At 64.7% G+C, this 51,804-nt stretch carries 51 protein-coding genes, 1 tRNA gene and 2 pseudogenes; 24 read left to right on the forward strand and 30 right to left on the reverse strand.

The genetic code is table 11. The annotated features are described in order from the left end of the window. The coding region (locus ON44_RS38930; RefSeq protein WP_040699767.1) for an SDR family oxidoreductase at window positions 1–466 on the reverse strand (466 nt) is incomplete at its 3' end. An 84-nt stretch (window positions 467–550) separates the two neighbouring features. Here ON44_RS38930 and ON44_RS38935 point away from each other — a divergent pair. From ON44_RS38935 to ON44_RS38945, 3 genes are all read left to right on the forward strand, one after another. Continuing rightward, window positions 551–1,501: an Lrp/AsnC family transcriptional regulator gene (locus ON44_RS38935; RefSeq protein WP_040699769.1), complete on the forward strand. Its 951-nt coding sequence runs from the start codon at window positions 551–553 to the stop codon at window positions 1,499–1,501. 88 nt (window positions 1,502–1,589) lie between these two features. Further along, a complete protein-coding gene (locus tag ON44_RS38940) occupies window positions 1,590–1,883 on the forward strand; it encodes an ArsR/SmtB family transcription factor (protein ID WP_245567510.1) in 294 nt (97 codons plus the stop codon). A gap of 17 nt (window positions 1,884–1,900) precedes the next feature. Next, window positions 1,901–2,902: an LLM class flavin-dependent oxidoreductase gene (locus ON44_RS38945; RefSeq protein ID WP_040699772.1), complete on the forward strand. Its 1,002-nt coding sequence runs from the start codon at window positions 1,901–1,903 to the stop codon at window positions 2,900–2,902. Here ON44_RS38945 and ON44_RS38950 read toward each other — a convergent pair. Beyond that, on the reverse strand, window positions 2,899–3,282 hold the full coding sequence (locus ON44_RS38950; RefSeq protein WP_157187526.1) for a hypothetical protein: 384 nt from the start codon (window positions 3,280–3,282) through the stop codon (window positions 2,899–2,901). The two genes, ON44_RS38945 and ON44_RS38950, sit on opposite strands and share 4 nt — an antisense overlap. A 265-nt stretch (window positions 3,283–3,547) precedes the next feature. Here ON44_RS38950 and ON44_RS38955 point away from each other — a divergent pair, with 265 nt between their 5' ends. Further along, entirely contained in the window at window positions 3,548–4,300 is a 753-nt protein-coding gene (locus ON44_RS38955; protein ID WP_040699774.1) for an acyl-[acyl-carrier-protein] thioesterase, read from the forward strand. 93 nt (window positions 4,301–4,393) lie between these two features. Further along, window positions 4,394–4,467, forward strand: a tRNA-Pro gene (locus tag ON44_RS38960). Between the two features lie 98 nt (window positions 4,468–4,565). Here ON44_RS38960 and ON44_RS38965 read toward each other — a convergent pair. From ON44_RS38965 to ON44_RS38985, 4 genes are all read right to left on the reverse strand, one after another. Continuing rightward, window positions 4,566–5,819: a site-specific integrase gene (locus ON44_RS38965; RefSeq protein WP_040699776.1), complete on the reverse strand. Its 1,254-nt coding sequence runs from the start codon at window positions 5,817–5,819 to the stop codon at window positions 4,566–4,568. A gap of 329 nt (window positions 5,820–6,148) precedes the next feature. Continuing rightward, window positions 6,149–6,334, reverse strand: a complete 186-nt coding sequence (locus tag ON44_RS38970) for a helix-turn-helix domain-containing protein (protein ID WP_040699816.1) — start codon at window positions 6,332–6,334, stop codon at window positions 6,149–6,151. Window positions 6,335–6,849: 515 nt separating this feature from the next. Continuing rightward, window positions 6,850–7,500, reverse strand: a complete 651-nt coding sequence (locus ON44_RS38980; RefSeq protein WP_040699779.1) for a 2'-5' RNA ligase family protein — start codon at window positions 7,498–7,500, stop codon at window positions 6,850–6,852. A gap of 5 nt (window positions 7,501–7,505) precedes the next feature. Continuing rightward, window positions 7,506–8,801, reverse strand: coding sequence for a helix-turn-helix domain-containing protein (locus tag ON44_RS38985; protein WP_051183006.1), 1,296 nt, complete (start codon window positions 8,799–8,801; stop codon window positions 7,506–7,508). Between the two features lie 240 nt (window positions 8,802–9,041). Between ON44_RS38985 and ON44_RS38990 the strand changes: the two genes are divergently transcribed. The 5 genes from ON44_RS38990 (at window position 9,042) to ON44_RS39010 (ending at window position 13,133) form a co-directional block, all read left to right on the forward strand. Continuing rightward, window positions 9,042–9,224 (forward strand): hypothetical protein, encoded by a 183-nt coding sequence (locus tag ON44_RS38990; RefSeq protein ID WP_157187527.1) that lies wholly within the window; start codon window positions 9,042–9,044, stop codon window positions 9,222–9,224. Window positions 9,225–9,367: 143 nt separating this feature from the next. Next, the gene (locus ON44_RS38995; RefSeq protein ID WP_157187528.1) at window positions 9,368–9,847 is read left to right on the forward strand and encodes a hypothetical protein; all 480 of its coding nucleotides are present in this window, start codon (window positions 9,368–9,370) and stop codon (window positions 9,845–9,847) included. 77 nt (window positions 9,848–9,924) lie between these two features. Next, window positions 9,925–10,935: a dTDP-glucose 4,6-dehydratase gene (locus ON44_RS39000; RefSeq protein ID WP_040699785.1), complete on the forward strand. Its 1,011-nt coding sequence runs from the start codon at window positions 9,925–9,927 to the stop codon at window positions 10,933–10,935. Between the two features lies 1 nt (window position 10,936). Then, window positions 10,937–12,001 (forward strand): ATP-grasp domain-containing protein, encoded by a 1,065-nt coding sequence (locus ON44_RS39005; RefSeq protein WP_063721704.1) that lies wholly within the window; start codon window positions 10,937–10,939, stop codon window positions 11,999–12,001. After that, on the forward strand, window positions 11,988–13,133 hold the full coding sequence (locus ON44_RS39010) for a DegT/DnrJ/EryC1/StrS family aminotransferase (protein WP_040699786.1): 1,146 nt from the start codon (window positions 11,988–11,990) through the stop codon (window positions 13,131–13,133). Before ON44_RS39005 ends, ON44_RS39010 begins: the two co-directional genes overlap by 14 nt. Here ON44_RS39010 and ON44_RS39015 read toward each other — a convergent pair. Next, on the reverse strand, window positions 13,130–14,311 hold the full coding sequence (locus ON44_RS39015; RefSeq protein WP_040699788.1) for a UDP-N-acetylglucosamine--N-acetylmuramyl-(pentapeptide) pyrophosphoryl-undecaprenol N-acetylglucosamine transferase: 1,182 nt from the start codon (window positions 14,309–14,311) through the stop codon (window positions 13,130–13,132). The two genes, ON44_RS39010 and ON44_RS39015, sit on opposite strands and share 4 nt — an antisense overlap. Before the next feature lie 391 nt (window positions 14,312–14,702). Between ON44_RS39015 and ON44_RS39020 the strand changes: the two genes are divergently transcribed. After that, a complete protein-coding gene (locus ON44_RS39020; RefSeq protein ID WP_051183007.1) occupies window positions 14,703–15,797 on the forward strand; it encodes a serine/threonine-protein kinase in 1,095 nt (364 codons plus the stop codon). Window positions 15,798–15,850: 53 nt separating this feature from the next. Here the strand turns inward: ON44_RS39020 and ON44_RS39025 are convergent, their stop codons facing one another. From ON44_RS39025 to ON44_RS39045, 5 genes are all read right to left on the reverse strand, one after another. After that, window positions 15,851–16,156 (reverse strand): DUF2637 domain-containing protein, encoded by a 306-nt coding sequence (locus ON44_RS39025; protein WP_040699789.1) that lies wholly within the window; start codon window positions 16,154–16,156, stop codon window positions 15,851–15,853. Window positions 16,157–16,403: 247 nt separating this feature from the next. Beyond that, window positions 16,404–17,531: a nitroreductase family protein gene (locus tag ON44_RS39030; protein WP_051183010.1), complete on the reverse strand. Its 1,128-nt coding sequence runs from the start codon at window positions 17,529–17,531 to the stop codon at window positions 16,404–16,406. A gap of 267 nt (window positions 17,532–17,798) precedes the next feature. Further along, window positions 17,799–18,542 carry an SDR family oxidoreductase gene (locus ON44_RS39035; RefSeq protein WP_040699790.1) on the reverse strand — a complete coding sequence of 248 codons (744 nt, stop codon included), beginning with the start codon at window positions 18,540–18,542 and terminating at the stop codon, window positions 17,799–17,801. Between the two features lie 19 nt (window positions 18,543–18,561). Beyond that, window positions 18,562–19,344, reverse strand: coding sequence for an SDR family NAD(P)-dependent oxidoreductase (locus ON44_RS39040; protein WP_218007744.1), 783 nt, complete (start codon window positions 19,342–19,344; stop codon window positions 18,562–18,564). A 164-nt stretch (window positions 19,345–19,508) separates the two neighbouring features. Next, a complete protein-coding gene (locus ON44_RS39045) occupies window positions 19,509–20,348 on the reverse strand; it encodes an oxidoreductase (protein ID WP_040699823.1) in 840 nt (279 codons plus the stop codon). Between the two features lie 156 nt (window positions 20,349–20,504). Here ON44_RS39045 and ON44_RS39050 point away from each other — a divergent pair, with 156 nt between their 5' ends. The 3 genes and pseudogenes from ON44_RS39050 to ON44_RS53115 form a co-directional block, all read left to right on the forward strand. After that, window positions 20,505–21,365, forward strand: coding sequence for a helix-turn-helix transcriptional regulator (locus tag ON44_RS39050; protein WP_040699824.1), 861 nt, complete (start codon window positions 20,505–20,507; stop codon window positions 21,363–21,365). Window positions 21,366–21,518: 153 nt separating this feature from the next. Beyond that, window positions 21,519–21,839 (forward strand): hypothetical protein, encoded by a 321-nt coding sequence (locus tag ON44_RS39055; RefSeq protein WP_051183012.1) that lies wholly within the window; start codon window positions 21,519–21,521, stop codon window positions 21,837–21,839. 21 nt (window positions 21,840–21,860) lie between these two features. Further along, window positions 21,861–21,953 (forward strand): annotated as a pseudogene (locus ON44_RS53115) (DUF3703 domain-containing protein); the annotation flags it as partial. 49 nt (window positions 21,954–22,002) lie between these two features. Here ON44_RS53115 and ON44_RS53120 read toward each other — a convergent pair. The 4 genes and pseudogenes from ON44_RS53120 to ON44_RS39070 all read right to left on the reverse strand — a co-directional run. Further along, a complete protein-coding gene (locus tag ON44_RS53120) occupies window positions 22,003–22,272 on the reverse strand; it encodes a hypothetical protein (protein WP_245567511.1) in 270 nt (89 codons plus the stop codon). 35 nt (window positions 22,273–22,307) lie between these two features. Then, window positions 22,308–24,260, reverse strand: a complete 1,953-nt coding sequence (locus ON44_RS53125; RefSeq protein ID WP_245567512.1) for an XRE family transcriptional regulator — start codon at window positions 24,258–24,260, stop codon at window positions 22,308–22,310. After that, a complete protein-coding gene (locus ON44_RS39065; RefSeq protein WP_040699793.1) occupies window positions 24,260–24,589 on the reverse strand; it encodes a helix-turn-helix domain-containing protein in 330 nt (109 codons plus the stop codon). The genes ON44_RS53125 and ON44_RS39065 overlap by 1 nt, the downstream gene beginning before the upstream one ends. Next, window positions 24,586–25,119 (reverse strand): annotated as a pseudogene (locus ON44_RS39070) (tyrosine-type recombinase/integrase); the annotation flags it as partial. The gene ON44_RS39065 and the pseudogene ON44_RS39070, both read right to left, overlap by 4 nt. Before the next feature lie 135 nt (window positions 25,120–25,254). Between ON44_RS39070 and ON44_RS39075 the strand changes: the two are divergent. From ON44_RS39075 to ON44_RS39085, 3 genes are read left to right on the forward strand one after another with little or no spacing between them, the layout of a single operon-like run. Further along, complete coding sequence (locus ON44_RS39075; RefSeq protein WP_040699794.1) at window positions 25,255–26,418, forward strand: tyrosine-type recombinase/integrase; 1,164 nt, start codon at window positions 25,255–25,257, stop codon at window positions 26,416–26,418. After that, complete coding sequence (locus tag ON44_RS51760) at window positions 26,415–28,895, forward strand: tyrosine-type recombinase/integrase (protein ID WP_174415242.1); 2,481 nt, start codon at window positions 26,415–26,417, stop codon at window positions 28,893–28,895. Before ON44_RS39075 ends, ON44_RS51760 begins: the two co-directional genes overlap by 4 nt. After that, window positions 28,892–29,461, forward strand: a complete 570-nt coding sequence (locus ON44_RS39085; protein WP_218007746.1) for a DUF6262 family protein — start codon at window positions 28,892–28,894, stop codon at window positions 29,459–29,461. Before ON44_RS51760 ends, ON44_RS39085 begins: the two co-directional genes overlap by 4 nt. Window positions 29,462–29,537: 76 nt before the next feature. Here ON44_RS39085 and ON44_RS39090 read toward each other — a convergent pair whose 3' ends face one another. After that, entirely contained in the window at window positions 29,538–30,167 is a 630-nt protein-coding gene (locus ON44_RS39090) for a site-specific integrase (RefSeq protein WP_245567513.1), read from the reverse strand. A 50-nt stretch (window positions 30,168–30,217) separates the two neighbouring features. Further along, window positions 30,218–31,498 carry a ThiF family adenylyltransferase gene (locus ON44_RS39095; protein WP_063721705.1) on the reverse strand — a complete coding sequence of 427 codons (1,281 nt, stop codon included), beginning with the start codon at window positions 31,496–31,498 and terminating at the stop codon, window positions 30,218–30,220. A gap of 621 nt (window positions 31,499–32,119) precedes the next feature. Between ON44_RS39095 and ON44_RS47470 the strand changes: the two genes are divergently transcribed. Further along, a complete protein-coding gene (locus tag ON44_RS47470) occupies window positions 32,120–33,121 on the forward strand; it encodes an IS110 family transposase (protein ID WP_051183014.1) in 1,002 nt (333 codons plus the stop codon). A gap of 285 nt (window positions 33,122–33,406) precedes the next feature. Continuing rightward, complete coding sequence (locus ON44_RS39105; protein WP_169338149.1) at window positions 33,407–34,939, forward strand: alpha/beta fold hydrolase; 1,533 nt, start codon at window positions 33,407–33,409, stop codon at window positions 34,937–34,939. A 121-nt stretch (window positions 34,940–35,060) separates the two neighbouring features. Here the strand turns inward: ON44_RS39105 and ON44_RS39110 are convergent, their stop codons facing one another. The 5 genes from ON44_RS39110 to ON44_RS39125 all read right to left on the reverse strand — a co-directional run bounded on the left by ON44_RS39110 (window position 35,061) and on the right by ON44_RS39125 (window position 38,304). Further along, the gene (locus ON44_RS39110; protein WP_157187529.1) at window positions 35,061–35,297 is read right to left on the reverse strand and encodes a hypothetical protein; all 237 of its coding nucleotides are present in this window, start codon (window positions 35,295–35,297) and stop codon (window positions 35,061–35,063) included. 259 nt (window positions 35,298–35,556) lie between these two features. Continuing rightward, window positions 35,557–35,688, reverse strand: coding sequence for a hypothetical protein (locus ON44_RS53600; protein ID WP_281005576.1), 132 nt, complete (start codon window positions 35,686–35,688; stop codon window positions 35,557–35,559). Window positions 35,689–35,778: 90 nt separating this feature from the next. Continuing rightward, the gene (locus ON44_RS39115; RefSeq protein ID WP_157187530.1) at window positions 35,779–36,756 is read right to left on the reverse strand and encodes an ABC transporter substrate-binding protein; all 978 of its coding nucleotides are present in this window, start codon (window positions 36,754–36,756) and stop codon (window positions 35,779–35,781) included. A gap of 26 nt (window positions 36,757–36,782) precedes the next feature. After that, entirely contained in the window at window positions 36,783–37,508 is a 726-nt protein-coding gene (locus ON44_RS39120; protein ID WP_245567514.1) for an ABC transporter permease, read from the reverse strand. A 13-nt stretch (window positions 37,509–37,521) separates the two neighbouring features. Then, complete coding sequence (locus tag ON44_RS39125) at window positions 37,522–38,304, reverse strand: ABC transporter ATP-binding protein (protein ID WP_040699834.1); 783 nt, start codon at window positions 38,302–38,304, stop codon at window positions 37,522–37,524. A 618-nt stretch (window positions 38,305–38,922) separates the two neighbouring features. Between ON44_RS39125 and ON44_RS39130 the strand changes: the two genes are divergently transcribed. Beyond that, the gene (locus tag ON44_RS39130) at window positions 38,923–39,255 is read left to right on the forward strand and encodes a transposase domain-containing protein (protein ID WP_040699801.1); all 333 of its coding nucleotides are present in this window, start codon (window positions 38,923–38,925) and stop codon (window positions 39,253–39,255) included. A gap of 294 nt (window positions 39,256–39,549) precedes the next feature. Here the strand turns inward: ON44_RS39130 and ON44_RS39135 are convergent, their stop codons facing one another. Then, entirely contained in the window at window positions 39,550–39,732 is a 183-nt protein-coding gene (locus ON44_RS39135) for a hypothetical protein (protein WP_040699803.1), read from the reverse strand. Window positions 39,733–39,935: 203 nt separating this feature from the next. Between ON44_RS39135 and ON44_RS39140 the strand changes: the two genes are divergently transcribed. Further along, on the forward strand, window positions 39,936–40,523 hold the full coding sequence (locus tag ON44_RS39140) for an aromatic amino acid lyase (protein ID WP_040699805.1): 588 nt from the start codon (window positions 39,936–39,938) through the stop codon (window positions 40,521–40,523). 127 nt (window positions 40,524–40,650) lie between these two features. Here ON44_RS39140 and ON44_RS39145 read toward each other — a convergent pair whose 3' ends face one another. The 3 genes from ON44_RS39145 to ON44_RS39165 all read right to left on the reverse strand — a co-directional run bounded on the left by ON44_RS39145 (window position 40,651) and on the right by ON44_RS39165 (window position 46,404). Next, window positions 40,651–43,827, reverse strand: coding sequence for a hypothetical protein (locus tag ON44_RS39145; RefSeq protein WP_157187531.1), 3,177 nt, complete (start codon window positions 43,825–43,827; stop codon window positions 40,651–40,653). A 596-nt stretch (window positions 43,828–44,423) separates the two neighbouring features. Beyond that, window positions 44,424–44,648: a hypothetical protein gene (locus ON44_RS39155; RefSeq protein WP_040699811.1), complete on the reverse strand. Its 225-nt coding sequence runs from the start codon at window positions 44,646–44,648 to the stop codon at window positions 44,424–44,426. 1,102 nt (window positions 44,649–45,750) lie between these two features. Further along, on the reverse strand, window positions 45,751–46,404 hold the full coding sequence (locus tag ON44_RS39165; protein ID WP_040699813.1) for a TetR/AcrR family transcriptional regulator: 654 nt from the start codon (window positions 46,402–46,404) through the stop codon (window positions 45,751–45,753). Between the two features lie 216 nt (window positions 46,405–46,620). On the opposite strand from ON44_RS39165, the gene ON44_RS39170 reads away from it, so the two are divergent. Then, entirely contained in the window at window positions 46,621–47,295 is a 675-nt protein-coding gene (locus tag ON44_RS39170) for an SDR family oxidoreductase (protein ID WP_040699814.1), read from the forward strand. A gap of 66 nt (window positions 47,296–47,361) precedes the next feature. Here the strand turns inward: ON44_RS39170 and ON44_RS51035 are convergent, their stop codons facing one another. After that, window positions 47,362–47,502 (reverse strand): hypothetical protein, encoded by a 141-nt coding sequence (locus tag ON44_RS51035; protein ID WP_157187532.1) that lies wholly within the window; start codon window positions 47,500–47,502, stop codon window positions 47,362–47,364. Between the two features lie 593 nt (window positions 47,503–48,095). Continuing rightward, window positions 48,096–48,569 (reverse strand): excalibur calcium-binding domain-containing protein, encoded by a 474-nt coding sequence (locus ON44_RS53135; protein WP_083898421.1) that lies wholly within the window; start codon window positions 48,567–48,569, stop codon window positions 48,096–48,098. A gap of 387 nt (window positions 48,570–48,956) precedes the next feature. Between ON44_RS53135 and ON44_RS54445 the strand changes: the two genes are divergently transcribed. Next, a complete protein-coding gene (locus tag ON44_RS54445; protein WP_169338150.1) occupies window positions 48,957–49,604 on the forward strand; it encodes an integrase catalytic domain-containing protein in 648 nt (215 codons plus the stop codon). A 246-nt stretch (window positions 49,605–49,850) separates the two neighbouring features. Here ON44_RS54445 and ON44_RS39180 read toward each other — a convergent pair whose 3' ends face one another. Continuing rightward, the gene (locus tag ON44_RS39180) at window positions 49,851–50,774 is read right to left on the reverse strand and encodes a nuclear transport factor 2 family protein (RefSeq protein WP_040699815.1); all 924 of its coding nucleotides are present in this window, start codon (window positions 50,772–50,774) and stop codon (window positions 49,851–49,853) included. 199 nt (window positions 50,775–50,973) lie between these two features. On the opposite strand from ON44_RS39180, the gene ON44_RS39185 reads away from it, so the two are divergent. Continuing rightward, window positions 50,974–51,645: a TetR/AcrR family transcriptional regulator gene (locus ON44_RS39185; RefSeq protein ID WP_040699838.1), complete on the forward strand. Its 672-nt coding sequence runs from the start codon at window positions 50,974–50,976 to the stop codon at window positions 51,643–51,645. Window positions 51,646–51,804: the final 159 nt, after the last annotated feature.

Below are 51,804 nucleotides of genomic sequence, written 5' to 3' on the forward strand. Positions count from 1 at the left end.
TCAGGTTCATCGGCAGGTTGCCGTGGCTGCCGTGCACGATATCGCCGGTTCGGATCTCATCGGCCCACCAGAGCGTATTGACGGCGAAGGTGCTCGGGCGCAGCAGCACCGATTCGATTCCGCAGCCGTGCACCAGCTTTTCCTGATCCTCGAAGCTGAGATCCGGGATGCCGCCGGTGCCGAGGAATACGATGCGCCGGGCGCGCTCGGTGATGAGGTCGAGTGCCTTGGGCAGTTGTGCGCCGGTGTGCAGTGGCCACAGCAGGAAGACCGCGTCGATGTCGTCGAGGCAGGCGAGGAGCGTTTCGGGTTCGGACAGTTCGACGCGCACGACCTGCACATCGGGCGGGAAATCGGTGGCCGCTGGGTTCCGGGTGCCCGCGCGCACAGTGTGACCGGCGTCGCGCAGTTGGGGGACGAGCTGGCTGCCGACGTTTCCGGTAGCGGCGAGGACGAGGATGTTCATGCCTCGATCCTGGCGCCAAAGGAGCGAAATCAACCAGAATAAGGTCTGATATCGCTGGAAACCATCAGATTCGGAGGGATATTGATGGATGCCGTCGAGAGGGCGATCATTCATGCGCTGCAGATCGATGGCAGGGCACCTTTTCGAACCATCGCCGAAGTCCTCGACGTCTCCGAGAACACCGTGGCACGTCGGTATCGTCAGCTGCGAAATACGCATGGGCTCAGGGTGATCGGACTGGTGAACGGTCAGCGGCTCGGTTACGTCCAATGGACGATCCGGTTGCGCTGCACTCCCGACGCCGCCGGTTCCGTCGCGAAAGCCCTTGCGGCACGCGACGATACGTCTTTCGTATATCTCCTCTCCGCTGGCACCGAGGTTTCCTGTACGGTGCAGACCCGCAGTATCGAAGAGCAGGAAGCTCTACTGCTGCACAAACTTCCACGCACCAGCCGTATTGTCGCCATGTCCGCTCACCTGCTGCTACGCGGATTCGTACTGCCCGACGGTTGGCAAGGCGTGACCGCGCTGACAGCCGACCAGGTCGACCATCTCCGGCCCGCCCCTGTCGACCCCGACGATAGGCCCTTCCATCTCGACGAAGGCGATAAATCCCTGCTGCGCGCCCTCAACGACGACGGCCGCACCTCCTATTCCGACCTCACCACCGCCACCCAGTGGTCCGAAACCAAGGTTCGCCGCCGGATGGATGCCATGCGCCGCAATGGAATCCTGCAATTCCAGCTCGACATACCTTCCACTGCACTGGGATTCGGCACGGAGGCGCGACTGTGGATCGCCACGCAGCCGGCCGCTACCGTCGCAGTCGGCGAGGCACTGGCGCGCCACCCCGAAGTCGCTTTCGCCGCTGTCACCACCGGCGCTACCAATCTGGTCGCGGCCGTCAACTGCCGTGATCCTCACGACCTCGGTCGCTACCTCACCGAGCGGATCGCGGAACTCCCCGGCATCGCCACGCTTGAAACCGCCCCGGTCATACGTACCGTCAAACGCGCGGGCGCCCTACTCCTCTGACATCCGGCGACGTGCTCTGCGTCACGGTGCCTAGTCGCCGCATCCGGCGTAAGTTCGTTAATTAGCGAAATATCGAAGGGAGGTGGAGGTGCTCGACGAGTGCAAGGCATTGGCGAACGAGACCCGCTTGCGCATCCTGGCGTGGCTCAAGGATCCGGACGCGAACTTCCCGGTGCGGGGCAATGACACCGCCGAGTTAGGGGTGTGCGTCGGTCTCATCCAGCAGAAGGCGGGGACCTCGGCCTCGACCATTTCGGCACACCTCGCGATCCTGCAGCGCGCCGGATTCCTCAGTGCCACCCGACGCGGCCAGTGGACCTACTACCGCCGCGACGAAGCCCGTATCCGGGCCTTCACCGAAGAACTCAACCGCGTTCTCTGAGCTACGAAGGAAGTTTTATGCCCACCGCACTGTCGATCCTCGACTTGGCATCGGTCGCGCCCGGTAGCACCGCACGCGACAGCTTCGAAAACAGCGTCGCGCTGGCCAGGGCCGCCGAACGCAGCGGCTACCGCCGCGTCTGGTACGCCGAACACCACAACATGCGCTCGATCGCGTCCAGCGCCACCAGTGTGCTCATCGGTCACGTCGCGGCACAGACCGAGACCATTCGACTCGGTGCGGGCGGCATCATGCTGCCCAATCACTCGCCGCTGGTGATCGCGGAGCAGTTCGGCACCCTGGAGACGCTGTTCCCCGGGCGGATCGACCTCGGACTCGGCCGCGCGCCCGGCAGTGACCAGAAGACCATGTTCGCGCTGCGCCGCAATCCTTCCTCGGCGGACTCCTTTCCACAGGATGTGCTGGAGCTGCAGGGCTATCTATCGGGCAACTCACGGGTGCCCGGCGTGCAAGCCGTGCCGCGAGCGGAAGGCATTGTGCCGCTTTATATTCTGGGGTCGTCACTATTCGGTGCGCAGCTCGCCGCTCAGCTCGGCCTGCCGTATGCTTTCGCATCCCACTTCGCGCCGGACGCGCTGCATCAGGCGGTCGCTGTCTACCGCGACAATTTCCGGCCGTCGGAGCAACTCGCCGAGCCGTATGTGATGGCCGGTGTCAATGTGTTCGCGGCCGAAGACCACGATGCGGCGGTAGCGCAGAAGACGATCTCCTACCGTGCTCGCGCTCGAGCCATGATTCGGCGTGGCGCGGCGGGCGCGGACTTCACCGACGAGGAGATCGATGCGTTCCTCGCCTCGCCGAACGGCAGCCAGCTCAGCGCGATGACCCGATACACCGCGGTTGGCACACCCGCCGAAGTCCGTTCGTACCTGGCGGATTTCGCGGGCTCCATCGATGCGGACGAACTCATCGTCGCCCACCACGCCACCGAAATCGATGACCGACTCCGGTCCGTCGAACTCACCGGCGGCCTCATTACCGAGCCGGTAGCGTCCTAACTCAGCGAGCCGCCGACGATCAGGTTCGCGGTGATAGAGCCGTCGGCTCCCTTATCGCCGTAGATTACGACCGCGGCGCCGACCGTCACATCCGACAGGCTACTGCCGGTGAGGACCAATATTCGGGTGCCAGAGGTGACACGAACGTTCGTCGTGGCGCCCGTTACCCCCTGCACCATCAGCGTTTTGCCGTCATTGGCAGTGACCTGTCCGATGGTCAGCCCGCGATTGCCCCCGTTCGCCGGCACGCCGGCAGCGCTGGTTTGCGCCGCCTCGCCGGCCGGTGCCGAATCCCGGCCCACGAAACCCCCGGATCCGCCGGCGAAAAAGAGATAGACCACCAAGATCAGCAGGACCGCGAAGGAGGTTCCGATGAGCATGCCCAAGTCGTGGGGGTTCAACCGTCGCTTCGGCGGAATTACGATGGGGGTGAGTATCACCGGATCGAGGACCAGCTCCGTGTCGCCGCTGTGCTCCTTACTGGGCAGGGCCTTGGGCTGGTTCGACCACGGCGTGGCCGGGGGACTCATAGCTTCAACGTTATTTAACCGAGTGCGAATACCTATCGCCACGGGCGGGAGCACTTCGACACGCTGAGCGGGTCAAGGTGCGGCCGAAGGGGCGGTACCTGGCATTATCCCGTGTATGGTCATTCCCAGCGTGCTGCCGGAACGCCCTACCGTCGGATCCTCGTTCGAAACCGGCTGGCCGGTGCGCCTCGCCGATACCGACCGAGACCAACGTCTGCGCCTCGACGCAATCGCCCGCTACCTGCAGGACATCGGCTTCGAACACCTCGAAGCCGTCGAGGACGGTGACATCCACCGCGGCTGGGTGGTCCGCCGCACGGTCATCGACGTCCTCAAGCCCATCGAATTCAGCGAGCACGTCACCTTGCGCCGCTGGTGTTCGGCCCTGTCGAACCGCTGGTGCAATATGCGCGTGCAGATCTGCGGCAGCAATGGCGGTCTGGTCGAAACCGAAGGATTCCTCATCCATTTCGGCACCGAATCCGGCGTCCCCGCCCGCATGAGCGACCGCTTCATGGCACCCATGCTCGCCAGCACCACCGAACACCGCCTGCGCTGGAAAGCCGCACTCACCGACCCACTACCCACCGGCCCCGACGTCCAGGAGTTGCCCTTCCCCTTGCGCGTCGCCGATATCGACTGGCTCGACCACGTCAACAACGCGGTCTACCTCAGCGCCTTGGAAGAACTCCTCGCCACCCACACCGACCTCACCTCGGGCCCCCACCGCGCCGTCATCGAATACACCAAACCGCTGACAGCAGGCGAGCAGGTCCGCGTAATCGGCCGCCGCGCCGGCAGCACCCTCGACGCCTGGTTCGCCGTAGCCGACGACCCCCGAGCCGCCGCCCGCATCACCCCCCGCTGACTCCGACCCCACCCGCCACACCGGTAACCAGGCGATTCGGCGTCTGGGCGCCCCCTGAGGTAATCTTTCCGAGCGCCCGAACACCAGGCGCAACGGGCTGTGGCGCAGCTTGGTAGCGCACCTGACTGGGGGTCAGGTGGTCGCAGGTTCAAATCCTGTCAGCCCGACAGTAAAACCCCTTCTGACCTGGGTCGGAAGGGGTTTTCTCTTGTCCGGTTCAGGCAGGGATTTGACCCGATCACACATTAATCTCACACTTTCGGGCCTATTCGCCCCGCGCCCACCGCTCGAGGACGTCCCGATTGTCCGGCACCGTCTCCGGGATGTCGATGTAGTGGCCCTTGGCCACCGCCGTGGTGTTTCCCAACTGGCGGGCGGCGCGCTCCGGGTCGTCGTATTCGTGGTCGACGGCGGTGGCGGCGCCCTTGCGGAAGGTTCGCGGAGTGATCCATGCGTAGGTTTCGCCGCGGGCAGCGCGCCAGGTCCGGCCGAAGTTGTTCGGATTGCGCAGTGTCCCGACCCGGGACGGGAACAGCAATCCCATCGGGTTCGGCTGCCCGGATATCTTCAGGTAGTCGATGGCTTCGCGGATGGCTTCGATGGTGTGTGGGGGCAACAGGATTCGGCGCCATCCGTTTTCGGTCTTCGGAGCGGGCTTGCGGACCCATCCGCCGGTGCCTTTGCCCTTCTGCTCGACCAGGGTTCCGGTGATGTCCAGGTACGGGTCTTCGGCCTCGAGATCGATATCGTCGAGGAGCAGCGCGAACACCTCGTGCGGGCGCATGCCGGTTCCGGTGATCACGTCGATCACCCATACCACTGCCCAGTCCCGCGCTGGTCCGGTCGTGTAGGCCGGAGTCCCGGGAATCGCCTCACCGCGAGCCCATGCGCGGACCTGGGCGCGGAAGGCCGGCAGCGCGTGCTGGTCTTGGACCTTGCCGCGGGCTTGCTTCTTGCGCCTGGTGAATGCGCCGACGCCGTCGATCGGGTTCGTCTCGACGGCACCGTGGCGGACGGCGATCTGCATCATGGCGCGCAGGACGATCTTGTGCTGCTTGGCTTTGCGGCGCAGCCCCAGGCTCACCAGCCGTTTGAGGTGCCGGTCCAATTCTCCGGCGGTCGCTTGCCAGACTTGGAGGTTGCCCAGGGAGTTCTCGATCTTGATCGTCTTCGGGTCGGCACGTTTGTCCTTCGACACGTAGATCTCGCGGCGGTAGTCCTCGATATTTCCCTCGGTGTAGTCGTCATCACTTTCCAGTTCGACGAGTAGTTCGGCGGCCAGATCGATCAGCTTGGTGGTGCGGGTGATGCGCCGAGATCCCAGTTGTTCCCGGTGGTCGCGCATGGCTTCGGCGAGCCTGTTGCGTGCGTCGTCGGCGGTCACACCGATCCGTTCGAGCTGGGTACTTCCCGCTGCCCCATAGAAGCGAACGGTGGCGCGCCAGCGTCCGTTCTTCTGCTTCTTCGGCTTCGTCGGTGTGCCGAAGGTTCCAATTGGTTTGGGGAGTCTGCCGCCCAATTGCGCTTTCTCCGTTCGGTACTCGGTGTATGGATTGCTGCGTGCTGCGCTGTGCCGAGTCGTGGACCTAGGTGGCCCGGCAGCTGCTCGGTGGAGTGAGTGAGGGGGAATCATCGGACCGACCGATCGGCCGAGGTGGATAGCGATGTCCAGCGCCGACGAGTCTCGAAGATCGGAAACTCGGTTTCAAGACCCGAAAGTTTGCTGAGCGATAGCTATGACACAGCGTCGCTCAGCCGGTTGCACGGATTCCGTGGTGACTCCATCAGCGACAACGGACATTCGGGCGAGGACTGCCTTGCGCGGGGGCGCAGCAACACGGCAGCCGGTCACGTCTTGTCCAGTTGCTCTTGCTCCCAGGCGAGCAGATCGCTCAGTCGATAGCGCCGGTACCGTCCCATTCGTGCGTATCGAGGACCGCGTCCAGCGCTCGCCCAGGCGGCAAGGGTCTTCTTCGGAATCTTCAGCCGTTCGGCGACATCGTCGGTGCTGAGCCAGACCACTTCACCGCTCATGACGGTCTCCATGTGAAACCGCCGCGCCGCGCTGGCTGCTGATGTGTTCGTTGCCGTGGACGCGGTGGGCTGGACAGGAGTGTGCTACGGGCTGATTCGCTTTTCGTCGGCGCAGAGGACCGAAAGACTCCACCCGGAGTCGGTGCGCAGCGACGAAACCGAGTGGCAGTACATGGCAAATGATCGAAGTGATGCCGAGCGGTCGACGGGGCCAACCGGCAGCGCTATGCCCTCGCGTGGAATCCCTTGCCCCGAATATGGACAGCGCTGTGGTGCTTGGTGGCTGGGCTGCGCTGGAGGGGCTAATGGGGTGCGGATACATGGGTTACTCACTTCCGACCCGTCCGCGATTCATTCCCCTAACTCCATGAAACCCCAAATCCCACATTTTCGCCACCGATCTTGTGTCGGTGGGCGCCTTCATGCGACGAATCCGCAGAGTTGGGCTTCGTGACCGCTTCGGGCTTTTGCGCATCGGGGACAGCCGGTCACATCCGCCCGAGGTCGACGACCCGCTAGTGGACTTCGAGAGATCTGGGTGTGCCCAGCGGCACCTTGGCGATCTCGCGCCATTCGTATCGGTGGTTGTCCCGGTTCAGCTCGATGAGCGATACCGCCGTGACGTGTTCGACAACCTCGGTGTGGCTCAACTGATTTCGCGTGAGTATGTCGCGGAGGCTGGTCATCGACGCCGCTCCGGTGGAGTAGGCGAGGGTGAGGTGGGGCTGGAATCGGTCGTCGCGCTCGGGCACATTGTCCAGACCCCATACGTCGGCGATGGCTTGTTGTAGGTCGTTTCGAACCCACTGGAACCCTTCAGGATTCGCGATCGGCATCCCGATGGTCTCCTCGTCCACGGTGGGAGGTCCGATCGAAGCGTCGAATGGTTCACGCCGGGAAAGATGCTCGGAAGCCGCATCAGCGATTCGCTCGACGTCCCCGGCCGCTACCTCATCGGTGAATCCGATGCCCTGAATCGTGACGTGCAGTCCTTCTCTGCTAACGGCGTCCATGGTGGGGATCTGCGCCAGCGTCGGCGCGAACAGGTCGACGAGGCGTGCGACGGGGGAGTTTTCGGCGAAGGTCACGTGCCAGGTGTAGAACGACCGGCCCAACCTCCAGCCGGGACGCCACCACCAGTGATCCCACGTTGAGTCCTGCGCCATCAGAGTTAGTCTCCGTTCGTACCCGCTGCGAGCGCCGGCAGGTTCCCGAGGTCTGCGAGTTGCCGGAATGCTGTTGCGGCATCCACGATTTCGGAGACATGGCTCGTCCGCCCGGCCGTATCGCGTGCCAGTTGCGCGATTTCGTCGACCCGTTGCATCAGAGGCCCGACCCGATGTTCGGCTGGTGTTGTGGCCGCAACACCGGCGAGCTCGGCGCCAGCGACGTCGAGGTCGCCGAGCGCGATGTATCCCTTGATCCGCTGGCAGCGGACCATGCGTTCGGAGCCGAGGTTACGCAACGGTGGTGCGGCGCTGCGGAACTGGTCGAGGGCCGTGGTGGCAAACTCGATCGATTTGGCTGGGTCGCCGTTGACGAGCGCGGTGTCGGCCCAGTATCCACCGGCGCGTTCGATGGAGCATGAGAACGGTCCCGTGAATTGGTCACGCTGTGGTTCGTCGGTCAGCCGGGCTGCGATATCGAGAGCTTCCTGAGTCGCTGCGGCGGACTCCCGCGCGCGGCCGAGATGGGCTAGGTCGATAGCTCTGGCGCTGGCCAGGATGAGCGCCGCTGTGCCGGTGGTGGCGTAGGTGAGTCCGTCTGTGGCGGCGTCAGCTGCATCGTCGTACTCGCCTCGCCAGGCCGCTGCGGTGTTCTGTGCAGCGCGGATCCAGGCCCGTAATTCGTTGTCCTCGGTGTTCTCGGCAAGAGCCCACGCGGTACGCAGATGTCGCTCGGCGATGTCGGCGTTTCCGAGGTCTGTCGTGATCCAGCCGAGGATCGTCATGGACCATCCGGCTATTGCGTACAGTTCGGCGCTCTGCTGCGGGCGTTGCCGACCCTGCAGCAACTCGATCGCCCGATCTCGGGTCCGGACCACGCGCTGAAACAGTGGCAGCGTAGGCGATTTCAGGTACTCGCGGGTCACCCAGCGCAGGTTGTCGCGGAGGTCCTTGATCGTCAGCGGGCCCACGTTGGTCGTTTCCGCCCATGCCAGCAGTGACGCGGATTCGTCGGCCGTCGCGAGCAGAAGATCACCGTCGCTTGGACGAGGGACAGTCCCTGTACGCGAATTGTTTGCGACCGTGGTCCAGAACCGTTGCTTCGCATCGTCGGTGGCATCCTCCAAGACCTGGTACAGCAGTCGCTTGCTCGACTCGTGCATGTTCGACGTCTGCCCGGACTCCCAGAGGCTGAGAGTTCGCTTCGTGACGCCGACGATGCGCGCGAATTCGAGTGGGCTGCGTCGCATCGCTTCGCGCAGCGCGCGAACCTCTGCGGGCGCCCACTCGATGTCCACCATACGGTTCGCTCCCCTGCCTGCGACCAGTGCCGAACAGCAAATTACCCGCTCTTAACCCTTCCCGCGCTGGTTCCGCACTGTTATGGACCGATTCGTTGCGCGCAGGCTCATTCCAAGACCCGATGCCAGATCGCAGGCAATTTCCCCATCCGGATGCATAGACGTCCACCGACGGAACGATGGGGCCGCCGTTTGGTCGTCCGGCATCTGGGCGCAATCAACGCCACTAGGGGAGAGACCATGTCGACGCAACCGGATACCCGGGACTTGTGGGTCGCGCGCTTTCGTAACTGCGACGCGCCGCTGATCGAGGACATCGACCGCGAGCAGGCCCAGTTCATCCTCACCACCCACGCTGGGCATGGACCGAGATGCGGTCCGTTCCTCGCGGCACTCGCTCGACTCTCGCACGTCATCGGCTGAGCCATGGCGGTGTTTCTGTGGATAGCCGTAGGGGGCATCGCCGGCGGGTTCATCGTTGGGGCCGCGATCGTCCTTCGGCCCGAAAGACGCGGCCCCAGCGTGTTCGATATCCAACGCAGGCTCGACGCCGAGGACCAGGAGTCGTGATGATCACCGGTTTTCTGCTGATCGAAGGAGTGCTCGCACGCCCGTCCGTTCCTGATTGGCACGAGCTCCGGGCCGCCATGCATCAACAGATCGGCAATATGCCGAGCAACCATTGGACAGGCGACGAGCCGACAGGCCATCCAGTCACCGAATGCGCTCGACGTCTCGCTGAGCAGCATCACATGTATCTCCGATATCCGGAGCGTGCCAACGAAATTGACGGCTGTCGTATCGCGCTCATCGCAGCCATAGACCACTGGGTCCGAAGCCACATACGTCCTCGAACCACGACAACGCTTGGTGATGCGGCCGATTCGCTCGCCGCGGCCTACGTCCATGCCCTCGACGTTCTCGAGCACGCTGTACGTGGATCCGATCCAGCCGTGCTCCGCGCCTGGTCAGAGCTGAGTTTCTACGCAACCAAGTGGTCGGACCTCGTCACCGAAGTTGTCCACGGTCAGCCCCCACTGCCGTGATGTCGCCACAGCTGGCGGGGTCATCTCCAACTCATTGAATCCATTGATAGACATCAACTCCCGAATGAGAGCTAGGTATGACAAACGTGCTTGTCACCGGCGGTGCAGGATTCATCGGCTCGCACTTCGTCAAACGGCTATTGGCCTCGGATGACACGACTCGGGTGACGGTCCTCGACGCACTCACCTACGCCGGTCACCGCAGCAATCTTGGCGTGGCGATGCTGTCGGATCGGCTGAACCTCGTGGTCGGCAACATTCTTGATGCGCGCCTCGTCGACGATCTCGTCGCCGCGCACACGACCATCGTGCATTTGGCGGCCGAGTCCCATGTCGACCGCTCCTTCTTGCAAGGCGGCCATTTCCTGAGCACGAACGTGTTGGGAACCCACATCTTGCTCGACGCTGCTAGGCGCTGGGATATCCGCAAGTTCGTGCATGTCTCCACCGACGAGGTCTATGGGCCGTTGCTCTCGGAGTCAGCGTCGGAGGACTTCCCACTGCGTCCTACGGTTCCGTACGCCTCGTCGAAAGCGGCGTCGGATCTGGTGGCGTTGTCGTACTGGCGAACATACGGCGTTCCCGTGTGTATTACGCGCAGCAGCAACAACTTCGGCCCGGCACAGCATCCGGAGAAGATCATTCCTGCGTTCATCACCGCCCTGCTCAAGGGCGAGCAGGTCACCCTGCACGGCGACGGTGGCCACGTCCGTAACTGGCTGTGGGTGGAGGACAACTGCCAAGGTCTGGAATTGGTGTTGCGGTACGGGGCGCCAGGGGAGGTCTACAACATCGGCGGCGGCACCGACCTGACGAACAAACAGCTCACCGGCCTGATCCTCAAACAGGTCGGTACCGACTGGGGGCAGGTGCGATATGTGGATGACCGGCCGTCCAATGACCGCCGCTACTCCATGACCTGGGACAAGATCGCGGGCTTGGGTTATCAGCCGGTGCAGCCATTCGAGGACGGGCTCGCCGAGACCGTCTGTTGGTACCGCGATCACCCCGACCGCTGGGCACCGCAACTGCGGAACCCGGCAGCTGCTGTGGCGGCGATCAAACTCGACCCACCCTCGGGGGAGTGACATGAACTCAGATGGGTCGCGCATGCCGCGTCGCGTGCTCGTCACCGGGATCGGTGGTCAACCGGGATTCGATCTGGCCAGACGACTGCTGCAACTCGGTTGCGAGGTCATCGGCACCGACGCCGACCCTCTCGCCAACGGGCTGTCGCTGCCAGGTCTGACCGTCCGCCAGTCGATCTCGTCGACCGACCCCCGCTACGACGCCGATCTGTTGAGGCTGTGTCGGGACTTGCGGCCGCATGCGATGTTGTCGGCGGTCGAGTCCGAACTCCCGCAACTACTTTCGCTGCGCGCGAGGTTGTCCGAGATGGGTGTGCGAACGTGGCTGCCGCCGCAGCGCGCGATCCACGCTTGTCTGGACAAGGCGGAGTTCGCTGCGATGCTGGCCGAGCACGGAATCCCGACTTCGCGCACTTGGCTGCCCCACCAGATCGCCGACATTCCCGACGACTGCCCTCTGGTCGTCAAGCCGCGCCATGGGCAGGGCTCCCAGAACGTGGTGTTCTGCCGGACCTGGCAGCAGGCCCTCATATTGTGCGAGGTGGTGCCCGAACCGATCGTGCAAGCTCGCGTCGACGGCCGTGAGTTCACCGCGGATTGCCTGGTAGACCGCAATGGGAAAGCGTCGGTGATCCTGCGGTACCGCTTGCTCACCAAAGGTGGGCTATCGATGGTGTCGAGCACCTTTCACGATCCGGAAGTAGCCGACGCTGTCGCCGCGACGTTGTCGGCGGTTGGGGCGGTTGGATTGTGTTGCGTGCAGGGCTTTCTCCGTGACGACAGTCCGGGGCGACGAGTCGTCATGACCGAGATGAACGCCCGCGTCGCGGGCGGATTTCTGCTTGCTGAAGCCGCCGGTGCGGACCTGATCGAACAGGCTTTGGCGGGGCTGTGGGGACTTCGAGTCGACCATGACCGGCTTCGGTACAGGCCTGGCGTTTTGCTGACCAAATACGTTGAGACACTCACCGTTCGCGACCTCGCCCCGGTCCGTCACAGCTCTGGGACGACACATCCTCAACCGTTCCAGTTCCTTGCAGAAGGACCTTCCGATGACAACTTTTGATCCCCGGTCCGTGGGCAGGAACGCCAAGCCCTACTTGCACGGACCGGAATACGCTGCGGTGGCCGAAGCGCTGTGGATCGGGCAGTGGGGCCACAACACCGCGACCGAGGCATTCGAGGCCGAGCTGGCTGTGTTCCTCGGCGTACCCGACGTGGTGGCGGTGTCCTCGTGCACCGCCGCCCTTCACCTGGCACTAGTCCTTGCCGGAGTGGGTTCCGGGCATGAGGTGATCGTGCCGTCGCAGACGTTTTGCGCGACGATCCAGGCGATCCTGATGAGCGGTGCCGAACCGCATTTCATCGACATCGACGCCGACACCCTGTGCGTGGACAGCGCCGCAATATCGGGGGCCGTCAACCCGCGCACGCGAGCGGTGATGCCGGTGCTCTACGGTGGCCGCGCCGTGGATCTTACTGCTATTCAAGACAATCTGGATCGACGAGGAATCGCAGTCATCGAGGATGCCGCACATGCCTTCGGCTCTCGCCTCGGTCCGGTACGGGTGGGTGCGACTGGGGCGCTCACCTGTTTCTCGTTCGGTCCGATCAAGTCGCTGACCTGTGGTGAAGGTGGAGCGTTGATTCCACGCAATACCGATGAGGCCGACAGGGCCCGAACCTTGCGTCTCCTGGGTGTGAGCCAGTCGCAGGCTGCTCGGATCCGGACAACCTCCTACGAGGTCGATACTGCGGGGTGGCGCTATCACTTGAGCGCCGTGCACGCGGCGATCGGTCGCGTGCAACTCGCGCACTTCGACGCCATCGAAATCGCACGCCGGAATTTGTGGCGTGCCTATGCACGGGAGTTGGCGCGTTTGGATCGGGTCACGCTGGTCGATATCGATGTGGAGCGCACTGTTCCGTTCAACTGCGTCGTGCGCGTTATCACCGGCCGCGACCGCGGGTTCGAGATCCTGCGTGACCGCGGTATCGGTGTGGGAGTGCACTACCCGCCCAACCACTTACAGCCCGCGTTCGCGCGATGGTCTCGACCATTGCCGGTCACTGAAACCACGGCGCGACAAATCATGAGCCTGCCGTTCCACCCCGCAATGACCGAGCAGGACGTGACGCATGTCGTGTCGATGCTGGCACTGGCACTCACGGAATCGGCACCAGGCCAACACCTTTAGTCCGCTGTGGACAGCACGAGTTGCGCGAGCTGGTCGGCCGCCTCGGGGCGGCCACGCAGCCGGGCTTTCTCAGCGATGGCTGTCCGGCGTTCGGGTTCGGCGAGCAGCGGATCCACTACCGCGCGAAGGGTTTCCGCTGACACCTCGCCGAGCAGAGCGACTGCCGCGCCAGCCTCATCGAGAGCACGCGCGTTGTGGGCCTGCTCATTACCCGCAGCGGAGGCCAACGGCACGAGCACCGCGGCTTTACCCAACGCGGCAAGTTCGGCGATCGTGCCCGCACCGCTGCGGGAGATCACGATATCGGCCAGCGCCAGCACATCCGGCAGTTCCGGTCCCACGAACTCTGTGACCAGATATCGGGGCGACAGCTCAGGGGCGAGAGCGGCGGCGTGCTGCTGTAAGTCTGCGAATGCTGCGCTGCCGCATTGGTGAATCACGTTGGCGCGGAGCAACAACCAGGGCAGAATCTCTCGTACGACATTGTTGATCTGCGCTGAACCTTGCGCGCCGCCGGTGACATAAACCGTCGGCAGGGATCGATCGAACCCATGCAACCCGAGCGCCTCGATTGCGTTGTCGGCCTTGCCTGCCTCGAGGATTTCCGACCGCACCGGGTTGCCGGTGACGACAGCGGTTGTGCGCGCTGAGCGTGGCAGGTGCGGCAAGCTCGATTCGGAGGACACCGCAACGCGGGTCGCGATACGTGCCAGCAGCCGGTTGGCCAGGCCTAAACGGACAGTCTGCTCGTGAATGACCAGCCGTCGACGACACAACCACGACCCGACCCCCACTGGCACAGCCACATAGCCACCAGTAGCCAGCACCACATCCGGCCGAAATCTCGCCACGGCCGCGCGCGCCTGTGCGACACCAACCGGAACCCGGCCCAGGTCAGTGATATTGGCCCTGTTGACCATCTTCAGTGGGTTGCGGTCCCGTCGGATCTTGCCGGTAGCCACAGCCGTGAACGGGATGCCCTCGGCCTGTGCGACCCGGGATTCGAGGCCATCGGCCTGCCCGATCCATAACACCTCCAACTCCCGGCCCGAGGCGGTCAGTTGAGAACGCAGCGCCCGGATTGTGGTGACAGCAGGGAAAACGTGACCACCGGTGCCACCACCGGCGACGATCAAACGGAGAACCTGCTGTGGACCGAACGGGAGGGCGTCTGCCATACCCAGCAGCCTAATGGCAGTCGATCTGACACTGCGTGTTGGCGAATGCCTCCATCGGCGGTCAGGCGTCTGCGTGGATTCCGTGTTAAACGTGCTCGGAAAGCAACTCTGCTATGCAGCCATGTGCGGCGTTCGCTCGCGTCGATACGGTAGTAATGGAGGTCGCCCGTGCGTGGGATACGTGAGGTGGGGATGGACGCCGAGTCACGAGGCGGCGCCCGAGCCGGTCGACCGTTCGTTCTGACGGGCCACGGTAGCGGTCGTGGCGATGGTGGCGATTGTACTCTCGCAGGTAGGCGGGATCCGGATTGTTTTCGGCGATGGCTACGAATGTTGTTGTGGAAGGTGTGATTCGGTAGAGCTCAGGGCTTGGGTGTGGTAGTCGTACAGCGTGGATGGCACTGCGTTCGGGCGGTGCCGGCTGCTCGGGTTGCTCGGTGCGGGTGGGATGGGGCAGGTCTATCGGGCCTTCGACACCGAGACCGATCGCGTGGTAGCGCTCAAAGTGCTGTCGCAACATCTGGCGCACGACCCGAAATATCGCGAGCGATTCCGGCGGGAAGCGCACGCCGCGGCGAGGTTGAGCGAACCGCACGTCGTCCCGATCCACGACTACGGCGAGATCGACGGGCGCCTGTATTTGGATATGAGGTTGGTCGAGGGGCAGGATATCGCCGCCTTGCTCGCTGCCGGGCCGATAGCGAACGACACTGCGGTGGAATACATCCGGCAGATCGGCTCGGCCCTGGACGCAGCGCATCGGGCCGGGCTCGTGCACCGCGACGTGAAGCCTTCGAACATCCTCGTCACCGCGGGCGATTTCGCGTACCTCATCGATTTCGGGATCGCCGTCGGCAGCGGCGACTCCAGCTTGACCACCACCGGTGCGGCAATCGGCAGTTTCGCCTACACGGCACCGGAACGACTCCAGCACGGCGCCTGCGACGCCCGCTCTGATGTGTACTCCCTGACTTGCGTTCTGTACCAATGCTTGACGGGCTCCCAACCATTCCCCGGTGACAGCGTCGAGCAGCAGATCACCGCACACTTGAACACGCCACCACCACGACCGTCCGCATCGGCAACGGTGCCAGCCACCTTCGACGCGGTCATCGCGCGGGGAATGGCGAAGAACCCGGACGACCGCTATCGCACAGCCGGGGACCTGGCCGCGGCGGCACGCGCCGCGCTCGATCCGGCACCCACATCCACAGCCACTCCGGATCCATCCAGGCTGGCCACCACCCGAATCAATCCGAGCGCACAACCACAAACCCGCAACCGGCCCGGATTGAGGTGGATCGTCGCCCTCGCGGTCATAGCGGCCATTGCCTGGTGGGTGATCAGTGCTCGCACACATCGGGAATCGCCACCGGCAAAACCGACTTCGGTTACCTGCGTGACGACGAGTCCGACACCGGCGAACAACCCAGGAGTCCCAACAGCACCCCCGTTGGGCCCGCATTCCGATTCCTGTCCGCGATGATGATCGCGCACTTCCAATCGACACGCGAGCTCGCCGATCCGCCCGGCGGCAGACTAGTGCGTTGGGCGTTGGCTGCGTACTCGCGACATGATGAGCCGGAGATGGTGCGCGTAGGTCTCCTCACTGGTGCGTGCCGCCACACAGATCTCGATGATCCGCGTTTCCAGCTGGACCCGGCCGCATTCCCTTTTCCCTGTCCCGGCGGCGGGCATCCAGGCCGTGCGACTGCGTGGCTGGGCCGCTTGTAGGGTCTGGGGCCACAACCATGCCGCCTCGATTAGCACACCGGCGGTGATCGCGAGTGACCGCAGAGCGGTGAACGACAACCAGAAAACGCCGGTGCCGATGAGGGCGGGCATGGCGGTCGCGATCAGTGGATGCCGCGGGCTCCAGCGTTCTAAATCCGCGCTTACGTGGGGGTTCGTATCGGGAGGGGGATACATGCGTTAACCACACGCCTGGACCTGCGGAAATGCTGAGTTTGATGCCTGCGCGAACCTGACTTTGGCAGCTGGTTGGGGTCATGTTTGAACCGCCTGGCCACTCGGCGCACAAAACCGGTGCCAAAGCTAGGGTTCTTCGCTCGTTTCCGACCGAAGTCGATCGTCATCGGGTCTTTGTTGACCCGCTTATCGAGGCTAGCCATCGCGGAGAGGCCGAGCACGAAATCGCCGATCTTGATTTCCTGCCCGGCCAGCTCGCTATCGGCGGTCGCGAGCCGACCCAAATTGCTAACCCTATATCCCGCAGGAACTCTTCGACTGCGCTGTCGAGGCGTTCTGGATGCTGGAGCAGTTCGCGACGGTGCTCTGGGTGCTGCGCGAGAAACGAGCAGGCGAACCGCAGCACGTTGTCGAGCGGGCGACGCAGCGAACGAGCGGACGGTGCGTCGGCGTGCCCGAACCGGAGCAGCACGATTTCGGCCTGGTCCGGTCCGGTGTCGAACAACCGCTGGTAGCGGGCCCGCAGGTCGCGTAGCGTGGCGCGCTCGGTCTCGTTCAGGCCCTGTCCGTCGCCTCGCTCCAGACGAGCGAACAGATATGGCAGCGTGGTCATGGGCTGCACCGCGACCCTGTGTGCGGTGGCGGCGAGCCAGAGACGCTGCAGGACCCGCCCGCCGTGCAGGTAGCTGGTGTCTGCCAGACCGGGCACGGTGAGCAAGCCCATTGCCGAGGCATCGGTGACCGCCGTTCGGGACAGATCCGCAAGGGCACCGCCACCGCCGATCTGCCCGAGATACTGTGCGACCGGCCAGCGCCGGAGCAGACCCAGCACGGCCCGCTCGATGGCGGTGAACTCTGCCGTGGCGAGGTCGAGGCCGTGCGGTGTGTTGCGCACCTCCTCAGCGGTCCATCGGTAGCCCCGCATTATATCGTGATGCATGGCCTGGTTGAGCATGCCGATGCGATCGCCGTCTCCGGCCAGCGCACCGAGCTCGGCGAGCGCGTCATCATCGCTGACCAGCTGAAGCCGCCCACCGGAATCGGAGCACACCTTCGCGAACAACCCACTCACGTGTTCGCCGAGGAGTCGACGCTGCGCACGTCGTCGATTGGTAACACGTGTGATCACATCGGTGATCGGGTGAGCAGCCTGCCTATGCGCGTCCGGGCTCAGCGTGACCGTGCACACCAGGCTCGCGTCGTCGCTGTCCGGCCAGATTCGGGTGCTCGCACGCAGCCCGAGATGTGCTGCGGCCGTTTCGATATTCTCGATCAGCGCGCCGAAGGCCACCCAGGTCGCGGTGAGCTCGAAGTCGAGGCTGGGCAGATCGCGCGCTGGGTCGTGAACCGGTGGAGGGTATTTATTCGAAGCTTGCAGTATTCGGAGCGGTCTTGCGGGGCATCGGTACGGCGAAGGGTCGCTACTCCTCGATGGTGGCGATTAGCTGTGTGGCTTGCACGGCAAGAACCTATACCTCCCTGGTCGGCATGCGCGGTCTCGTCGGTGTGTGACACGGGTCGACGGCTCCTCATGAGGTCGGTGCCGGTGGGGTGGGGTTCACCAGGCTTGGCGGGTGGGGTGGATGACGAGGTCGTTGATGGTGATGTTGGCGGGTTGATCCAGGGCGTAGGCGACCGCGTCGGCGACTCGTTCGGGGGTGATGGCGACCTGGTTGAGCTCGGTGGCCACGGTTTTGCCTTCGGTGTTGGTGAGTTTGTCGGTCCAGCCGGTGTCGATGACGCCGGGGCTGATCATGGAGATCTGGATGCCGTTGTTCACCCCGACCTCGCTGCGCAGAGATTCGGTGATGGCGCGGATGAAGAATTTGGTGGCGCTGTAGACGCCGCTGGCCTGCCCGACATTGTGGGCGGCGACCGAGCTCATGTTGAGGATGTGCCCGGATCCGCGGTCCAGCATCGCGGGTAGCACCGCGGCGATGGCGTTGAGGTAGCCGCGAATGTTGGTGTCGATCATCTTGTTCCAGTCCTCGACCGCGACGTCTTTCCAGTAGGAGAACAGCATCAGCCCGGCGTTGTTGACCAGAGTGTCGATCCGCCCGTATGTGGTGGTCGCGTAGTCGGCCAGGGCAGCGACGTCGTCGGGGTCGGTGACATCGGTGGCCCGGAACACCGCGGTGCCGCCGTCGCCGGTGATGTCGTCGACCAGGTCGCGCAGTTTTTCCTCGTTGCGGGCGGCCAGCACCAGCCGCGCCCCAGCGGCGGCGAGGCGTTTCGCGGTGGCCGCACCGATGCCGGAGGAGGCTCCGGTGACGATCACGACCGTGCCTGTCAGGTGACTCATCGTGAGGGTTCCTTTGCTGTCAGCTGGGGCGGGCCAGTTCGGCCTGGCGGGCAGCTTTGACCGGTTCAGGTGTGGTGCAGTTGTCGACGGCCTGCTGTTTGGTTTTCTCGTCACCGCCTACGACGTGGTCGACGTCGTTCATCAGCGCTTCGAAGCCCTGCTCGGCGACTTGGGTTTTGTCGTTCTTCCAGCTGTTGTCGCCGAACTTGGTGTTGCCCATGCCCGCGTGGGCGTGGAAGTCGCTGTCGGTGGCGCCGGGCAGCAGCGCGGTGACGGTAACCCCGGTCTCGCGCAGTTCCTCACGTAGTGATTCGGCGAAGGAGAACCCGAACGCTTTCGACGGCCCGTACACCGTCTCGTAGGGGGTCGGCAGCGTCGCCGACACCGAGGACACGATCAAGATCCGGCCGCGACCGTTGCCGACCATGTGCCGTACGACGCGTTTGGCGGTGTGCACGGTGCCGGTGACGTTGATCGCGATCAGTTTCAGTTCGTCGTCCAGGTCGGTGTCTACGAACGCCCCGCCCAGGCCGATACCGACATTCAGGGCGGCGGCTTCGACCGGACGGCCGAGTTCGGTGACGAAGCTCCAGAAGCTTTCCACGCCGTCGTAGGTGCCGGCGTCGGCCTGGTGCGGGTATGCCTGGACACCGATCTCTCGCAGGGCCTCGGCGGAGTCGAACACGCGTGTGCTCTGCCCGGAGATCGCCACGTCGTAGCCGTGGGAGGCGAACTGCTTGGCGAGCTCGAAACCGATACCCGACGAGCCGCCGGTGATCATGGCCAAGGGTCGATCAGACATTGGGAAACCTTTCGTGGTGGTCGCTACGTTGGTCTCACCCCGGGGCGGGGCCGACGTTACCGCTGATCAGCGGCGATCCGGCCCCGCCACAAGGGTGTGGGTCGTTTCAGAGCGCAGTACCCACCGGTCGGTGGGCCACCCGCAGCCACTGCTTTATCGGGTGTTCACGGGTGTTCGCGGTCGGTGCCGCGGCTGAGCTTTTCGCGGTCGGCGATATCGGCGCGCACAGCGTCGAGTTTGTCGAGGATGCCGTCGTAGGCGAAGTTGCCCAGCGGCAGCCGCAGCGGCGGAGTCTGCTCGCCGGCCACATCGACGATCGCGACCGCGGCGCGCTGCGGGTCGCCCGGTTCCTCACCTGCGCCGGCGCGGAAGTTGCGGCGGTATTCCCCGGCTGTGGAGTCGTAGTCGGCGATCACATCGGCTGCCCCGACCTCGGCCGCGGAGTTACCGGCCCAGTCGGTGGCGAACCCGGAGGGTTCGACCAGGATCACCCGGATCCCCAGCGGTGCGACTTCTTGGGCGAGGGATTCCGAGAGCCCTTCCACGGCGAACTTCGTCGCGTTGTACCAAGACACCGCCGGGAACGAGCGCAGGCCCCCGACCGAGGAGACGTTCAGGATCGTGCCGGAGCGTCGGGCCCGCATCCCGGGCAGCACGGCCTTGGTCACCGCGGCGAGGCCGAACACGTTGATCTCCACCATCCGGCGGGCTTCGCTGTCCTCGGATTCCTCGAACGCGGCGAAATAGCCGATCCCGGCGTTGTTGAACGCGACGTCGATGCCACCGAAACGCTGTTCGGCCGCAGCCACCGCGGCAGTGACCTGCTCGGGTGAGGTCACATCCAGCGCTAGGGGCAGGACCCGGTCACCGAACTGCTCGACTAGGTCGGTGAGGGCCTCGGTGTTGCGGGCCGTGGCGGCCACGTTCTCGCCGCGGCGCAGAGCTTCGGCCGCGACGTGGCGGCCGAAGCCGCGGGAGGCGCCGGTGATGAACCAGGTAGCCATGGTCTGTGTTTCCTTTCCACCGGCCCGGACTCGGACCAGCAACATCCAGGAAACCGACGCCACCGGTCGGCGGGAAGGGTCGCTTCACCGTAGGACCGATTCGCTAGGACCAACAGACCTACCCACTCCCGCGAAGTCGTCGCCACAATGGATAGCGTGGGTAAGAACGAAGCGCTGAGCGAATTCCTCACCAGCAAACGAGCCGCGATCACCCCCGCTCAAGCCGGGATCACGGTCACCGGTGCCCGCCGTGTGCCCGGCCTGCGCCGCGAAGAGGTCGCTTTCCTCGCCGGAGTCAGCGCCGACTGGTACACCCGCCTCGAACAAGGCCGCCAGATCACCCCCTCCGATTCTGTGCTCGCCGCGGTCGCGCGGATCCTGCAACTCGACGACGCCGAACGTGACTACCTGTTCAATCTTGCCCGCCCCGCCACCAGCACCATCGACACCGAACGGCCGGTGCGACCCGGCATCATCAAGATGATCGAGGGCTTCGATCACCAGCCCGCATTCGTGCTCGGCCCCCGGATGGAGGTGCTGGCCGGCAACGAACTTGCCTGGGCACTGCTCGCCGACTTCCCGCGCCGCCCGGCCGGGGACCGCAACCTCCTGCGATGGGTCCTGCTCGATCCCGCCGCGCACTCCCTTTACCGGGACTGGGCCGTCATCGCCTCCGAACTCGTCGGAGTGCTGCAGCTGGAATCCAGCGCCCGCCCCCACGACCCGGCCATCGCCGCCCTCGTCGGTGAGCTCTCGACCGCCAGCCGCGAATTCCGCACTTGGTGGAGCGCCCCCAACCCCCAAGGCCGCACCACCGGACGCAAACGCTTCAACCACCCGATCGCCGGCGAACTCACCATCGACTGGGAAGCATTCACCGTCCCCGACGAATCCACCCACACCCTGTTCATCTACAGCGCCGCAGACCCCGAATCCGAACAGGCACTGCGCCTGCTGGCGTCCTGGCGCGCCACCCCCGCCGGCCCCACCCCACGCGCCGCCGAGCGCAACCAGTGAATCGGGAAAGCGGTCCAGACCACTGCCTGCGAGGGCTTTCGTGAACCGCGCACGAGACGCACCCGCCCCTGGGCTCCTGGCTTTCGGTTGAGGCCACGGCGCGCATGGTGCCCGCTCTCCCCGAGGCGGACCAATCGGTCTATATTCGAATACGTGTTCGAGGATTGGCCGGAGGAGCAGCCGTCGCCGCGTCGCGTGGTCGATCCACCAAAGCCGGTGACGGTAGACCTCGGGCTCGCGATCCCCGGCGACGGCAACGGCTTTGGAGTGAACGGTGTGCCGTTGCGGGTCCGTGCAGGCGGTCTGGTTGTCTCGGGGCGGGTTCCGGGGCTGTTGCGGGCCTGGGCCCGAACGAATTCCGGCGGCTGGCTGGGCCTGGTCGACTTCACTCTGTCGACCTCCAACGGTCGCGGTCATGTGCGAGTCCGGCAATGGTGCTCCAGCCGTGCAGTGCAGAAGGCCGACGATCAATAGATAGACCGTCGACCGCGGTCTGCCGGCCGCTATCCCGAAGGCAACACCGGTCGCGCCCGCGTCGGACTACGCCGGCCGATGCCGACCCCGCCGGACCTGGCCGCTCTGCTGCGCCCCCATCGCGGCCTGAATCGGCCGGGGGCGCCTCCAGCTCCGAGTCGCCTTAAGTGTGTACATGGGCGAGGTAGTCTGCCCAGCTTGCTTGGGCGTAGTGGGCCCATTTCTGGGCGGTGCCGGGGTCGATGCCGAACAGGTCGCTCATGACCATGGGTGGGAGTTCTCCGGCGGCGGTGATCATGGCGGTGTTGCGGGCCGGCCGGATCGGAAGCCCGTGCTCGGTGAGCATTTCTCGCAATGAGTGGGGGTGGCGCGGGCGGCCCGGTGGTCGGCCGGGAAACAGGTAGGCGGGTCCGGGGCCGCCGGGTCTGATCATCGATTGGATGGCATCGGAAACGATGAGCCGGTCGATCAGGCGAGCCAGGGTTGGCGGAAGCAGACGGGGTGGCGGTCGATGGTGAGGAATGCGCCGGTGTCGTCGCGGTGGAATCGGTCGGTGGTGAACTCGACGATGAGGACCAGGGGCAGGGCATAGAGCCTGATCAGTGCTCCCGCGATTCGCGCTTCCAGCGGGATGGATTCGTCGGTCAGGCAACGGTGTAGTTGCTGTTGGTGGGCTTCGAAGCCTTGAAAGTCGTTGGGCAGTCCGCTGGTTTGGGTAGGAAAGTCGAGGCCGGTAGCCAATCCGCGAGCTTGGAGCCAACGGAAGAACACGATGACCGGATGGGATTTCGACGGGTGAGAGAGCAGGAACCCGTCGATGTGATCTTGGGACAGGTTCTCGATGCCGGCGCCCTGGGCGTTCAGCCAGGTCAGGAATTTGATGGCGGCCCGGATCTGAGTGCGGTCGGCGCTGGCAGCGCCGACGCGGTAGGGGCCGCGGGCGGCGCGGCGGCGAGCGTCGCGGACGACGTGCCAGTCGGCGAAGGGCCGGATGATGTGTTGCTGGCTGCGAGGCAGTTGGGTGAGTGTTCGCTCGGACCATAGTTCGAGCTGGGCGAGGGGTTCGTTGCGGGTGGGCAGGACGCCGGCGCCGACGAGCAGCGCCCGGATGCTGTGGGTGGCATGACGTTGGGGTAGTTCGTCGAGGGCGGTGTGGGTGATTTCGCGGTGTTCGGCGACCAGCTGTGACAGCAGTTTTCGGGATTGGCCGGTCCGCAGCCAGGCGATCACCGACCCGGGGTTCGCGCCGGCGAGGGCATCGAGCAATGGTTGCAATTGTGGGATGACGGTGCCGGTGTCGTTACTGAGTAGGTTGCGGGCCCGTTCGGCGGCCACGCATTTCATGCAGGTGTGATCGACCATGAGTCGGCCGTCGCTGCCGCAGCGTCGGCAGGTGAAGTTCAGTTCCAGCCCGCAGCAGGTGGTGCAGAGTCCGCCGCCGTTCTCGACGCCGACCAGGACCCGGGCCTGCCCGCAGCTGCTACACGGGCTGGGCTGGTTGACCCGGAATTTGTAGCAGCGTCGGCAGACCGTGCCCAGCGGCCAGCGAGCGCCGACTACGTCGTCGTTGTGGCAGATAGCGCAGGTCTCGGTCTTGCGCGGCCAGCAGGTGGCGCAGTGGAACGCCTGACCGCCGACCTTGGCTCCTCGCCTGGTCTTCCCGCAGACCACGCATTCGCCTGCGTTGCGGTAGCAGCCGTAGCAGATGTCGGGCTTATTTCCTTTGGCTCGTGAGTGGATCGGTGTGAGGTTGCCGCAGAGGCCGCAGAGCCGCGGTGGAGGCCGATAGCAGTTGCGGCAGGCGGGCCCTTTGGGTGTGCGGGCGGCGATCCGACGGACCTGGCCGCAATAGGCGCAGGCATCGACGGGGGTGCTGCATTCCTGGCAGAGCAGCAAACCATCGGACTTCCGTCGCCGGATCGGACGGACCGTGCCGCATCCAGCGCATTCCATCCGCCGGACATTCTCCCTGCTGTAGCAGTTGGTGCAGACTGCCCCGTCGTCACGGTGCGCGACGATGATCCCCACCTTGTTGCAGCGGACGCAAAGCCGCTGTTGGGTGCGTGCGACGCAGAGAACGCAGCAGCGGCCCTCCGCGACCAGGCGCGGCAGCGCTTTGATCTTGCCGCAGCGCACGCAGCCCAGCTGCACTACCTTCTCGCCGAATCCTTCGGAGTCGAGCAGCCGCAGCAGCCTCACGAAACAGTGCAGGCTGTGTGCCGAGGGATCGATGAATGCGTGCGGCCGCTCGGCCAGGTGGTCAGCGAGGTCGCAGGCGTTTCCCGCCGCCCAAGCCTTGGCTCGGCGCAGTAGTTCTTCGGCCCTGGTTGCGGTCATCGGCGGCCCGGCGACTGCGACCACGGCCGCGACCAGCCGGGCCCGCGCGGCTGCCAGGTCTCGATGCCCGGAACGCCGCCGCATCAGGATCGGCCGGGGCGGCGAATCACTGTGCGGCGCGGTGCTATAGGCGCTGCCGCGGAGGGGCGCCCGTCGGCCGTCTTGCGAACCTGCTGGTTGACGATCTCGGGCTGTATCAAGTCGTTGGGCGTGCAGCTCAGGATGTCGCAGAGCGCGACCAGCGTGTCCATGCTCATCCGCTGCGGCGCAGAAGTGACCAGCCGATAGACCTGCTCCCGCGACAAAACGATGCCGCGCTCGGCCAGCAGCGGTACCAGGTCCGATGTTTGGAACATCTGCTGATCGGCCATCAGGTCCCGTAACCGCCAGCGGTAGCCCATCTTTTTGATCACGGTGTCACATCCCAGAAGTCGCCGAGGCGGCCCTTCAAGGCTGCCGCCAGCAGTGTGTTGCGGTATTCGTTCGAAACGCCCATGTAGACCGCCGTTGTCGCCGCGTTGGCATGCCCGACCTGCTCCTGCACAAACCGTGCGGGGTAACCGAACTCGATCAGGTGCGTGACGAACGAATGCCGAAGACAGTGAACGTCGAGGGCGTTGTCGAGCCCAGCGGCGTGCTTGATGTCGACGAATGCCTCGTTGATCGAGCGCGGTCGCAGTCGGCCCAGTCGCTCGGTCACCCACAGCGCCGGGTGCTTTCCGGGTCCGAACCGCGGCCGTAGCCCGGTCAGCCAGTCATCGAGGACATCGGTGACCCAGTCCATTTCGGGAACCAGCAGCACCGACCGCCGCTTCGGCGCGGACCCTTTCGACGCCTTGCCGTAGCGCACCGTGACCGACCCGAAGCCTCGGAACTGCGGGGCCTTCGGGTTGCGCCGCAGATCCACCAGATCCAGTTGGGCGGTTTCGGTGCGCCGCAGCCCCTCTCCGGGGTTTCCTGACCTGTTGCAGGACGTTGCCCAACCCGGGTAGCTCGGCCGGTGCTTCGGCGATTCTCCGTGGGTGTGGTGCTCGTGGCTGGTAGTCGTATCGGGTTGTCGACCAGAAAGCGAGCATGCATGCGGGCGTTTCCGGTGAGTTTGCCGTCCGGGCAGCGGTATTGGACCGTGCTGGACGAGGAGTTGCGGATCGTCGGTGTCGCCGACGAGTTTCTGCGGCATTTGCGGTTCGGCCGTGACGCGGCGGAGTCCACGACGAAGGCGTATGCGCATTCGCTCGCGTTGTTCTTGCGCTGGTGCGCCCGGTCGGGCCGCTCGTGGCAGGCCGGGGTTGAGCAGTTCGCCCTGTTCATGACGTGGCTGGCTCACGCCCGGGCATCGGCTGATGGCGCCGCGGCCGTGGTGGTCGCGGGTCCGGGTGCGTCGGTGCGGTGTCCGTCGCGGATCAACGGTGTGCTGACCGCGGTGCGGGGCATGGTGGTGCATGCGGTCGCGGCCGGTCACGGTGAGCCGGGGCTGGTGGCGATGCTGTATGAGGTAGCCGACGATCGCGACTTGCCGGTCGAGGCTCGCGGCGAGGACGGCCGGATGGCGTGGCGTATGCGGGTCCGGCATCGGCTTCCGGAACCAGAGACGACGGTCGAACGAGCCAGCGACGAACAGATCGTCGCGCTGCTGCGGGCGTGCCGGTCCGCGCGGGACCGGCTGATTGTGCTGCTGCTCGCGCGGGCCGGGTTGCGGCGCGGGGAACTGTGCGGGTTGCGGCGCAGCGATGTGCACTTGCTGGTGGATTCGCGGCGGCTGGGTTGTGAGGTCGAGCGTGCGCATCTGCATGTGGTGCGCCGCGAGGACAACCCGAACGGCGCCTGGGCCAAGTCCCGCCGTCAGCGCGGGGTGCCGCTGGATTTCCTTGTGGTGCAAGCCTTCGACACCTACGAGTTCGAGCGCATGCGCATCCCTTCTGCTGCCGACAGTGATTTCGTGTTCGTCAACCTGTTCCGCGGCAGGGTCGGCGCGCCGATGCGCCCGGACGCTGTCGCGGAGTTGATGGCCACCGCGTCGCGGCGGGCCGGGCTCGACACCCCAGTCCGGCCGCATCAACTGCGGCATGCCTTCGGCAGCAATGCTGTCGACGCCGGAGCCGGCATCGACGTGGTCGCCGACCTCCTCGGTCACGCCTCGATCACCTCTTCGCAGGTCTATATGCATCCCGACTCCTCCCGACTGCGCGCGGCCGTCGACGCCGTGCCCAGTCCCCGCGAGCTCGGCGCGGTGGACCGGTGACCGCCGCCGCTGTGGATCGCGCTGTAGGAGGCAGTGGTCAGGAGGCGTTCGAGTTCCCGCATGTGCTCGCCGGTGTCGGTCTCGTCGGCTCCACTGCGGTGTTGGCGCGAGCGCTGGACAAGGAGCTGCTGGCCGAGACCGGTTGGGATCCGGCCGTCCGGATTCTGTTTCTGCCTGCCGAGCATCGTCTCCTCGGCCGGAAGGTATGCCGGGTCGATCAGTGCACCGGAACCGCTCACAACGATCACCCGGACATCTGCGTTCGATGCTCTACCAGGCTGACCCGCATGGGCATGACCATGGCCGAGATCGCGGCCAGCGACAAGCTTCCCGCCGCGCCCGTGCCCGCGCCGCACTGCGCGGTCCCTGAATGTCTGTGCGTGCCGGTCGTTCCGGGTGCGCAGTTGTGCGAACCGCATGCGGCCAACTTCCGCACCAGGCGCATTCGCGTGAGCGTCGCGGAGTTCGCGCGGCATCCGCGTGTCCGGCCCTACCCGCCGGCGACGCCCTGCGTGGTCTCGGCGTGCACCCGCGCCGCCGACGGGGCGATCGGTTACTGCGGCACTCACTATCAGCGATGGACGGTAGCCCGCCGCAACGATCTGAACGTCGACGAACATTCCTGGCGGACAACGGAATCGGGAGTAGCTGAACCGGGCCAGGTGAACCTGCGGGCACTGCCCGAGCTGGTGGTCGTGCAAGTGCTGATCGGCTTGCAGACACGCCTGCGCGACGGATTGCGGCTCACCGATGTCGTGCTGCGGGCCGTCTGCGACACCCTGCGCCGCCACCAGGTCGCCACCATCCACGACTGCGACCCGAAACTGGCGCCTGCCAAGCGGCCGAAGTCGATCTTGACCGCGTTCGCCCGCGACGCCCGCCGCGTGCTCAGCGATCCTGGCACCGAACATGCCAAGGACACTTGGGATCTGGCGGTCTTCGGTCACCCAGGAAGGCTGTCGTTCACCACGATCACTCAACCCTGGTTGTCCGACGCGGCCAAGCGGTGGGCCGCCGAGCAACTGCCGCACCACCGAGGCAGTGGTGCTGCGCGAGTTCGCGGCAAAATAAACAACATCGGGCGACTGTCCGAACACCTCGCTCGCCGGCCCGACCGTGGTCTGGATCCCGCCGCCCTCGGACGCCCCGATCTGGAAGGGTTCCTCAACCGGCTCGGACACCTGGAAGCCACCGGCCAGATCAGCCGCTATCAACGCAACATGATCTGCCGCGACGTGCGCCAGGTGCTCGCCGGAATCCGATCCCTGGGCCTGACCCGGCCCGGTCAGCACGCCGCTGGACTGCCCGGTGACTTCGCCGTCGAATACGTCGATATCCCCGCCGATCCCGAACGCGGCGAACCCGGACGCTGCTTGCCTCCCGAGATCATGACCGTACTGTGCGCCCACCTCGACACCCTCGAACCTGTCGAAGTCCGGGTCGCCACCCAGATCGGCATCGACACAGGACGCCGACCCGAAGACATCCTCAACCTGACGCTGAACTGTCTCGACCACGACAAGGACGGTGGCCCCGTACTCGTCTACGACAACATCAAAGCCAACCGGCTCGGACGACGGCTGCCGATCAGCAAGGCCACCGCCGAAGTCGTCATCGCCCAGCAGCAACAGGTCCGTGAACGATTCCCCGATACCCCTGTGACGCAGCTGAAACTCCTGCCCACCCGGTATCGGAATCCCGACGGGCACAAGCCGATCAGCACAACCACACTGCAAGCGCGTCACCGTGACTGGGTGGCCACGCTGCCGACCTTGCGCACCCGCGAAGGCATCGAGTTCGACAAATCTCGGGTAGCGCCCTACGGATATCGCCACACCTACGCCCAGAGACACGCCGACGCCGGTGTTCCGATCGACGTTCTGGCCGAGCTGCTCGATCACCGCAGCTTCTCCATGACCCGCAGGTACTACCGCATCGGTGAGGACCGCCGCCGCGCCGCGGTCGACACTGTCACCGCGCTCAGTTTCGATCGGCACGGCAACCGGATCTGGCGCGACGCGCGGATGCTGCTGGAATCCGAACGGGCCCGCCACGCTGTCGGCGAAGTTGCCGTCCCCTACGGCACTTGCACCGAACCGGCCAACGTCACAGCCGGCGGCGGCGCCTGCCCGGTTCGGTTCCGCTGCGCGGGCTGTGACCATTTCCGCACCAACGTCGCCTACCTGCCCGACCTGCAAGCACACCTCGATGATCTGCTGCGCACCCGGGAACGGCTTTCGGCCGCTATCGACGGAGTCGATGACTGGGCCCGCGCCGACGCCACCCCGACCCAGGAGGAAATCACCCGCATCCGGCGGCTGATCAACCGGATCAAAAGCGACGTCGCCGATCTCGATGATGGCCAGCGAGCCCGTATCGACGAGGCGGTCGCCGTCGTGCGCCGTCACCGCGCCGCCCACAGCATCCCACTGGGCATGCCGACCCTCACCACACCCACCACGGAGGCCAGCGCATGACACCAACGAAATCCACTCGCACGCAACACACCACCAGCACCAGGCCGATGCTCGACGGCCGCCGCGACGACTCCATGCGCCGACGCCAACGCGTCACCGCGATACTCGACAAGGCAGCCGCCGACGGCGAGCAAATCAGCACTTCCGCCATCGCTCGCGCCGCCGGGGTCGACCGCACCTTCCTCTACCGCCACCGCGACCTGCTGGAGAAAATCCATGCGCTGCAAGCAGATCCAACCACCAACGGCGGCACCGGACCGGCGGTCACCCGCGCCTCGCTGCAAGCCGACTTGCTCGCCGCCCACGAACGCGCCGCCCGGCTCAACACCCGCATCCAGCACCTCGAGAAACGACTATCCGAAGCACTCGGCGAACAGACCTGGCGCGAGTCCGGGCTCGGCGCCCCGGCCGACATCGACGCCCTCCACCAGAGAATCAACCAGCTCGAACAACACAACCTCGACCTGCAACAGCAGCTCGATGAACGCGACGAAGACCTCGCCGCCGCCCGTGCCACCAACCGCGAACTCATGGCCCGGCTCAACACAACAACCCGAACGCAATGACACGCCGCGAGCCCGCTTGCACCACAGCTGTTGCGACCGCTAGCATTTCACGCATCAGCCTCTGAGCTGCACGAACTCAGAGAATCGCGGAGATGCACGCGGCCGGAGCCCCGGAGAACGGGTCGTAGGCGTAGATCGTCTTCAACACCACCGCATCGCGGGCCGCGCTCAACCCGCCCTTCACCCCGCGAGCGATGATCTTGCCCGGCCGGGCATCCGCGGCATCGAAAAAGGCCTGCAACTCGTCGTAGGTCAACGGGCGACGCCGCGGATCGCCCTCGTAATCGGTCTTGTGCAGGATCGAGTTGCCCTCGTGGAAGATCGGCTGGGGAACCTCGCCGAACCGGTCTTCGCAGACCCGCCCCCAGCCATAGCGGGGATCGCGCAGGAACTCGATAAACAGGCTGATCTCTACCTCGTAGCACCGCGCGGTAGACACCTTTATCGGCCGCTGCTGGTTGCGCAGATGGTCGATGAACGCCTCACCTTCCTCGGCCGTCCACTGCCACGGATACAACCCGGAAAACCGCACCAGCCGCTCGATGAGCTGGATCCGCGGCCCGATCGTCGACACCCGGAGAAACCGCGCCGACTGCTGGCGCCGCCACCCCTCCAACATGGCCGCGAACACCGCCGGCGCCGGATCGAGATGCACAACGTTGTCCACCAGCATCAGATGCGCCGAACCGGGAGCAATCGGAGTCACCCCACTGTTGTATCCAGCGCAACAACGATGCGTCAGAGGTCAGCACCAGGTCAAACCCATCGCCTCAGCTGTCCCCCAACCTGATTGGACGGTCGCCACCAGCGCAAACCGTCGTTGCACCAACCTGCCGAATATTGCATTGAATGCAATTCCGCCTCTTTGCGGCATTCCAGCACGGCCTCGTCGCCGCGCCAGAGCAGCGACCACGGCTGTGCGTTGTGCGCCGGTGGGGCGAGTGTGCCGACCGCTGCGATCCACCGCACCGCGGCCTCGGATATCTTTGCCCGCCGGGCTGGTTCGGGTGGCAGCGGGAAACCCGCCCTTGCCTCGGGCGCGATCTCGAACAGCGGACCAGGGGAGATCGGCGTGTGGTATTCGCCACCGCGGTCGACCATGAGCGCGGCCAGGTCGATATGGAAACGCCCGGACCCGATCGGCTCGCCCAGCAGCAGCCGTCGCGCGGTGTCGGCTCCGATCGCCGCGCCGAGCGTCACCTCCGACGCGAGTTGGGGCCACCTCCCGACGGTGCGTCCGATCTCGGGCAGTGATGCCGCCGACCGGGTGCTCAGTCTGTCCTCGCCGAGGATCGCCAGGGTCAACGGCACTCGGTCCGCGGCCGTCGTAGCACGCAGTTCGGTCGCCTGTACCGAGCCCAGCAGGCCGTGCTGTATCGGCCGATCAGGTTCGAGATCGAATCGTTCGATACCGAGTAGACCCCGATCGCTGGTGTCCATGAGGACCGGGATTCCGTAGGCGCGGGCGCGCTCACGGATGAGGATTTTGATATAGAGGTCGTCACATTCTTCGATGAGCAGGTCCAGCCGACCCGTGCCGAGCAGAAACTCGTCGACAGTGTCGGCTGCGACACCGGCCGCGAACCGATCTATTTCCAGATACGGGTCGATCTCGAACATCTGCCGCGCCGCCAGAATCGACTTCTCGACCCCTGGGTCAGCGACACTGCCCCGGAGCCGATTGAGATTCGACAGCTCGAGACGATCGAAATCAGCGATTTTGAACGAGCCGCCGATCCCTTCGAGTGCCAGCGTGACGGCGGTTGCGTTGCCGACCGACAGCCCGACGATTCCGATCCACGCCCGCGCCAGCCGCCGCTGTTCTTCCGGCGCGATCTTGTACCGGTTGCGGTCAGTGCGAACCTGGCGGAATTCATCGCGGGGCAGCAGATGCACCAAAGTCCGCGACCAGCGGTACCACACCCACACCCCGTGATCGGACAGCGGCTTGCCGTCCAGGTGTTTGTGCACGTGGTCATCGACCTCTGTCGGCGACAGGTCGGCATCGGGGCGGGTCAGCGAAACCAACTGTCGCAACTGGCAACTCCATGTACATACGTGGAAGCAGCTTGCGATTGGCATCGTTGTCAAGAGCGGACCGCGTTGGAGGTAGTTGGTTTCATTGTGCCGCTGAGCTGCGAATATATGGAAGACCCACCCATTCCGGCTGTGACATCGATTGCCAGCGTTGACGTGTGCGAGCGTTGTTGGTTGACGTCAGCCATTAAATGGCTGGTTTGATGACAAGTAGCACCTACCGGCTGAACGACTATTGCGCCGAACCCCGACCACACCATCGGGCAAAAACCCATCGCAGTACGAGACCACTCGCCTGTTTCCACCACTGAATCAAACCGAACCGAGAATACCTATTGGTTCAGAGTTGACGGGCTGGACGCTACGACGGGAGCTGATCCGGCAGGGCTGCTGGGTGACTCGGAGAACATGTGCCGCAAGGCTTTCCGTTGATATGTCCACGGCGGTCCACGGGGCGAGAGCCCTGGCCGGGAGTGACTTGATAGAAGCCTGCTGAGCCGTCAACTCGCAATAGGTCTGTCCGGCCCTCGCTGTCGTCCCGTCGCCGCGCTATAGCAACAGGAGAAGACGTCTCGATGGTGACAGTGGGGATCCGACCCGCACAAGCACATCCATGTCGCAGTGGCTGTCGATGCCACCGGCAAGCAGGCCGGTAAGTCGCTTACCGTGAAGAACGACGCGCTGCTGATTACGGCGTTGCTCAAATGGATTCGAGCGATCGCTGGCGATGCGCCTGTCACCTGGGCTATCGAGGACGGTCACGGTTTCGCGCGCCGTCTGGCCGATGGGCTGCTGCTTGCCGGGCACGAAGTGGTCTGGGTTCCTACCCGGTTGACCGCCGCTCACCGAAAGTTACATGCCGCCACCGGTTCCAAATCCGATCTCGTCGATGCCATGGCCGCCGCTCACGCTGCGATCGCAACACCGGGCCTGGACCGCCACCGCATCGACAACCGGGTGCGTGAGCTGCGGATGCTGGTCGACTACCGTTCTGACGTCATCAAGCGCCGGACCATGGCGATCAACCAGCTCAAGGCCCACCTTCATGTCTGGATCAACCACACCCCGGGCGACCTGGCCCGCACGAAGGTCTTGGCGTCACTGACTGGACTGCTGGACTCGGCACAGTTGGGCGATCATGTTCATCGCGTGATCACCGACATGATCGCAGAGGTCGCCGACTTCAACCGCCGTGTCCGCGAACTGGACACTTCGATCAAGGACCTCGTCGGCCCGCTGGCTCCCGAACTACTGAAAATTGTTGGAATCAGCCATATTTCCGCCGCAGTGTGCATCGATGACGAAGTCGGGCGGACGAACACCGGATCACCGGAACGAAGCCCCGTCCGGTCTACAGCAGCCGGGAGATCCTGTATCCCCAGAACTCCGTCTGGAGGGAGTGGGCCCAAATGGTCCGAATCCGGAACGAACACCAGCCACCACGCGTCCACCCTGCTCCTTCGTGAGTCCTTGAACTCACTCAATCATCACGGAAGCACACATGCGGGAACTCCGGAGCCGCTTCCGCCGCCGCGTCGGCCAGAGCCAGCGCGCGTTGCGCTTCGCCCGGCTCTCCGTGCACGGCCAAGAACTCAGCTCGCCTCATTCGCCCATAGGCCGTAATCGGGTGCGCGTCCCGTACCGCCAGCGCGGCGTCAGACAAGGCGATGACCTCGCTATTCGCCCGCGCATCGCAAAGTCTGAACCCATTGCCGCAGTTGACATTTGGATGCATTCCTACAATCATAAGCGGTGCCGCTCGTCGATCAGGGGCTCTCGCCAATCGATTACGACTCAGGAATAGCTCCTGTCACCGATCCGGTGCCTTCTGGGAGTTCGTTGATCTACGCATAGGAGGCTCCATTGGTTCGGCGATTGCGCCGCTGCGGTTCCCGCCGAATCAGAGCTGTGGTACTCGCGCTTGTCTTCGGTGCCGCCGCACTCGGCACGCCCGCCGCAGCCACCGACGGCGTCGACCCGTACCTGGATGGTCTCGCCGAGACCGCGCCGACGCCAGAACTGCACTGGTCCGACTGCCAGGACGGCTTTCAGTGCACCGCCGCGCGAGTGCCGCTGGATTACCATCAGCTCGATGGCGACCACATCGACCTTGCGGTGATCAAGCTGCCGGCCGCTGATCCGATCCGTCGCATCGGCACCCTGTTCGTCAATTTCGGCGGCCCCGGCCCATCCGGCGTCGACCGGCTGCGGGAGCGGGCCCGGTGGCCGTGGTTGTTCTCCGATGAGCTGCGGTCGCGCTTCGACCTCGTTGCCTGGGATTCGCGGTCGTCGGCGCGCAGCTCGGCAACCCGCTGTTTCCCGAATATGGACGAACAACTCGCCTTCCTCGGCTCCAGCCCGGAAATGCCCACGGATGCCAGCGGAGAAGCCGAGTACTTCGCGCACGATAAGGAACTCGCCGACCGCTGCGAACGCAACGCCGGGCCGATCCTGAATCATGCATCCACAGCCAATACCGCGCGCGATCTGGAATTGCTGCGCCGCGCGGTCGGCGATCCGCAACTCACCTACCACGGAATTTCCTACGGCACCCAACTCGGTGCGATCTACGCGAACATGTTCCCGAGCCGGGTGCGGGCGATGGTGTTCGACGGGTCGCTCGACTTCGAGGGCAACATCAACGGCCATGACGGACAGGGCATGACAGTCCCTTTGGACGTCAGACAGAATGTGGCCGCCGGTATCGCGGACACCTTCGACCAATTCCTCCGGCAGTGCGCGGTAGCCGGTCCACGCTGCGCATTCGGTGGAGGCGATCCACGACTGAAATGGACGGTGCTCACCCAGCGAGCGCGCATGGCGCCCATCAGGGTGGCGGGTCAGAACTGGACCTATTCGGCGATCGTCGGTGCGGCCAGCGCACTTTCACAGCCCTCGACCTACCCGGACCTCGCCACCCTGTTGCAGGCGCTGTTCGATTCGGGCACCGCCCTTCCGACTCTCACCGGCCTGCAATCGATCGCCGAGGCCTCGTATCTGGGCAACCGCACCGAGGCGTATTACACGATCCAATGCAGTGACAGCGCCGTGCCCACCGATCCCTCCATCTACAGCAGCGCGGCCATCACAGAGGACCAGCGGATACCGCACTTCGGACGGGTCGGCGTTTTCAGTACCACCGTTTGTGCCTTCTGGCATGGCCACGACGCCGACCGGTACACCGGCCCGTGGAATCGCTCGACCTCGGCCCCGATTCTGGTCCTCAACAGCAGATTCGATCCGGCCACACCGCTGCCCGGCGCGGTCGCGGGCGCCGCCGAACTTGCCAGCGCCCAAGTTGTGGTGATCGAGGGCGCGGGCCACAGCAGCATGTACGTAGCGAGCACCTGCGCCGAACAGGTTAAGCGGGACTACCTGACGTCCGGGCAACTTCCCCCGGTCGGCACCCGCTGCGGCATCGACAAAGCCCCGTTCGACTGACCGCACGGCCGCCGAAGATACCGACGACGTCGAGGCTGGGCGCTGGACGCCACCATGGAAGCGGCCCTGAAGTTGGGATTGGTAGGGGCCAGTATTCGAGTGTTCGATATTTCCGTGTTGATCAGTGAGCGCGGTCCCCAGGGGCATATGAAAGGACTACCTCGAGCTGCGCAATGTGCGACGGGATCTGCGAGTAGCGCTCTCGCTGGAATGCGACAGCAATTCGGGAACGCTGCTGGCCGAGCACACTGTCGTGCACGGCAGGGCTCGCCTCGGCGAAGCCCGCCGCATCCGCACCGGATATCAACCAGCCCGCGGCGACCACAGCAGCCGAAACACCGGTCCGGGTTCGGGGCACAACGCCCACTTCGACACGGCCGCAGGAAAATACGTGCGGCTTGCCTCATACACCGGCGGCGGGTGGCGGAGGCGTTGTATCCACCCAGAGGGAATGGCCGACCCTGGGGATGGTGAAGGCTTGTGAATGTGGCGCGGAGCGCTTGCGTCCTACCGGGCGTATTTGTCGCCTGGATCAGCCTGCAACTGGAGCACTTGGCGTACCCATCGCGACGGGATTCGTACTCGGTTGCCGACTCGAATAGCCGGCACCTCTAGAACTAGATCCGCCAGTAATCCGGGGTCGACTCGACGGTGACCTTCTCGATTCTCTCGGCGACCTCGCCGGTCGTGGCCTGGCAGCGACATCCCATACCTTGCTGCCCGTCGACTCGCAGGCTGTCGCTGCGCATCCACACCTTGCCGATACCGCCAAACACCTCTCGTCCAGTCGATGGATGGCGATGCATTCACTGCTGCTGCGTTGAAAGGTGCTCGTCGAACTACCGGGGGAGGTAGTCGTTCGAGTAGGTCTTGCCAAGATCAATCTTGGCCTGCGCGACTTCGGGGTTGAACCTGGCGAGGACGGCGTAGGCGGCCCCGGCACCGTCTGCGTGTATGACACCGTCCTTACTGAACGATTCCTTGGTCTGCTCGATCGCCTGGATGTAGATCTCTCGGTTACCGGCGGAGTACTCCGATGGCATACGGTCGGCGATCTCAGTGGCCGAGTGCTGCTCGATCCACTGCAGCGTGCGGACGATCGCTCCGGCGAGTTTGCGTGCGGTGTCAGCGTTCTTGGCCTGCCACTCACCGGTCGAGTACAAGACGGATGCGGTGTAGTTGTCCACGCCGAACTCGCTCTTCAGCCCGTCCACGGTTCGCGTGTCGGCGAGAATCCGTAGGGGGCCGACACGTTGCTGCAGCACGGAGATGGACGGTTCAACCATCACCGCGGCGTCGACCCTGCCCTGCTCCATCGCCGCCACCGCACTGGCATCACCGCCGATGCCGCTTATGCGGGCGGCGTCGGCGGCCATTCCGTGTTGGACGAGCAGATGCTTCAGGAAGAAGTCTGTGGATGAACCAGGTGAGGTCACTCCGACGGTGGCGCCCTCGAGGTCGGCGACCGAGGTGATCGACCTGCCAGTCTTCGGCGACACCGCCAACGCCAGCGACGGTAACCGCAGCATGCTGACGAACGCCGTAGCTTCACGGCCTTTGGCCTGCATTTGGATCGTGTGGTCGTAATACCCACTCACCACGTCCACACTGCCACCTTGCAGCGCCTGCAACGCCTTCGAACCACTCTGCAGGTCTTCCAGTTTCACCTGCAGGCCCGCTTCACGGTAGAAACCGAGCCGCTCCGCCAGCGTCGTCGGAAGGTACACCAGCAGCGGCTGTCCACCCACGCCGATGGTAACCCTGGTTCCAGCGTCAAGCTGGTCGGCTCCGGACGTGCAACTGACCAGCGCCAGCACCGCCAGCAGTACCGTTATGAGCCGTCTCATGATCCCTCCAGTTTCCAACGCAAAAGTCTCCGTTCGAGCCTTCCGACCGTGGAGTCGACGAGAAGCACGACGGCAGAGAGTACAAACATGCCGGCGAATACACCGGTGGTATCGAAGGTGCCTTCGGCCTGAGCAATGAGGTAGCCGACACCAGCTGAGGCGCCGAGGTACTCGCCGACCACGGCGCCGACGATGGCGAAGCCGACGCTGACGTGCAAGCTGGAGAAGATCCACCCGAGCGCGCTGGGCAGCAGCACATGCCGCACTAGTTGCCCCTCAGCCGCGCCGAGCATCCGGGCGTTGTCCACCAGGACCTGCTCCACCTCGCGCACGCCCTGATATGTGTTGAAGAACACGATGAAGAACACCAGCGTCACACCGAAGGCGACCTTCGACCAGATGCCGAGCCCGAACCAGAGCAGGAAGATCGGCGCGAGCACGACCCGGGGCAGCGCGTTGAGGACCTTGATGAACGGGTCCAAAACCGCTGCCAGAAAACGAAAACGGGCCAGCACAAACCCGAGCACCAGCCCGGCTGCGGTGCCGATCAGCAGCGCCAGCGCGGCCTCGGTGAGCGTGACGCGGAGGTGTTCCCAGATCGTCCCGTGCGCGAACCATTGCACGATCCGCGCGAAAATATCGCTTGGCTTGCTGAAGAAGAACTCGTCGGCGCCGCCGAACTCCCACCCGAGCACAATGGCCGCGGCGAGTGCGATCTGCACCAGGACCGCACGTCTATCCATGGCTCTTCAGCACCTCATCGCGCAGGTCCGACCATATCGCGCGATAGATCTCGATGAACCGTGGCGCGGTCCGGATTTCCAGGAGGTCGCGTGGACGCGGCAGATCCACCAGGTGGCGACCGAGTACCCGGCTCGCCGGGCCGGCGGAGAGCACCAGCACCTCGTCCGACAGCGACACAGCCTCATCCAGGTCGTGCGTGACGAACAGGACCGTCTTACCACTGCCGGTCCACAGCGTGAGTAGCTCGTTCTCCATGATCTGTCGGGTCTGTACGTCCAAGGCGCTGAACGGCTCATCCATCAGTAGGATTTCCGGGTCAGTGACCCACGTCTGGGCTACCGCGGTCCGCTTGCGCATACCGCCGGACAGCTCGTGCGGATAGGCATGTTCGAAGCCGCCGAGCCCAACCCGCGCAATCCACTCCCGGGCGAGGTCTGTGCGTTCCCGCTTGCGGACACCGCGCAGCTGGAGCCCGAGCGCAATGTTGTCCAGCACGGTTTTCCATGGCAGCAGGGCGTCCTGCTGGAACATATAGCCTGCGTCCCGGTTGAGTCCGCGCAACGCCACGCCGTCGATGACAACCTCCCCGGAGGTCGGCTCACGAAGCCCCGCAACGCAGTTGAGCACAGTGGACTTGCCACACCCGGTTGGCCCCACCACCGACACGAACCGGCCACGCGGGACCCCGAAGCTGACGTCCTCCAGCGCGGTGTAGGAACTGTTGGTGAAGGAGACGGTCACCGACGCGAGCTCGATCGCATTGCGCGTATTCACCACAGAAGTCCCTATTTACAAGATCACGCTGGCGTCATCAGGCTACCAGTTGCGATGTGCCGCACCGGTTCCGCAGCATTTTCTCTGCGGGATACCTGATGAGGGATTCGATGAAGTCTTCGTAGGCCTGCGCTCGTTGGTCGCGTTCCGGGTATCCTCAGGTGCCCGCGCTTCGGAGTTGTCGGGGATGCGATTCCGATCCCCGCCAGCAGGTGAACACGTTGGTGCACAAAGGAACTTGGAAGGTGCAGCCGGTCCCGGTGTCGCCGAATACGTTAGTGCACTTGCATGTCCTCCATTGTCGAGATCCGAGATGGCACAGTAAGTTAGATCGCCGATCAGGTTGCTCAGTGCTGGCGCGCTAGGGTGCTGTCCGGCAATTAATCGCAGGTCGGCGACGGTGGACCGGGCCTTGCGGGGCCAGTCATAGAGTTCACGTGTGAGGGGTCGAGGAACATCAAGCGACCGATGTTGGAGCGGTCGCCGTGGAGTTCCCCCAAGGCAGGGTAGTTAGTGTTTTTACGGGTGCCGCAAGCACTTTGAGGATTTCGGGCATAGCACAACGGAGTTCGTTGGTTCAGGTAGTCGACCAAGACAGCCTGTTCCCGAGGAGCTTCGTTGCCCCTTCATTCTCCCCTGCCATCGGCCCTGGTAACCATCACCCGTTCGGTCACCGTCGCCGCGGGCCGGTTCGCTCCCGGCCATCTGGGTGAGCTGACCGCCGTTGTGTCGTTCGAGCTCGTCGACGCGGTGCTGGAGGAGACACGCACGGTGCAGCGCAGGCTGCGCGAGCTTCCATCTCGGGTCGGGATCTATTTCCTACTGGTGATGTGTTTGTTCTCCGAGGTCGGCTATCGGCTGCGGTGGGACAAACTCACGGCCTCGTTGACGAGGGATGCCCTATCGCCTCTCCGACCGCGAAAGCGCTGCGCGATCTGCGCCGAAGGCTGACAGCCGCGCCGGTGAGGGCGTTATTCGACGTCCTGGCCGGGCCGTTGGCCCAGACCGTGTATCGAACCGAATTGAGGGGTGGCACCGCTGAGCGGTGCCACCCTCAACCGAGTCCGCCAACGAAATGGAACCCGCACACCTCACCGACGACCGACCGCGACAGAAAGCACTGCCCTACAAACACGTCGGTCGGATTCTTGACAAGTAGATGGCAAATGGCCGCAGATCACACGGTATTGTCGCCGCCACCATGACCGGCGGCTATGCCTTTAGGGGGCACACTGGTCGGCGCCTTTAGGGGGCACACTGGTCGGCAATGGTGTCGCGAATGGTGTGCACCTGCGGCGACGCGAGCAACCCAGCGAGCGCGGATCTGTCCCGGTCGACGGTCAAGTCGAAATGTGTTGGCTGCCAGTCCGATCGGTCGCGGGTGTCTTCGGTCAGTCGATGCAGTCGCTGGCCCAGGTCGTTGCTCAACAGCGTCTCCCCACACGTGCGATGCGGCAGTCGCGATCCGATGCTCTGGATCCGTTCCGGCTACATCTACACCCGCATGGCGGTGCACCGGCAGCGCCGGTTCGTTCAGCGGACCGCAATGCGCCGAAATGATCGAACCGACGGCATAGTGACCAATCAGCGCAGGCAGCAGGCATTCAGGAAGAGCGTCGAGAGGGGCCGGATTGGACATCGTCGAGACCGCCGAGATCGTCGGTGGCTGTGTGCTGAGATTTCCCGGCCGACTGACTCCCCGTGACCTCGAGACCGCCGCGCAACCGGTCCGGGTCGCCTTCGCCGCCGACCTGCTCTCCAGTGCCGTCACCCAACTGGCGAATCTAGCCGAACGCCAGCTCGACCTGGTGATGGACCCGCACCGCAATACCGGTCTGCCGCCGTCCCTGGCGGCTGGACCCGGGCAGCAGCACGGCCTCACAGGAGTCGAGATCGCTGCCACCTCCATCGTGGTGGCGATGCGCCGCGCCGCCGTCCCCGCCGCAATGCAGAGCATCCCTACCATTCAGCACAACCAGGACCATCGTCCCGTTCGGCACACAGGCCGCGATCACTGCGTAGAGCAGGTGCGGAAGTTGCGCTGGGTGCAGGGCGCACTGGCAGTTGCCTTGCGCCAGGCGGCCGCTGACCGCAGGACCAGCCGAGCGATCGATGAATCCACCTACCATCCGAAAGCGCCCTACTCGATGCCCCTCGCGTTCAAAGTTGTTCAAGGCCACGCCGCCGCGGATTCTCGACGACCGTGCGGCTGGCCCTGACCGAACAACCGGACATCATCGCCCCGCTTCCTGGTCGACACCGGACTGCGGCTCGTGTATCTCCAGTTGGACTGGCAGGCACCGAGTTTCGTGAACGTCCCGGCGCGGGGAAACCCGCGCTGGTGACCTACAGTTCGATCGTCCCACCGCCTAGCGGCGGCATCGGCGTGCGCCACAGTGTCCCGATGAACTCCAGCATGCGGTTGCGGACGTCGTTGCCGTAGGAAGGGTTGTTGCCCGCGATCGCGATGGCCACGAAATACGCTGAGCCGCGGGCGGTTCCGCGTAACACGGCAGGGCTGCTCGACATCGGCAGGTAGTGCTTGCCCGGGATGTTGTTGTGCCCGCGGATCGCGACAGCCTGGATGGTGACCGAGGCGAAGAGTTCGTCCCAATCGGCATTGCTGGACGCGGTGGCGAAGTCGTCGTCGCTGGTCAGGTTGACGCCCTGGGCGGCGAGGGACGTCGCCAGGGTCTGCCACCGCTGCTTGACGCTCGTGATGTGCGTGTCGTCGCCGGTGTATCCCCGCACGAACTGCACGATCGGCACATACGCCACGCGGCCGGTGGATTGGATCGCGCCGCGCCCGCGGAACTTGTAGAAGTCCGCCTCCTGCAGAAACGCCGTCGAGCTGTCCAAGCTGGTCGGCACCCCGGCGGGCCAGGTCGTGCCCTTCCATTCGGTGCGATCACGCACCGCCTGCGCGTTCGGCGCGAGCGCGCCGAACGCTGCCAGATAGATCGGTTCGTGGAAGCAGGCGAAGGCGGTGTGATTGCCGCCGAGGGTGTTGTAGGAACCCTTGGTGAACGGATTCTCCCCGGGCCGCTGGATGACGAACGAGTCGAACGCGTACGACAATCCGGGATGCCCGTAGCCGCCCACCGACTCCGCGCCGCGGAACTGCAGCCGCCCACCGGTCTCGTGCAGGAACTTCGCCATCAGCGTGGCGAACTCGGGTAGCGAGATGCCGGGCAGGCCCGCGCCGCGATCGGTGCCCAGAATGGGCGGGAACGCGTTCCAGGTCTGGGCGAAGCGGGCCAGGGTGTCGGTGTCCACCGACATCGACAGCGGTCCCCAGCTACCGCGCCCGGCGAGCGTCGAGCCGAACCAGCCCGCGAACGTCTTGCCGGTCACGTCGAGGAAGTAGTTGTCGACGTCGGTTGCGTTGAAGAACTCCACCGCGGCGGCCTGCGCGAGCTGGGCATCGGTGGCCGGGGTGACCGCGACGGTCGTCCCGCCTGGCCGCTGGGTGCCGACCTGGACGAACTCGGGATCGTACGCGCCCTGCAAGGCCTTGGTGTAGGCCGTCTTCGCGTCCTCGGGTGAGATCAGATTCTTGGCCTGCGCGTTGCCGAGCACGTGCTGCAGGTCCTGCAGATCCTGGTTCGTGGTGGAGGAACGATCGCTGGGCGTGGTGCGGCCCGAGCCCAGTCCCTTGGACGGAATCGCCGAGCCGGTACCGCCGCCGCCCGCGCTTGCGCCGCTGCCGTATTTGGCTTGGATCTCACGGGCCCGGTTGGCGGCCTCGGCGATCGAGATCGTGTTGTCCGACAGCTTCTTCAGCAGATCGGTCACCTCGGCGCGGCCGGACATATCGCGGAAGAGATCGGGCGTGCCGAGCAATTGCAGCGCCGCGGCCAGACCCACGGGATCCGGTGCGGGACTGGGAGATACGACGTTGACCAGCGACTGCGGGAACGGTGTCGGCGTTGGGTTGGTCGGCGTCGGATTAGGGGTGGTCGGCGTGGTGGGCGCGATCTCGGGCGCCTGGATCGGAATGGGATGCTCCTCCCACTTCCAGAAGCGGGTGTTATCGATCTCCTCGGCGACATTGCAGTGGCCCAGCTTGCCCTCGGCGAACACGCCGCGGGTGGGCATGGTGATCAGCCGCTCGGTCTGCGCTTCCGGTGGTGGATCGGTCACCGTCACCCCGACGCCGGTGAGCGGATAGGCGACGTGATTGCCGAACACCTCGAGCGGGGTCGGAGTCGCGACATCGGCCAGCACCTTACCGTCGGCCCAGGACAGTGTCTCGAAGGCGACGCTGATATCAGCGGTCCTGGTGGCCAGCATAATCGCCCGGTTATAGTAAGCATTGTTGCTGTTGACGTGGTCGATGAGGCGCTCGGCGGCCTGATATTCCTCGGGCGTCAGCGATTTCGCGGGCGACCAGATCGGCGGGAGGTCCGCAGGGCGCGGGCCGGGCTTGCGGATGAAAGTAACGGTGTTGGACGCGCCGTTGAGCGGGAAGTAGTAGTCCACATCGGTATCGTCGAGCAGGGATATCGCACCACCGGCGTGGAAGCCGCGGATGGCCAGGCGGTCCATGCGCCACTCGTCATCGTCGTGCAGGACGAACTCGAAACCGACCAGATCACGCCAGGCGATCGGCCCGACCGGGGCTTTCGGCTTAGCGATGAACCAGCCCATCGCCGTATCGTTGAAACGTTCACCGACATCGGCATTGTCGGTCTCCGAACCCTTCTCCCACTCCACGAGCAGCGGCCGGGAGATGGTCGAATTGCCATCCACCACAATAAGATTGATCATGACAGTCTCGTCGGTCTTGTCGCGCAGGCCATCGGAGGTCTTGACGCCGAATTCGAACAGCGCGAAGCGTAGATCGCCCTCCCAGAACTGCGGGACCGGCTTGTCCAGTGAACCAGCCGGGACACCGTGCAGCGCCTGGTTCTTCGCCACCTGATCCTGTTTCGCCAGGGCCGCGAAACCGGATGCGAGGCTGGGGTCGAGCAGGACCGGTTCCAGGATCGCGCGTCTGCGCAGTAGTTCGGCCAGGTCGAAGGAGACGACGGGTGCGGGGTACTTCACCAGCACGGCGGGGCGGCGGCGGACGAATTGCACCGACACCCGATAGTGCCGCAGCACCTCGTAATACAGGATGGTCAGCGTGTGCGCGTGGTTGTAGTTGGAGAAGGTGCGTGTTTGGATGGCCTCCTTCTCCTCCTGGCGTGCCTGGATGACGACCGTCGAATTGAGCTCGCGCGCGGCGGAACTGGCCTGGCTGAAGCTATCGCTGAGCAGCTGCACGTTCTGCGCGGTCAGGTCGCGGCTGCCGTCGCTGGTCGCGGTGGAACCACCCATACTCCAGGCGTTGCCGACCGCCGCGCCGAGGCCGACCACCCCGATATTGCCGCTGCCGCTGCCGCCCGCGGACGAGGCCACCCCGCCCATGAAATTGGAGCCGTGCTGCATTTCGCGCAGCCCGGCCTGGACGGTTTCGGTGATGGTGCGGTCGCGGTGGGTCTGGTGGGGCGTCGTCGTCGCGTTCCTCGGACTGCTCACCGCCCGGGTCGTAGCGGACGACGACCTCTGCAAACACCGGATGGCGGACTATCGGTCCGCCTGTGTCCTTATCGATCAGGTACAAGCCGAGATGGGTGAAGGTGCCAAATGCATCCATGATCCGTTAGCGTGGGGATGGAATCTCGGACGGTAGCCGTCGGCCACGGGGGTGCACGCGCGTAGTGCACTACGTGAATTCGCTGCCGGCACCGAAGACGTCGATCGGTGCCGGCGAATGTTTGTTCGGCGCTTCGATATCGCGCACACATTCCGCGTGTGGAAGCAGATACTGGGCTGGACCTTGCCCGCAGGTATGTGACCCCGGCTCGGCCGACCGCTGGACCTGGTTGATCCTCACCGCGTATACCCTGCTACGATCCGCCCGTCCCCTGGTCGCCGATCTGCGGCTGCCATGGGAGAAACCCGTTGCTCCGCAACGACTTACACCTACTCGGGTACGGCGCGGGTTTCGTCACATCCGAAGACGGGCTCTCCCGCTGCTGTACCAAAACCTTCCAGGCCTTCCGGAACGCCGTTTGCTCCGTGGTCAACCCAGCTAGACGAACCGCCGCGGCATCCAACTCCCGAGCTGCCTACTACCTGCGGATCGCCCCCTTTTTACGGGGAAAGAACCCCTTGGGGATCCGCACGGCACGATCCAGCAGCGCACAGATCCGCTCGGCGGTCAGCGGATCGACCCGACGGGCCGCGAAATCGACCAGGAAAGCGGCCACCTGGCGCATGACGGTGATCGCGGGCGACTCCAACCGGTCGAACCTGGTGGTGATCTTCACCGCGACCAGCGCGTCGCTCGACACCACCAGTTCGTCCTTGAACGCCTGCGCGGCAACGAGTTCGGCCGCTGTCTGACCGAATACCTCCTTGACACCCTTGTTGACCTTGTCCGGTGTCGCCGCCCTGATGCAGTCAGGGCAAGTAGTTTGGCTCGCAACTCCTTATATTTCCCGAGCCGGGCCAAGCGGTTGTCGGCCAGCTCGTTGGAACCGCCGCCGGTCAACCCGTCGACAATTGCTCGGCCTCGAGACGCGCCTCGCTATACGGGCCGTGTTCGACGAGCGCGAGCAATCGGTTCTGGAACGCCGATTGCGTTGTCAGATCGATCGAATTCCGGTTCTCGGAAGAACCGAACGCCTGTTGTATGAAACGAAATAACTCCACCGCGCCGCCGCCGCGAACCGCCACTGCCACCGCCGACGGCAGGCGCCACCCTCGTGGGGGTGACTTCCGGTCTTGGTGTTCCGGGATCGGTTCGGCCTGCAGCACCATCTCGTCGACCGCGATACCGAGGCGGCGCTGTACCTGCCGGATCGATTGCCCCAGCTTCGACGCCGACCACCGTTCGTGCGGCTCATCGCTGATGCCACCACCGCGGACACGTCCTCGGCGATGCCGCTGTCGCGCAGATCCGGCGTCGGTTGGGTGGTGATCCGTAAGAATTGGGTCACTACCTTCTCCCTGCTGCGCCGTTCGAAAGGTGGCATGCCCGGTCAACGCGCAGAACAGGGTGGCACCCAGCTCACAGACATCCGCGGCCCCGTTGGGAACCTCGCCCTCGAGTACCTCCGGTGCCGTGAACGCCGGCGATTTTCACCCCGATTCGCAACACGGCCTGCACCGGCAGGGGACCCTGCCCCCGGATTCGGGCGTCCACGGAATCCAGCGGGTGGTAGGGCATGGGCAGGCAGGGGCGCCCGCTCGTGGTGGTGCCCGCTTGCAGCACCGCGACGACGACAATGCTCAGCGTATCGCCGAAGAACGCAGACGGCGGGCAGTCCGCGCTAAAGAAATCAGATGATCCTTACCTGCCGAACCATCAGGCTTGGCCAGTCAGACCGAGGTCGGATACACCGTCTTTCAGACACCCCCGGAGGTGGGGCGGGATCGTTTTGGAGTCCGATCCTGCTATCTGGGTCGCGGATGCTGGATGCGGAGTAGGGCTCGATGCATTGCGCGAGGGGTCGGTGGGGGAGGTAGCGGGCCGGTGCCCGGCGCGGCGAACGCCTGAATGAGGTAGGCGACCAGGCGACGCCACGCCTCCGGGGCGGCATCGGCGGTGCAGGTGACCATGCCCGCGTTGGCGATGAGCAGCATGACCAGATCTTCTGGGACGAAGTCGGCACGCAGCCTGCCGGCCTGTTTGGCGCGGTCTAAAAGTTCGACGAAGCCGTAGTAGGCCCGTTCGCGCTGCGCTTCGAACTGTTTGGCCAGGGGAAAGGTCATGGTGAGGGCATTGGCGAACGCGCGGTCCTCGGCTTGCATCGCGCACACCCGTTCGAGGTAGCGGCAGAAACCGATCCACGGGTCGGGCTCGGCCAGTCCGTCGATCACCGCATCGGCGTAAGCGGCCATCTTGGCCTCGAAAGCGCCCGCGATGAGATCGGCACGGGTGGGGAAACGCCGATACAGCGTGGCGATGCCGACTCCGGCGTGGCGCGCGATGTCCTCGATCGGTACGTCGAGACCGCGTTCGGCGAAGACTTCCCGCGCCGCCACGATGAGTCGCTGACGATTGCGCTCGGCGTCAGCACGTAGCGCTTTGGGTTCACCGACTGACATGTCCCCAGTATAGGGTGTTAACCGGAGGTGATCCTCCAGATGAGTGCTAGAGTGATCGAGTGAACGGAGGAGTTCCCTCCGTTTTGAGCCTTGAAGAAGTTCGCTGGCGAATTTCGGAAGCCGTGCCGATTCTCGTCGTTGGAGAATCAGCACGGGCGATCGTCAGGTCGATCCGCGCAGCCAGCCTGGCACTGTTTGCAGAGGAGACTCACGAGAATGCCCACCATCGCTATTGTCGGTGCCGGTCCGGGACTTGGTTTGTCGATCGCAAAAACCTTTGGCCGCAACGGGTTCCGAGTCGCGCTAATCGCCCGCACCCAGGCGAAGCTCGATGAGCTGGCCGCCGAGTTGGGCGGATTGGATATCGAGGCGCAAGGTTTCGCCGCCGACCTCATGGATCGTGCGTCCCTGGTGGAAGCGTTCGCCGGGATCAAAAAGGTGTACGGCGACGTCGATGTATTGGAGTACTCGCCGGCGCCGCATAATCCCGTCCGAGGCATCACGATGGTAGGCCCGCTGGAGGTGACGGTCGAGAATCTGCAGCCGCAGATCGATTTCTATCTCCACGGTGCCGTCACTGCCGTCGAGCAGGTTCTGCCCGCCATGATCGAACGTGGCTCGGGCACCCTGTTGTTCACCACCGGCGCCTCATCGACGGTTCCGATGCCGATCATGGGCAATGTGGGTCCCGCCGGTGCGGCTCTGCGGAACTGGGTGCTCAACCTGAATCAGGTACTCGCGGAGAAGGGTGTCTATGTCGCCCATGTGCCGCTGTCCGTATGGATGGGTAGCGGAGGCCCGGAGACTCAGCCGGACACGATCGCCCAGCTGTATTGGGATCTGTACACCGCTCGGGAAGAAGCCGAACACCCCTACGTCGTCCCGCAGTGACGGTTAGGTGACGTTTTCCTCTGGATCCTGCCGGCCGCCACCGGCATCGGGACTGCGCTCAATCCACTAGCCGCGTGCGGTATCGGTGTGATCATGGTGCCGGCGATAGCCCAATATGCCGATCGCCCACGACAGGAAGTCGAGGATATAGGCGAAGGCTGTGTCGGCGTCGACATCCTCGACTCCGTCTCGACGTCGACCCAGCATCGATCGCCGAGGGACCACATGACTTGTTCGGCCTGTCGGGAGTGGTTGTGGAGGAAGGCATTAGAGTCTCGTCATGGAGGGGCGCACGCCGGAAACTGTTCGTTGACCGATACGCGGCTGCCGCCGATGCCAGATCTCGGTTTCGGTGGGCGGCTGAGACCGGTATCGAAGATCGTGCCGATCATCCTCACCTCGGCCACTACCGTGGTGCTGGTTTGACCGATACCGCCTTGCTCGGGCAGTACTCGAGCGATTCGGTATCGCCGCACTGGTAGTTCCTGTATGGATTTTCTCGACCGCCCTTGTCATCCGCGGGGGTCGGCCACGCAAGTGCTCGTTGCTCGCTGACACGGTGCCGACGACGAACAATCCATCCAGAGATTGGCCAGGACCGGGCTGGTGGGTACCGCGGTTATCGGTGCGGGATTCGCGCTGCTGGGTGTGGATCAGATCGTGTGCCACCACTGCGCACGATGGGTTCGGTTCCGCAGTGGTCATCGAGCTGGCGCGGCTCAGATTCTTCCGCTGAGCCGAAACGAGAACGCCCGGTGTGGCAAAGATCTGCCACACCGGGCGTGTTGGTTTCAGGGCTATCAGACCGTGGGGCAGGCGAAGCCGTCGCCGTCGGGATCGAGGGAGGGCTGATAGCCCGGTTCCCTGCGGAACAGCGGTGCCCGACCGGCGGCGCGGGCGTCGTCGCAGTCGGCGAATGCGTCATTGGCCGAGCTGGTCTGGGACAGGCCTGCCGAGCCGGTCGCGGCTGATACGGTGTCGATGACGGATGGAGTCGGCGCCTCGACGACCCGGTAGCCGATCCGTTCGAGACGATCGGCCAGGATCGCGCCGTAGGAACCGGTGCCCTCGGCCGCGATCAGGACACCGTCCACGTCACCGTCGGTGCGGCGCGCCAACCAGGTGATCGCGCGTTCGAGCCCGGCACTGGTGGTCGGGAACCTCGATTCATCGGTGACCCGCCCCGAGGGGCATTCGATGATCTCGTAACTGTATGTGGCGGCGTGGGTGTCGACACCGACGACGAATCGGTAGTGATCTGCCACGATGGACATTGCGATGTCTCCTGTCGATGGGCGGACGTCGTGACCGGCGTCGGCCCGGGTGGAGATCACTACGAGGCAAATCTGTAAGGAGCCACAACCGATTTCGGTCGGGCAGGCTTCTGATCAAGCCATCGTGGTGGGCCGGGTCGATGCCGGCCTCCAGACCGAACGGACAACTCCCGGGAATGACACCCCCAAAAGAAGAGTCAGACGGTTCACGAGTCACGCCCGGGACCAGCACCACCCTGCCAGCCAGCCCCAGGCCGGCCACCACAAACACTTGCAGACGGTTCAGCTGCCGGTCGCGCAGCCCCCCGCCGATCCGGATGCCGGTTTGCGAGCCTGGCTGCGTTCCTATGCCACGAAACATCAAGGGCATGGGTTCCGGTGTGGGCGTTGGACTTTCAGTTCGACTCCACCACGGATGGGCGGGCGGTGAAGATCGCGTCGATGATCGACGAGCACACCCGTGAATCGCTGCTTCACCTGGTGGAGCGCTCGATCACCGCCGAGCGGCTGGTGGCCGAGTTGCAGGAGGTGTTCACCGCGCGCGCTGGGCCACCGAAGGTGCTGCGTATGGACAACGGTCCTGAAATGATTTCCCATGCGCTGCAACAGTTCTGCGCCGACCGGGTGGGGATCGTCTATTATCCCGCCCGGCACGCCGTGGAACAACGGCCATATCTCATCATTCAACCGGCGGTTACGCAGCGAGTGCCTCAACCGCGACCACTGGACGAGCCTGCTCGAGGCCCGCGTCGTGATCGGCGACTTCAAGGACGAGCACAACAAGCGGCATCGGCATTCGGCGCTGGGCTATCTGACCCCTGCCGAGTACGCTGCCCGCTGCAGCCGCACCCACCACCCCGTGGCCTGCGGCATCAACTGAATCTGGATCGAATCAACCCGGACTCCAATGGCGTTTGGTCGCCTCATCGGGGACTGGTCACCCGGCATGCCGACGTGCCGCTCAACTTCGAAGACGTGCCAAGGTCTACTGCTCCCGTGCCGTGTTCGACTTTCGCAAGCGCCCGAGGCCAGTGAGGTGGCCGCGGACGGATCGCACGGCACATGGTCGCGCTTGCCGACGTAGGGGCTCCGGATGAACACGCCGTTGTCCAGGCCCATGCGGACTGCCCGGCGCGCCTCCCGCCGACTCACGACCGGCGGGTAGGGGGCTGTGACCCCTACCCGCACCCAGTCGCGTGGCGTTTCACCACTGTGTCGCGCGTGATCGCCGTGACCGGCTCCGCTCTCCACGGTCGGGGGACCGCCACTCGCGCAGTCGGGTCAGAACATCGCGTTGTCGTTGCTGGAGGTGGCGGGCACGTTCTGGACGATGTCCCAGTGTTCGACGACCTTTCCTTCGCGTACGCGGTAGAGGTCGCAAATCGCCATTCCGCGGTCATCGGCGAAGTGATAGTGGGCGTGGGTCGCGACGTAGTCGCCGTCGGCGATCACACGCTTGATGCTGACGTTGAAGTAGGGGCTGGTGAATGCCTGGGCGAGGAGCTGCTTGGGGAATTCGATCCCGTTCGGGGCCGTCGGGCTGTGCTGGTAGTAGGGATCAGCGACGTGACGGTCGAAGGCGGTGAGATCGCGGTCGACGAAGACCCCGGTGAACATGGCCAGCGCGATCTCCTTGTTCTTGGCCGTGGGGGCGCACGGGTCCGGCTGCTCCCACAGCGGGGCGCTAAGGGTCGAGAACATGTCGTTGCCGCTGGCGGTGGTAGCGGGGACGTCTTGGATGACGTCCCAGTGTTCGACGATCTTGCCGCGTTCCAGCCGGAAGATGTCGATGGTGGCATTGCCACTGGTACCGGGAACGGGCACGAAGTGACTGTGGATGGTCACCAGGTTTCCCTCCCCGAGCGTCCGGTGCATGATCACGCTGGCCTCAGGGTAGGCGGCACGCTGGCTCTGCACGAACTCCTTGAGGGCGGCGGCTCCGTTGGTACGCGTCGGGTCGTGCTCGATGAGATCGGGCTGGACATACTGGTCCACGACGGACAGGTTTCCGCGATTGAACAGCTGGTCGAAGACGTAGCCGACCAGTGCCTTGTTGGCGATCACCTGGAGGTCGTCGGCAGGGGAGTCGTGCTGCGGGCGGAACGGCGTGGCGGAGGCCGGCGCCGCGGATGTATACGCCAGGGCACCGCCCGTGGCAGTCGCCGCGACGGCGGTGAGGAACGTTCGGCGGGACGTGATGGTCATCAGACAGTCTCCTTGTCTGTGAAGATGCGGGTGGTGGTAGTTGAGAGGAGATTCGGCGGGATTAACCGGCACCTGCTGGGAGCTGGCATGCGAGATCCACAAGGCAACGTTCATTTACTCCAGCCAAAGTCGAGGGGTGCCTCGCCTTTGAGGCTAACATAAAACATGAGAGGTGCCTCAGGTTGCTATGGTGGGAAGCATGTCGATATCGCCCGAAGCTTCCTTGCCTGCGGACCGTCCACTGCGGCGAGACGCCCAGCGCAACCGCGACACCCTGCTGGCGGTGGCCGGGGCCCAGTTCGCCGAGCAGGGGCTCAACGCGCCGTTGGAGCAGGTCGCCAAGCAGGCCCACGTGGCCATCGGAACGCTCTACCGACACTTCCCCACCCGCGTGGACCTGATCCAAGCGGTCTTCGCCGACAAGCTTCATATCTGGCTGGATGCGGCGGAACGTGCAGTGGCCATGGCAGATGCGTGGCAGGGTTTCGAACTCTTCGCTGAGACGATGTGCGAGCTCCAGGCCGACGACCGTGGCTTCGCTGACCTGGCGTGCGTGCGCCTGCCCGCCTCCAACTGGATAGAAGGCGTCCAGAGTCGTATCCACGATCTCGGTGTACAGATCGTTCACCGCGCGCAGGCGCAAGAAAGCATGCGTGCGGACGTTAACGCCCAGGACCTGGCCTTCGTCGTTTGGTCCCACAGTCGCATCACCGAGGCCACTCGGGGTATCGCCCCCGCTGCCTGGCGACGCCATCTCCACCTCATGCTCGACGCCTTCCGTGCAGACAAGACGCACCCGCTGCCAGAGCCTCCCATGACCCCCGAACAGGTATATGGGGCCATGGTCCGGCTCGGCGGAGACAGGATCTGAGCGGGGTCGTCCGCGTCGTCGGCCGGAGACGCCTTTTGGGACGGTCGTGTCCGCCTCCAGCGTGATCCGTGCCTACATCTCGGGCATGCCTGCGCCGGTCGTGACGCGGTTGCCTCCGTCCGAGTCGACCAGTCTTCGGAAAGAGGTTTTCAGCACTGC

Source organism: Nocardia vinacea NBRC 16497 (assembly GCF_000308835.1).
In the GTDB taxonomy this organism is placed as follows: domain Bacteria; phylum Actinomycetota; class Actinomycetes; order Mycobacteriales; family Mycobacteriaceae; genus Nocardia; species Nocardia vinacea.

What these genes read in the sequence shown, in the direction of transcription:
- ON44_RS38935 (WP_040699769.1), top strand. Translation starts at nt 551, where the DNA reads ATGGATGCCGTCGAGAGGGCGATCATTCATGCGCTGCAGATCGATGGC.
- ON44_RS38945 (WP_040699772.1), top strand. Translation starts at nt 1,901, where the DNA reads ATGCCCACCGCACTGTCGATCCTCGACTTGGCATCGGTCGCGCCCGGT.
- ON44_RS38950 (WP_157187526.1), bottom strand. Translation starts at nt 3,282, where the DNA reads ATGCTCATCGGAACCTCCTTCGCGGTCCTGCTGATCTTGGTGGTCTAT.
- ON44_RS38955 (WP_040699774.1), top strand. Translation starts at nt 3,548, where the DNA reads ATGGTCATTCCCAGCGTGCTGCCGGAACGCCCTACCGTCGGATCCTCG.
- ON44_RS38970 (WP_040699816.1), bottom strand. Translation starts at nt 6,334, where the DNA reads ATGAGCGGTGAAGTGGTCTGGCTCAGCACCGACGATGTCGCCGAACGG.
- ON44_RS38980 (WP_040699779.1), bottom strand. Translation starts at nt 7,500, where the DNA reads ATGGCGCAGGACTCAACGTGGGATCACTGGTGGTGGCGTCCCGGCTGG.
- ON44_RS38985 (WP_051183006.1), bottom strand. Translation starts at nt 8,801, where the DNA reads ATGGTGGACATCGAGTGGGCGCCCGCAGAGGTTCGCGCGCTGCGCGAA.
- ON44_RS38990 (WP_157187527.1), top strand. Translation starts at nt 9,042, where the DNA reads ATGTCGACGCAACCGGATACCCGGGACTTGTGGGTCGCGCGCTTTCGT.
- ON44_RS39000 (WP_040699785.1), top strand. Translation starts at nt 9,925, where the DNA reads ATGACAAACGTGCTTGTCACCGGCGGTGCAGGATTCATCGGCTCGCAC.
- ON44_RS39005 (WP_063721704.1), top strand. Translation starts at nt 10,937, where the DNA reads ATGAACTCAGATGGGTCGCGCATGCCGCGTCGCGTGCTCGTCACCGGG.
- ON44_RS39010 (WP_040699786.1), top strand. Translation starts at nt 11,988, where the DNA reads ATGACAACTTTTGATCCCCGGTCCGTGGGCAGGAACGCCAAGCCCTAC.
- ON44_RS39015 (WP_040699788.1), bottom strand. Translation starts at nt 14,311, where the DNA reads ATGGCAGACGCCCTCCCGTTCGGTCCACAGCAGGTTCTCCGTTTGATC.
- ON44_RS39025 (WP_040699789.1), bottom strand. Translation starts at nt 16,156, where the DNA reads ATGCCCGCCCTCATCGGCACCGGCGTTTTCTGGTTGTCGTTCACCGCT.
- ON44_RS39035 (WP_040699790.1), bottom strand. Translation starts at nt 18,542, where the DNA reads ATGAGTCACCTGACAGGCACGGTCGTGATCGTCACCGGAGCCTCCTCC.
- ON44_RS39040 (WP_218007744.1), bottom strand. Translation starts at nt 19,344, where the DNA reads ATGTCTGATCGACCCTTGGCCATGATCACCGGCGGCTCGTCGGGTATC.
- ON44_RS39045 (WP_040699823.1), bottom strand. Translation starts at nt 20,348, where the DNA reads ATGGCTACCTGGTTCATCACCGGCGCCTCCCGCGGCTTCGGCCGCCAC.
- ON44_RS53120 (WP_245567511.1), bottom strand. Translation starts at nt 22,272, where the DNA reads ATGATCAGACCCGGCGGCCCCGGACCCGCCTACCTGTTTCCCGGCCGA.
- ON44_RS53125 (WP_245567512.1), bottom strand. Translation starts at nt 24,260, where the DNA reads ATGCGGCGGCGTTCCGGGCATCGAGACCTGGCAGCCGCGCGGGCCCGG.
- ON44_RS39075 (WP_040699794.1), top strand. Translation starts at nt 25,255, where the DNA reads ATGCGGGCGTTTCCGGTGAGTTTGCCGTCCGGGCAGCGGTATTGGACC.
- ON44_RS39085 (WP_218007746.1), top strand. Translation starts at nt 28,892, where the DNA reads ATGACACCAACGAAATCCACTCGCACGCAACACACCACCAGCACCAGG.
- ON44_RS53600 (WP_281005576.1), bottom strand. Translation starts at nt 35,688, where the DNA reads ATGCGCAGCGACAGCCTGCGAGTCGACGGGCAGCAAGGTATGGGATGT.
- ON44_RS39165 (WP_040699813.1), bottom strand. Translation starts at nt 46,404, where the DNA reads ATGTCAGTCGGTGAACCCAAAGCGCTACGTGCTGACGCCGAGCGCAAT.
- ON44_RS39170 (WP_040699814.1), top strand. Translation starts at nt 46,621, where the DNA reads ATGCCCACCATCGCTATTGTCGGTGCCGGTCCGGGACTTGGTTTGTCG.
- ON44_RS51035 (WP_157187532.1), bottom strand. Translation starts at nt 47,502, where the DNA reads ATGCTGGGTCGACGTCGAGACGGAGTCGAGGATGTCGACGCCGACACA.
- ON44_RS53135 (WP_083898421.1), bottom strand. Translation starts at nt 48,569, where the DNA reads ATGTCCATCGTGGCAGATCACTACCGATTCGTCGTCGGTGTCGACACC.
- ON44_RS39180 (WP_040699815.1), bottom strand. Translation starts at nt 50,774, where the DNA reads ATGACCATCACGTCCCGCCGAACGTTCCTCACCGCCGTCGCGGCGACT.
- ON44_RS39185 (WP_040699838.1), top strand. Translation starts at nt 50,974, where the DNA reads ATGTCGATATCGCCCGAAGCTTCCTTGCCTGCGGACCGTCCACTGCGG.